The organism is Gordonibacter faecis, assembly GCF_030077735.1.
In the GTDB taxonomy this organism is placed as follows: Bacteria; Actinomycetota; Coriobacteriia; order Coriobacteriales; family Eggerthellaceae; genus Gordonibacter; species Gordonibacter faecis.
The window spans coordinates 1-57671 of the sequence record NZ_JASJEU010000020.1 but is presented as its reverse complement, the minus strand read 5'-3'; the positions used below and the strand labels follow the sequence as shown (position 1 = coordinate 57671).

The window sequence follows — 57671 nt, the reverse complement described above, 5'->3', positions numbered from 1 at the left end:
CCGCCCGAAAATTGACATCGGCGACTACACCACGAAGAAGAAGCACGTCCTGCGCTTCCTCGACGATGGCAACAAGGTGAAGATCACCATCATGTTCCGCGGCCGCGAAATGGCGCACCCGGAACAGGGCCTCACCATCCTGGAGCGCCTCGCCGACGACCTGAAGGAAATGGCCGTCATCGAGAGCCAGCCCAAGATGGAAGGCCGCAACATGCACATGCTCATCGCCCCTCTGCCCTCTGCGGTTGCGGCGAAGAAGAAAAAGGAAACCGAGAAAAAGGAAGCAGAAGGGAAGGACGAGTAATGCCTAAGATGAAGACCCACCGCGGCACCGCGAAGCGTTTCCGCGTCACCGGTTCCGGCAAGATCATGCGCTCCAAGGCTTTCAAGAGCCACATCATGACCAAGAAGAGCCAGAAGCGCAAGCGTAATTTCCGCCACGAAACCGAGATCGCCACGGCCGACCAGAAGGTCGTCGCCCGCAACCTCGGCCTTCGCTAAGTCGAAAAGGAGTGATACTCAATGCCTCGTGTTAAGCGTGCAGTTAACGCCCACAAGAAGCGTCGTACCGTTCTCAACCGCGCCAAGGGTTACTACGGTGCGAAGTCCCGCTCCTATCGCGCTGCGAAGGAACAGGTGCAGCACTCGCTGCAGTACATGTACCGCGACCGTCGCAACAAGAAGCGCGACATCCGTCGTCTGTGGATCACCCGCATCAACGCAGCTGCCCGCATCAACGGCCTGAGCTATTCCGTGTTCATGAACGGCCTGAAGAAGGCCGGCGTGCAGCTGGATCGCAAGGTGCTCTCCGACATGGCCGTGAACGACCCCGCCGCGTTCGCCGCCGTGGTGGAAGTGGCGAAGAAGGCTCTTTAGTTTCGTCGTTCTACGAACGACGAAACTGCTCGATGCTGCGAGGCGCTGAGGCACCCAATCTCGCCCCTTTTTCGCTTACCCTCACGTGCGAAGCACGCTCGGCCGCGAAACGGGGCGATTTCGGGCACCTCAGCGCCTCTCGCTGACTTTGGTTCTACCTATGCGTAAGGCCCCGCGTGAGCGGGGCCTTTGTTGTGCGGGGAGGGAAGTTTACGAAGTTGGAAGCTTAGCCGTACATGCTGGTGAGCCAGTCGGTGGGGCAGGTTTCGTAGCCGTAGAGAGCTTGGTCATCTTGGCCGAGTTGCACGAACAGGTGGGTGCCGTTGTCCAAGGTGACATCGATGTAGTACTTAGTCTGAATTTCCTCGTCAACGGGGCCACTGCCACCTGTGGTGACGATGGTGGCCGAGACGGCCGTTGCGCCGTTGCCGAGATTGCGTTCATTAACCAGTTCAACTGCGCGTGCTGCGTGAGGTTCGTTAGCGAACCCTGCGGCAAATTCTATAGCGGCGTTTCGCTTCATCTCGCGAAATTTCGCGATTTCCTCTTCGCTCATCAAAGGCTTGCCGTAATCCTCGCCGTACTTCTCATGTACTTCTTTTCGGAAGGCGATAAGTTCAGCCTCGGTGCCAAAGTTGGGACCTTCACCAGTCTCATCGTTCCAATCATCAAATGCCTGCCAGCTGCCTTCGTAGGGGTCGAAGTTGGAACTTGCTACGGCGCCGCCATCAGCTACGATAGTGGCTGATACGGAGCCGCCATCCACTTCAAGAAGCACATCCCAAAATAGGCCGTGAATGTAGTCTGCTTCAGGGGCCGTGGTTGTCTCGCTGTTGCGAAGCACCGCCTGGGCACGGCCCGTTGCCGGGTGGTCGTAGGCGCGTTCGGCCACCTCGGCGGCAGCGGCAACGGCGTACTGCGCCGACACATTGCCTTCGGGAAGCGCGATGCCGCGGTCATCCACCTTCACGGTGAGACCTTCGGGGGCCTGCACCTCGTCGGTCACGGCGGCCGAAGCGCTCTGCACGGAGGCGCTTTCCACCACGCCCGCGCCGTCTTCGCCCGCCAGCGCAATGTACGATCCCAACCCGGCGGATCCCACCGTCACCAAACACGCGGCAATACCAATAGTGATGAGGGTGCCGCTCGCGCGTGCCTTCGCTTTCGTGGTCATAACCATGTCGTTCTCCTTTCGAGGGGTCCCGGCGCTTCGTGCGCTCGGTGTGCCTCTATAGTCGCGCGCGGTGGTCATCGCCTGAATACCGGTGTGTTACGAAACGGTAAATTCCGCCTCGGCCACGGTTCCCTCACCTTCCTGCGAGCGGAACGACAGCGTTGCGCCATGGGCCTGTGCAATGCGCACGCACAGCGCCACCCCTAAACCGGCACCGCCGTGGGCGCGGCTGCGGGCCTTGTCGGGGCGGTAGAAGGGCTCACCCAAACGCTCAAGCTCTTCGGGGGCAAGCCCGCGTCCGGTGTCGGACACGGAAAGCGTCACGCGCGAACCTTCAGCGATCACCGATACCTGCACGATGCCACTCGCCTCGCACGCGGCCACGGCGTTTGACAACAAGTTCGTGACCAGGCTTTCTAGCAACACTTCGTCCCCCGCAACGCAGGCGGCATCAAGGCGTACGGCACACACCTCCACGCCGCGTTCGCGGGCGGCGGCTTCGGCGGTGCGCAGCGCTCTCCGAGCCACCTCGGACAGGTCGACCGGCACCCGTTCTATTTCGTCCGCCTCCAGCGAAAACAGTTGCAGCATGCGTTGCGCGATGCTCTGCAAGTGCTCGCTTTCCTCCACCACGTAGCGCAGCGCGGAGTCGCGCTCATCCTCGGTTGCGTCGGCCAGTCGCAGATATTCGGCGTAGCCGCGCACGGCGGTGAGAGGCGTGCGAATCTCGTGCGAGAGGCTGGCGGCCATGCGTGCGTTCGCTTCGGCGATGCGGCTGATCTCGTTGATGTCGGCCTCAGCCGCGTCCGCCATGGCGTTGAAGCTGGTCGACAGCGTGCCTATCTCGTCGTTTCCCGCCTCAGCGGAGCGCACCGACCTCTCGCCCGCGGCAAACGTATCAGCCGTGTGCGCTAAACGTTCCAGGGGACGCGACAGGCTGCGCAGTACGAAGAATAGCCCCACGGCCAGCACCAGGGCCACGGCGGCGCACCCTACAACCAGCGTCAGGCGCATCTGCTCCCAGGTGGCACGCAGCGGCTCGAGCGAGCGCGCGTACGACAATTCATAGGTCGCAAACTCGTCGGGCAGTGCACTCTTCACTATCACAACGTGCGTGTCGCCGAGGCTCGTTCGCATCCACGTTTGCAGGTCTTCGCCGGGCTGCACGCTGAACTGCGCCTCAGGCTCGCCCGGCAAATTCGAAAACAGCACTACGCCCGCGCGCGTCACTTCCAGATACGCGCCGTCGCGCGCGTAGTAGTCGCCGTAGGAGCGGGCGAGCGCCGCCTCGCGCAGCGCGGCACCGGTCCCGGAGTGCGCCACCTCCAGGTCCCGCACAAGACTTTGGGCCACGAAGGCCTGCTCACCCCTCGTTTTTTCTACCTGTGCTTCCAGCATTTGTTGCTGGGTTTGCCAGCCGATAAAGGCCAGTCCGCCGCAGAGTGCCACCAGTGCCACCGCCAGCGTGAGCAGATAGGTCTTTTGCCAAAAGCGCAGGTTACGCATGGCCGCCACGCCCCGCCGCCGCAGCTGCCCCCGTGCGCGTGCTCAAGCGATACCCCACCTTACGCACCGTCTGGATCACATCCTCCCAGCCCAGCTTCTTGCGCAGCCGCAGCACGTGCATGTCCACCGTGCGCGTTTCGCCCACAAAGTCAAAGCCCCACACCAGCTCCAGCAGCCGCTCGCGCGAAAGCGCCAGGTTGCGGTTCACCACAAGCGTGTCCAACAACTCGAACTCCTTCGGTGCCAGACACACTTCTTCGCCGTTGCGAAACACTTGGTGAGTGTCGAAATCAACGCGCACCCCGGCGTGCTCGAAGACGCGCTGCTGGCGGTTCGTGCGGCGCAGCACTGCTTCCACTCGGGCCAGCAACTCTAGCGTTTCGAAGGGTTTCACCACGTAATCGTCCGCCCCTAAATTGAGGCCATCAAGGCGGCTCGACAGGTCACTGCGCGCGGTAACAAATATGACAGGAAGGTCGTCGTCCAGCTGGCGCTTCACCTCAAAGCCGTCCAGGACGGGCATCATCACGTCAATGAGCGCCAGATCAAAGCTGCCGCCCTGCGCGCAGGTAAGGGCCTCGGCGCCATCGAAGGCGGAGGCGGTGCTGTGTCCGACAAGTTGAAGGTTGCGACAGATAAGGTCGTTGATAGGTGCTTCGTCTTCAGCGACAAGAATGTGCGCCACGGGAAGTCCGCCTTTCCGTCAATCGTTCGCGAAAGGGACAGTATCCCAGCGCTCTGTCACGAAACGGTAACGACGGGGCGCACAAGGGGTGAGAGGCGCCGCAGGGGCGCCATTTACGCTTCTGCTAAGTTGTGCTCTGGTTCGTCCTCACGATCCCAGTCGTCCAGATGGCACAGCTCATCAACCCCGGTGAGCGTACGGGTGAGGTAGCCCTGCGCCACTTCGCGTGCACTGCCCGACGCACCGGCAATCACTTCAACCCCCGCGTGGCAGAACAAATTCGCAATGTCGTACTCAATGGTTCCCACAATAAGCACGTCGACGCCAATCTCGCTCAAAAGCGACACCAACTTGGCACCCGACACGGCGGGTTTGGGCATATTCTGACATTCAACAATAACGCCGCGGCTCACCGTATAACACATGTAGCTGGTACACTGGCTAAAGCGAGGCGCTACCTCCAAGCCGGTGCTTGCCACCGCAATTCTCATAAGCTCCCTTTCGCCTAATTCGTTCCTCATACGATACCGCGATGCCCCGATTTCGCGCCCACCCTTTCGCCCAGCGGGGAAAAATAGTAAGCTGAACGACATGGACACTCAAAATGAACCATATTATGACGTGGTTGTGGTGGGCGCTGGCGTGGTCGGAGCTGCGTGTGCGCGCGAACTTTCCCGCTTTGAACTGAGCGTGGCGGTGCTGGAAGCCGGCAACGATGTGGCGTGTGGGGCAACGCGTGCGAATTCCGGCATCGTGCACGCAGGCTATGATCCTGAGCCCGGCACACTGAAGGCGTGCTTTAACCTGGCGGGCTCGCGGCTGTTTCCCACGTGGGCCGATGAGCTGGGATTTACGTATCAGCGCAACGGCTCGCTGGTGCTGGCATTCACGGAGGAAGAGCTTGAAGCCGTGTGGGCGCTTGCCGAGCGTGGTAAGCGCAACGGCGTGGAAGGCCTGCGCGTGCTGACGGGTGCCGAGGTGCGGGCGCTGGAGCCAGCGGCGGGGGAGGCGTGCGGGGCGCTTCTGGCCGACACAGCCGCTATCTGCGACCCGTACGAGGTGGCGCTGTTTAGTCTGGAGCAGGCGGTTCAGCACGGGGCGCAGGTGTTTTTTAACGAACGGGTTGAACGCGTTGCGCGTGGGGAAGGTGCTGGTGGTGAGGGCGGTGCGGCCGACGCGCGCGGTGGCGGGGCGCGCTATGTGGTGGAGACGGCTTCGGGCGCGCGGTTTGCGGCGCGCGCAGTGGTGAACGCGGCGGGTGTACATGCCGACGAGCTGAACAACCAGGTGAGCGCGCACACGCTGCGCATCGTACCGCGCCGCGGCGAGTACTGCTTGTTTGACACGGACTTCGGCACGACGTTTTCCCATACGCTGTTCCAGGCGCCCTCAAAGGTGGGGAAGGGTGTGCTCGTCACCCCTACGGTGCACGGCAACCTGCTGGTGGGGCCGACCGCCGTTGAGCAGCCGGACAAGGATGACGCGTCCACGACGGCCGAGGGCTTGTCGGCGGTGCTTGACGCGGGGCGGCGCACCTGGCCTGGCCTGACGCCGCGCGGCATCATTGCGAACTTTGCGGGCGTGCGTGCGACGGGAACCGAGGGCGACTTTGTTATTGGTCAGCCCGACGACGCGCCCGGGTTCTTCAACGTGGCGTGCTTCGACTCGCCGGGGCTTACGTCGGCGCCCGCAGTGGCGGTGGCTCTTGCGCGTGAGGTGGCGGACATTTTGGGCGCGCGTCCTCGTGCGAACTTTAACCCTTATCGGCCGCAAACGAAGCCGTTTCACCTGATGAGCGAGCATGAACGCACCCGTGCTGTCGCGGCTGACCCGCGGGCGGGCCATGTGGTGTGCCGCTGCTGCGAGGTGACGGAAGCCGAGGTGGTGGCGGCGCTGCACGCGCCCGTGCCGGTACTTTCGCTCGACACGCTCAAATGGCACACACGCGCGACCATGGGTCGCTGCCACGGCGGCTTCTGCTCGCCCGAGGTGGCGAAAATTGTGGCGCGCGAGACGGGGGTTGCGCCCGATAAGCTGGACAAACGTCTGCCAGGCTCGCCGCTCACAGCAACGGCGCGCCCGGACTACGCCAGCCTTGCTCAGGCCGAGGCTGCGCGCGCCGAGGCTGCGGTGCGTGCCGCAGACGCGACGGCGGGAAGTGCCGCCCCGGAATGCCCCTACGACGTTGTGGTGGTGGGTGGTGGCGCGGCCGGTCTCGCGGCGGCGCGCGCGGCGGTGGCGGGTGGTGCCGAGCGCGTGCTGTTGGTTGATCGCGAGGCGCGACAGGGCGGTATCCTCAAGCAGTGCGTACACGTGGGCTTTGGCCTGCACCGATTCGGCGAAGAACTGGCGGGGCCCGAATACGCTTCACGCGAGATTGCGGCGTTGCCGGCCGCGGTTGAGGTGCTGGCGGACGCTTCGGTGTTGTCCCTTGATGCCACACGCGCTGCGGAGGGGGAGCTTGCCGTGCATACGTCTGGCCGCGCGGGCATGCGTACGCTGCACGCGCGCGCCGTTGTGCTGGCCACCGGTTCGCGCGAGCGGGGCCTCGGCGCGCTCAACGTGGCGGGGAGCCGTCCTGCGGGTGTGTTCTCGGCCGGCAGCGCGCAGAACTTCATGAACCTGCAAGGGTGCTTGCCGGGGCGGTGCGCTGTCGTGTTGGGTTCGGGCGACATCGGGCTTATCATGGCGCGCCGCATGGCCTCGCAGGGCGCGGAGGTAGAGGGCGTCTACGAGCTGCTCGATAGGCCCTCTGGCCTGCGCCGTAACATCGTGCAGTGCCTCGACGACTTCAACATTCCGCTACACCTCAGCACCACGGTCGTGCGTCTGGAGGGCGCGGGCCGTCTGGAGGCAGTCTATGTGGCGCAGGTGGATCCCGCAACGCTCACGCCCCTTCCCGGCACCGAGCGCCGCGTGCCGTGTGACACGCTGCTTTTGTCGATAGGGCTCGTACCCGAAAACGAGATAGCCACTACGGCTGGTGCCATGCTCGACAGGGTGACCGGCGGCACGGTGGTGGACAATCGCCTCGCGACCGACGTGCCCGGGCTGTTCGCCTGCGGAAACGCGCTGCACGTGCACGACTTGGCTGACCATGCCTCAGCAGAAGGTGACCTCGCCGGAGCCACTGCGGCCGCCTATGCCCGCCGCCTTGCGGCCGGGGAAGGGGCTGTCGCACAGGGCAGCGTGCCGGTAAGCGCTGGAGAGGGTGTGCGCTACGTCGTGCCCCAACGGCTTAACTCCGCAACCGACGCAACCGAGCGCATCACGCTCTCGCTGCGCGTCTCAAAGCCGCTGCGAACCCCGCGCTTCATTGTGGAAGGAACGAACGCAAGCGGCGCGGTGCACCTGATAAAGAAGGCAAAGACCATGGTGGCCGTGCCCGCTGAAATGATTCAGATTCCTCTCACGGGTGCCGAGGTGGCAGGCTTCGCGTCCGTGCGCGTGCGTGTGGAAGGTACGCCCGATACGCCGCGCCCCACACCACAAGGAGGTGACGCGCCGTGCAAGTAGCCACCGAAATTGCGTCGTTCACCTGCATTTGCTGTCCCTTGGGGTGCCTCTTGGAAGTGTCGTTTAACGAGCGAGGCGAGGTGGCGGACGTGAGCGGCAACACGTGCGCGCGTGGTGCCGCCTACGCCGTGCGCGAGGCCACCGCGCCCGAGCGCATGGTGACCGCAGTTGTGTGTGCAGTGGGATGCCTGGAGCCGCTCAGCGTGAAGACCCGCGCCCCGTGCCGAAAGAGCGCGTGGCTGAGGTGCTTGCGGCGTGCCTATCGGCGCAGGTGGAAGCACCGGTCGCGGAGGGTGCGGTCGTCATCGCCGACGTATGCGGCACCGGCGTGGACGTGGTGGCCACAAAGAGCGTACCATGATGGTTCACAACACACATACGCAGGGAAGGGCTGGTACCACCATGGCAGAAGAGGAACCAAAAGCGGCAGAACACGAAGAGGGTCGTGGCGCCCGCATTGCGGGAACTGCCCTTGTGGCCGTAGGGGTAGTGGTGCTGATTTTCGTAGCCGCCGCCGCGGCGTTTTTCCTGTTGGCCGAACTGTTGCAAGGCGAATGGCTCCTCACCGGCAGTGCCCTGGTAGTACTGGCCGGCTGCGTATGGTTAGCCAACCGCCTCGTCCGCGTAGCCGCCAACCAAAACAAAGACCCTTTGGGCTAAGATTCGCTCATCGCGTTACATTGTAGTAAGAACGCCCGTCGAGTGACGGGCGTTCTTGTGTCGGACTCTAGCGCCTCTTTCCCCGCTGTTTGGCAACGGCGGCGCGGTGGGCGCGGCCGGGGCGTAGATCGGGGCCGCCGGACGTGGGTTTTTTGGGAGAGGCTTGTTTCGGCTTAGGCTGGGTGCTGCCCTGCGAAGGCTTCCGCTTGGCGTTTTGCTGGGCGGGGCGCTGGCGGTTCGGTTGCGCGCCGGATACGCCAACGGGCTTCTTACCCGTGCGCTTCTTTGCTCCCTGCTGCGGCCCCTTCGCGGGCGTACCCTCAGCGGTCGCTTCGCGCGCCTTCTCCTTGCGGCGCTCGCGACGGGCCAGCTCACGAGCGGCCTGGGCGATGTCGGGGTCGGTGCGTGCTGCCTTGCGCGTGGCATGTGCGGCGGACTCGGCAAGAGCGGCCTGCTCGTCAAACGAGGCTATCTCCATCTCGGGAATCTCGCGCTTGACCAGTTTCTGAATGTCACGCAGCGCCTCTTCGGTCTCGGGGCTCACAAACGAAATGGCCCAGCCTTCCTCGCCAGCGCGGCCTGTGCGGCCGATGCGGTGCACGTAATCCTCAGGCACCGTGGGCAAGTCGTAGTTGATCACGTGGTCGACGCACTCCACGTCGATGCCGCGAGCCAACACGTCGGTGGCCACTAACACGTCGGTGGTGCCGTCGGCGAAGTTGTCGAGTGCGCGTCGCCGCTGGTTCTGTGAGCGGTCGGAGTGAATGGCCTCAGCCGTGTAGCCCACCTTCTTCAAACGGCGACACGTGGCATCGGCGCGGCTGCGGGTGCGCGTGAACACGATGACGCGCCGCGCCCCCTTCTCCGCCAGCACGGCCTTGAGCAGGGCAGGCTTCAGTGTTTGCGGGGTGCGCACAATGAACTGCTCCACCGTGTCGGCCGTTTCGCCCTTGTGGGCAATTTCCACCAGTGCGGGGTCATGCAGCAGTTTCCCCACGCTGTTCATGATAGAGCGGTCGATGGTGGCCGAGAATAGCAGCGTTTGGCGGGTGTCGGGTGTGGCGCCAATGATCTTTCGCATGGACGGCAGAAAGCCCATGTCAAGCATGCGGTCGGCCTCGTCCAGCACGAGCACTTCCACATCCCCCAAACGCACGGCACCCTGCTCCATGAGGTCCACGAGGCGCCCCGGCGTGGCAATGAGCACATCCACGCCGCGCTTGAGCTTGCTGATTTGCGGCTCGTAGGACAGCCCGCCCACCACGGTGGCAATGCGGTGGTGCGTGGATACGGCAATGGAAGAACACACCTCGCCAATCTGTTGTGCCAGCTCACGCGTGGGGGTAACCACTAACATGAGCGGACCCTGGCCACCCTTGGCGTGCTCGAGCCCATCCAGCGCGGGCAGTGAGAAAGCAGCTGTTTTGCCCGTGCCCGTTTTGGCGGCGGCAATGAGGTCGCGGCCTTCCAGTACCAGCGGAATGGCCTGCTCCTGCACGGGGGTAGGGGCCTCGTAGCCCAGGCGCGCAACGGCGTCGAGGGTCTTTTGCGAGAGGCCCAGTTCGGTGAAGTCGGTCATAGGTGCGGTTCGTTCCTTTCGATGAGCAGGGGGCATGCGCCTTCGAGCGCCACCCGGTTCGTTAGCGTGTGTGGGCGGGCTTGCCGCCCCAGTAGAAGCGCAGGAAGTGTTTCTTGCGCAAGGGGTCATCGGGGCTTTTCGGGTGCTGGGCGGCTTCAAACGTCGCATGGGCGACATCGCGCGCCGCGTCGGGATGGCGCAAAAAGGAGCCGTTGATGAGCATAGAGCGGATGCTCTCCGGGTTCTTCTCAATGTGGCGCAGCGCGTCCAGCAGCTCGCGCGCCGTGGTGACATGCATGGCGGCGCCCAGTGCCGTGAGCATGCGTACGTTCACTTTCTCCTGGCCATAGGCGCGGCCGAGCAGAATCATGGGCACCTGCGCGCAGAGGCACTCCGTCACCACGAGGCCGCCCGACTTACAGATGACGAGGTCGCTTGCCGCCATGAGCGCGGCCATGTCCTCCACGTAGTCGAGTATTGTGACGTTGGAAAGCCCCAGATCGTCCACCGCTTGGCGCAGGTGACGCGCGTAGGTTTCGTCGCGTCCGGCTATGAGCACCAGGTGTAAGCCTTGGAAGCGGTGCACGTAGGGTAAGAGCTTGTCCAGCGCCTCGCGAAAGTGCACGTAGGGGCGCGGCAGGTGAGCGCCAGCCAGCGCAAGCGCGACGGTTTTGTCCTGCGGCAGCCCCCACCGCTCGCGCGTTTCGCGCTGGTCATAGGGGCGGCGGAAGTCTTCGCGTGTGGGAATGCCCGTGATGTGAATACGTTCCTCGGGCAGCTTGCGCGCGCGCAGAGTTTCAGCCATCGATTCGTTCGCCACGCAGAACACATCGGCGCCACGATGGGGCCAGAGGCCCTCGGTTTCGTAGTCGGTGGGCACGCACACAATGGGGAACTCCACGCCGGACAGCATGCGCGCACCCACCGCCACGTTGGCGGCCGTGATGTGTGTGCACACCACGGCGAACGGGCGCGTTTTGCGTACGTGTTCAGTAAACGCGGGGAACATGATGCGCGACCACACCGAGCCGCCGGCCCACAGAAGGCGACCGGTGAGCGTATAGCGCCAGGTGAGGTCATAGATGGGACGCGTGGCACCCGTGAAGAGCGAGGCGGCATGGTCGCCGTCGAACTTGATGCGCCCCCAGTCAAGCACGTCGAGCACTTCTACCTCGTAGTCCTCGGGAATGGGGGGCAGGGCGCTTGCCGCGCCGTCGTAGTTGGCCGCGCCCGCAGCGCGCCGCGCCGCCGCTTCGTCGCGCAGCAGTTCGAAGGCCTGGGCAATGGCCAGCGCCGCACTGCGATGCCCCGAGCCCACCGAAGCATGCATCACAATAACCCGCGGCCGCAGCGGTGTGGCTACGTCCTGGTCAGCAGGGATAGCCGCCTCTTCATCAGGGAGGGTAGCCGCGTCTTCGTCGACGGGCGCAGCCGTCAAATCAACCGACGCGCCGTCCTTGCGCGTCGCCAGTGCCTGCACGTGGGTCGACCCGTCTGGGCGTGCGTCAGAAGTATACAAGGCTGCCGTATCGTCGTGTTCCATACCCTTCATCATACCTCAACTGCCCTTCAAGCGGAAACTTTTCCCCACGTTCCGGATGCGGTTTTGATGGTGACGACTTCCAGGCGAGGCCCGTCGTGCCTCTGCCTGAGGCGGAACCCACGGGGGAAGGGGACTCTCGGGGCTCTTTTGCCAATGAGCGGTAGTCTCAGGCCTTGTGGTATTATGGGCGCTTGAACGAGATCGCGACAGGAAGCGAAGAAGTACGCATGGTAAACCCGCCCATCCTCTCCGTCGTCGTCCCCGTGTACGGCGCAGAACCCTACCTTGATCAGGCTCTTGAAAGCATTTGTGCGCAAACGCTCAAAGACATTGAAATCATCTGCTTAAACGACGGCAGCAAGGATCGCTCCCTGGAAATTATGCAGGCGCACGCGGCCAAAGACCCGCGCATTCGCGTCATTGACAAGGGGAATCAGGGCTACGGGGCCACGTGCAACCGTGGTATGGACGAGGCGCGTGGCACGTGGATTGCCATTCTGGAACCCGACGACTGGATTGAACCCGCCATGTACGAGCGCATGCTGGCCTTCGCGCAGACGCTCGATGCGTCCGTCGATATCATAAAGACGCCCTATTGGCGTATCATCAATCCCGACACGCCGCAGCAGCGCAAGCTTCATTGCAGCTACCATAGTCGCATTCGCCCTCATCGCCAGCCGTTTTCCATCGGCGAGGCGGCGCACCTTCTGTGCCACCATCCTTCCATCTGGTCGGCCGTGTACCGCGCGGATTTTCTGCGCGAAAAGGGCATCCGCTTTCGCGAGTATCCCGGCTCCGGTTGGGCCGACAACCCGTTCCTCATCGAGACGCTGTGCCAGACCGACGCCATTGCTTACCTCGACGAGCCGTTCTACTGCTACCGCGAGGAAACCGAGGAAAAGACGCTCGCCTTCCATAAGGCGAATCCGCTTCTGCCCATCGAGCGCTGGCAGGAAATGGCGAACGCGCTGGATACTCTTGGTGTGCGCGACGAGCGTGTGTGGAAAGCCCACAACAGCCGCGGCTTTACCTACCTGGGCGGCATCTTGGAGACGGTGGGCCTTGACTGCCCGGGCGTGCGCGAGGCGGCGCGCGGCATGATGGCGCGCATGAACGAGGAATTAGTGCTCACCGATGACAATATTTCGCCTGGTTATAAGCGCTTGTATTTGTTACTCACCGGCAAGCCTGAGCGTGACTTCCCGAAGCTGCCCTACGTGAGAAGTTTGGTGCGCGAGGGCTGGTACACGCTCAAAAACACAGGGCCAGCCAACACGCTGCACATGGTGAAAACCTATCTGGGAACGAAAGCCGACCACGAAGGCCGTTGAGAGTTCGCCTTTGACGCTCATATCTGACGTTTCAGCGATATGTAGTGCGATCCGTGTTCACGCGACACTCAGTCGTCTTGCCGTTCAATTAAATGAACGGCAAGACGGATAGGAAGTTCTTGTCCTGCTTGGACGCAAGCTCCCTCATCTCCCTATCCACCTTGCAAATACATCATAGCTTATCTTTTTACTTAGAATAAGTAGTGACTGGGCACGTATTTCATGTCACACTGAAATGTTATTCACAACAAAAGTGCCGGTCAAACGGCAAAAAATGTAATCTTTAAGTTACGTTTTGCCTCCAAGAGGCTCATGCGGCTGCTGGAGACATGTCGTTCGTGCGCCGCTTCGGCACTGTTGCGCTAGAATGAACCCCATGCGAAAAAACACCCTCACATATTCAGCGCTCGTGTTTGCGGGCGGGGCCAGTTACGGCGTCATGGCTACCACCGTGAAGTTTGCCCTCATGGACGGCTTCGGTTGGACGCAGATTGTCGCCAGTCAACCCTTGTTCGGGGCGCTTTTGTTTGCTGTGGTTCTTGCGATACAGATGCTTCGAGGTAAGCGGCCCGTGCGGCTTGCGCCGATACAGATTGCCAAACTCATGGGACTAGGGCTCACTACGTGCACCACCTGCGTGCTGTACAATTTCGCGTTGACGAAGCTTCCCGTGGCTGTCGCCATCACTCTGTTATTCCAGTTCACCTGGATTGGTGTGGTCATACAAATTGCGGTGACCCGCCGACGCCCCCACCGCGCTGAGCTGGCAGCGGCCGTTATCATCTTAGGTGGCACGCTTCTCGCGAGCGGCCTTTTCTCCGAGACGCTTGCCGACGTGGACCCGCTCGGCGTGGTGTGCGGGCTTTTGTCCGCGGTCAGCACGGCGCTCTTCATGTTTCTGTCGGGCCGCATCGGCGTGGGCCTGCCGCCTATCCAGCGCGGTCTCATCGTGTGCCTGGGCGCGTGCGTCCTCGGTTTCGCCGTGTGCCCAACATACTTCGTAAGCGGCGCGCTGCAGGCGGGTATCTGGAAGTATGGCCTCATCCTGGGCGCATTTGGGCTGCTGATACCCGTGGTACTGTTCGGCATTGGTACGCCGCATCTTCCGTGCGGCCTGTCCACCATTATGGCGTCGTCTGAGCTACCCTGTGGCATTCTCATCTCGGTGTTCGCCCTCGGCGAGCCCGTGGATGCCCTCCAAGCCGCCGGTGTTATCATTATTCTCGCCGGCGTGGTGGTGTCCCAACTTCCCAGCCTACTTCCCGCGAAAACGAAAACATCCCCGCCTGCCTAAGCAACCGGGGATGTAAAGTGTGGTGCCCCCAACGAGAATCGAACTCGTGTCTCAGCCTTGAAAGGGCCGCGTCCTGACCTCTAGACTATGGGGACGAAGGCGTTGCTCCCTGCGGAGCGCAGCCCGAACATTATTGCAAAGCACGCGCCTCTTGGCAAGAGTGATTTTTGTGAAACTTCAACCGAATTTCCTACGAGGCATTTGCCACCACACCTTCCGCCGCTTTCCCTCAAGGCACCTTTTCTTATCCTGTTGAAGAAACTGAGGGTTTGGGGTTTGTGCGGTACACTATGCACAGAGCCGCGTGGCGGCTTTTTGCAGGACTCGAAAGACAAGGACGGACATGTCGTCAGATGCACCGCTGGTTAGTGTTGTGGTTCCCGTGTATAACGCCGAAGCTTACCTGGCAGAATGCCTCGATAGCCTGGCTAAACAGACGCTGCACGCCATCGAAATTGTGTGCGTGGATGACGGCTCTACCGATTCCTCGGCCAGCCTGCTTGACACCTACGCTGCACGCGACGAGCGCTTTGTGGTTATCCGGCAGGAGAACAAGGGCCCGGGCGCGGCGCGCAATGTTGGCATCGACCGGGCGCGCGGGCGCTACCTCTACTTCCTCGACTGTGACGACTACGTGGACACGCGGCTTTTGGAAGTGGCCGTGGCGCAGCTTGAGTCCGTCGACGCCGACATTGTGGTGCTGCCCTTCAACCAGTTCGACCAGCGCGTGGGTGTGCCGCTGCGCGCGTGGTGGTGTGTGCTGCGCGACCGCTACCCCGAAGACGTGTTCTCGTGGCGCGACAACCCGTCGTGGCTGTTCCGCGCGTTCGGGAACTACCCCTGGAACAAGGTGATGAAAACGTCGTTTGTGCGAGCGCACAACCTGCGCTACCAGGAAGACATTCACCTGACCGAAGACCTCATGTTCTCCGCGCCGGCGCTGGTGTTGGCCGAGCGCATCACGTGCGTGGACGAGGCGCTTGTCTACCACCGCGAAGGTACCGGCGGCAACGTGATGGCGGGCAAGGACAAGCACCCGCTCGACTTTTTGGTGGCGTTCAAAAACCTCAAGGCCTTCTTGGAAGCGCAAGGCCTCTTCGACGATTTATTTGTTGCCTACGCCAACTGGGCGGTGGACGGATGCCGCTACAATTTGCATACGCTGCGCACCTTCGAGGGCTTCTCTGCGGTGCGCCGCGCCCTGGTGGATGAGGGGGGCTTGCGCGATCTGGGCCTTCTCGACGCCGACGAGTCCGTGTTTCTGGAAGAGGGCTACAAGGAATTTCTGCACGATGTGCAGGAGCTCAATCCGGCTGATTACGCGTTCCGGCTGTTTTCCGAGGCTGCCGAAGAGCGCGACGTGAACAGCTATCGCGCAGCGGTGGAATATTACGACAAACAAGCGCAGCGAAAACACTTTGAGCACGAACTTGACGACGCTGCCCGCGTGTCCGATGCTCTGCGGGAAGAGCTTGCGTCGGTGCGCGATGAGTTGGCCGTCTCGCATGAGAACTACGAGACATTGCAGGCAACGTTCAACGAGCACATGAACGCCGCCGAGCAAAAAGTGGGTCAAGCGCTGTGCTATATTCCGCGCCTTGTGCAACGGACTGTGTTATCACATAAGCAACCAGGGGAATCGAAGGAAACCGAATAAGCCGCAGGAAGGCAGGAAGCTCATATGGCCGAAACCACCGATCAAACGCAGCAGAGCGCCCCGAGCGTCACCGTCATTGTTCCCGTGTACAACACGGAACGCTACCTGGAGGCATGCCTGGACAGCATTCTGGGCCAGACGCTGGCCGATATTGAGGTGTTGTGTATCGACGACGGTTCAAGCGATGGTTCGGGTGCACGGTTGGATGACTATGCGTCCCGCGACGCGCGCGTGAGAGTGATCCATCAGGAGAACGCTGGTGTATCCCATGCGCGCAACGTGGGGCTGGACAACGCGCGCGGCGACTACATTTTGTTCGTGGACTCCGACGACTTCATCGAGCCCAACACCTGCGAAAAGCTGGTGAACGTGGCGCGGCGCGAAAAGGCCGACATCGTGGTGTTCGGTGGCGAGACCTTTCCCAGTGTGGCGTGGATCGACCGGTGCTTCGATACGCACGACATCTCGTACAAAAGCGAAGGGGTGCGCGCGCTGTTCCAGGAGACGGGGTCGTTCCCGCTCATGTGCAACAAGCTGTACGCGCGTCCGCTGCTTGACATTCACCAGCTGAGATTCAACGAAGAGTTGAAGCTGGGCGAGGACAACGCGTTTCAGTTCTGCACGTTCCCGTACGCGTCGTGCGTGGCGTTTTGCTCCGACCGCTTCTACCACTATCGCTGCGAGCGCGAGGGGTCGGCCATCGACACGTTCTACGCCGACCGCACGCGCAAGGTGAACCTGCACTTCAAGATTGTGCAGTACGTGGTGGGGGAGTGGGAGCGTCGCGGCTTTCTGCGCGGGCACCAGGGCGAGCTTTTGACCTGGGCGGGGAACTTCCTGTTCGACGACGTGCAGTTTATGAGTTTCGACGACCGCGTGCAGTTTGCGGAAGCGTTTGAGAACTTTTTGGCCGAGCACGAGCTGGTGGATGCGTGTGGGGATGTGGATGAAATCGCGGGGCGCGCCCTTGGGTTCATTCGCTCGGCGCGCGCGGTGGCGCAGGAGGAGCCCGTCATTACGGTGGTGGCCTCGGCCGTGGGTGCTGGCAGCATTGATGAGGGCTTCGTGTCGGTGGCGAACCAGTTCGAGCAGCGTGTGGAGTTGCTCTGCGTGGACGATGGGCTCGATGAGCGCATGTCGGCCGCGCTGCGCACGTGCGCTCAGGATGACGCCCGTGCCCGCGTGATAAGCGCCGAGGCGGGCGAGGATGCGGCGTCGCTCTACGCGCGCGCGGTGGCCGAGGCACGCGGTGCCTATGTGCTGTTCGCGAATCTGAACGACCGCTACGATCCGAACGCACTTCAACTCATGCACGAGCGCGCTGCGGAAACGGGCGCGGATGTGGTGACTATTCGCGACGGCTTCCACAACCTGCGCACGCAGGATATGTGCCGCGACCTCAAGATGTTGTCCGACCCGACGGGCACGGGGCAGGCCGACGAGCGCGAAACGTTTGCGCCGGGCGAGGTGCCTGAGCGGCTGTTCACGTTCTCGTCGCTGAGCGCGCGCAATAAGCTGTTCCGTCGCGAGCATCTGCTGGCGCATCCCGTGGCACCGGCCGACGTGAAAAGTGTGGCGGGCGCGCTTCTGGGCGCTTCGAGCATTTGTCCCATCAACGGGTATTTGCTGGAAATGCAGCCGCACACACATCTCGTGCCCGAGCGCGCCGCGCGGGTGGCCGCTGCCTTGGTGGAGAGCTATCGCGCCCTCAAGGAAGATTTGGTGAGTGCGGGGCAGTTTGAGCGGCTGGAGAAGTCGTTTGTGAATTCGGTGCTGACCAGCTTCTTTGGTTGGATGGACTCGCTGCGCGCGAAGGAGGCTGTGCTTGCGTTTGGGCCGTTTGCGGTACAGGCGCTGCGTGAGGTGGTGGAGCTTGAGAAGTACGACCGCGGCTGGTTCTACGAGGCGCGCGACTACGAGCGCGCGCTGCTTCTGCTGGAGCAGCCGGCCGACCAGTACCTGCGCGAGGAAAACTTCCGCCGCATCGACGAGTTGCAGCGTCGTATTCGCGCCCTCGAGCAGGACAACGCCCGCCAGCGCGCCGAAATCGACGAATTCTACGGCTCAGTAAGCTACCGCGTAGGCCGCACCGTAACATTCCTACCCCGCAAAGCAGTAGACGTGTTGCGCAAGGTACGCGGATAGACACTTAATGCACGAGTTCCATAACAAAACTGCGCGCCTGGTGGCGCACAGTTTTGTTGCCTGGAAAAGAGCGTCTACTTAAACACTCGGCCTATCTTGTGGGTGAGGCGGGCGGGGGCGCTTACGTGGCGTTGGTAGGCGTCTTTGTAGTTCTGTGGGATCTTCTGCGAGGTAATCACCGCGTTGTAGTCGATGCGCGCCACCATGGCTTTAATGTTGCGCTTGATCTCGGGATCTTCCACGTCGAAGTCGTCGTTCAGCATTTCCAGGTACGCGCAGCCGCGGTTGTAGTGGCCTTCCAGGATGCGCGGTGCCGTGATGTGCTGGGCCTTCACGATGTCGTCCATGTCAAGCCAGCGGCCATAAATGATGGACGGGTCCTTCACGTTGCTTGACGAGCCCACGTTGAACTCGCGGTAGAAGTACAGCGGCTCGTCCACGTACACAATCGTGCGCGCCTCCGCGAGCGTTTCCATGAGGAAGGGGTTGTCAGCCCAGCCAGCGCCCGGGATTTCGCGCATGCGGATGTTGTGCTCGTCCAAAAACGACCGGCGATAGATGGCCGACCAGATGCTCGGGTGATGGAACAGAAACTCGGCATCCTCGGCCAGCTGGAAAGGTTCGTCCACCTTGCTCACACAGTGCAGGTAGTTTGCGGGCAGCATATGCTCTTCCTCGGTGCCCGCAGCGCACACGCGCCAGTAGGCGGCTTTCACCACGTCAGGGCACCCGTGGCGCTGCGCAGCTTCCCACAGCGTGCGGTACATGGTGGGATCCACGTAGTCGTCAGGCTCCACGATGCCAATATAGTCGGCCGTGGCGTGCTTGAGCCCCCTGTTCACGGCCTTGCCGTAGCCGCCGTTCTCCTTGTGCACGGCCACAATGCGCTCATCGCGTGCGGCGAAACGGTCGATGATGTCGCTTGAGCCATCGGTTGAGCCGTCGTCCACACACACGACTTCAATCTCGGGCATGTCCTGCGCCAGCACACTTTCCAGGCACTGCTCAAGGAACGGCTTCACGTTGTAGATGGGAATGATTATGGAGACGTTAGGTTTCATAGAGGGCTTTCGCGCGTGGGTTGGTTTTGGTAGAGTGCTTGGCGGCGTGGTACGCGACGCAAGCGGTTTGCATTATAATCCATGGAAGCCGATTGGCAAAATGCCCCGTTTTGGGCTTCATCTTCGACGGTTAGGATGGTTATGGGTTTGTTCGCGCGAAAGAAGCCGCTTGCACCCGGCGAGCTGGCAGTGTCGGTGCTCGTGCCGGTGTACAACGTGGAGCGCTTTTTGCCTGCGTGTCTGGACAGCCTGAAGGCGCAGACGCTGCAAGAGATTGAATTCATCTGCATCAACGATGGGTCGACCGACGGCTCGCTCGACATTCTGCGCTCGTATGCTGAAGCGGACGAGCGCTTCCGCATTGTGGATAAGCCGAACTCGGGCTACGGCGCCAGCATGAACCGCGGGCTCGACGCGGCGCGCGGGCGCTACCTTGGCATTGTGGAATCCGACGACTTCGCCTCGCCCGAGATGTTCGAGCAGCTGTACAAGTTCGCGTCGCGCCACGACTTGGATCTTGTGAAGTCGAACTACTTCGAGTTCTGCGACGGCAAAGATGCCCCGCAGGAGCCGTTCGCGGGCTTTCCCTACAAGAAGGTGTTCGATCCGCGCGAGATGCAGGCCGTGGTGAAGGTGCTGCCCATTATTTGGACGGCGCTCTACCGCCGCCAGATGCTGGTTGACGAGGGCATTCGCTTCAATGAGACGCCGGGGGCGTCGTTTCAGGATACGTCGTTTGTGCAGCGCGTGTGGTTTGCCGCACGCCGGGTGGCTCTGCTCAAGCCCGCCTACTTGCACTACCGCGTGGACAACGCCGGCTCGTCGGTGAAGTCGGCGGCGAAGGTGTTTGAGGTGTGCGGCGAGTACGCCACGTCCGAGGCGTTTCTGCGCGAAGACCCCGAGCGTTTCGCGACGTTTGCACCGCTGCTCAACGCCATGAAGCTGGACACGTACCGGTGGAACTACAACCGCATTGCCGTGGAGTGCCGCCTTGAGTTTGTGCGCCGCTGGGCCGAAGAGTTCAAGCAGGCCGAAGCCGAGGGAATGCTGCGTCATGAAAGCTTCAACGACTACGACTGGGGCATCGCCCAAGAGTTGATGGCCGACCCCGACGCCTTCTTCGAGAAGTACAAAGAAGCTCTGTAGGGTTTCCCGCCACTGTACATGAATAGAATCGGCGCGGCTCGCTTTAACTTGCGGACCGCGCCGATTGTTGTATGGGGGAATGGCCTCTTCGCTAGCCGAATAAGCCTGCGACTGCGTCGTAGAGGGCGGGGTTGAGGGCTGCAATGGAAGCGTAGTGGACGGGTGAGAACAGCGACAGCAGCCCTACCAGGGCCGATATGCCAAGGCTCACTGCCAGCACAACAACCAGGATGCGGTAGTTGCGCGCTCCCTTCTCTTCCTTTTCGCCAGCGCGCGCTTGGAGGGAGAACAGTACGAAGGCGGCCACCAGCATGAGGTACCAGCCGAAGTCGCTGAAGTAGCGCTGTGTAATGCCAGCCGTGCGCGCGTCGGCTACCAGCACCACGGCGGCGAACAGCAGCATGAGCAGGCTGATTCCCCACAAATTCCGCTGCTTCAACTCGCGGCGCACAACGGGCAGAGCCAGCACCAAAAGCGCGCAGGGCACGAGCCAGAAATACCCCCCGTACATGGGCTCGAACGGCGCCCAGCTCACGGGGTAGGTGAGGTCGGTCGCCTGCACAAACGGGAAACTTCCAGACAGGTTGAAGGGCTGGATCAGGTAGTAGAACAACAGCACCGGCGTGAGGCGCCAACTTTGGTTGTAACCAATCATGTCGAAGCCGGTAAGGTTGTAGAAGCTGCCAAAGTCAAGCAGCGAGCCAAACCGCACATAGTTATAAGCAAACAGCGGCGCAAACACCACAACGAACGGAACGAGCGCCGCAAGGGTCGAACCCAGTCCCGCGCGCGAGAATAACAGGCGCTCGCGCGTTATCTCGCGCCAGAACAGCGGCAGTGCCAAGAAACACGCCAACATAAACTGCGGGCGACACCCCAGGTTAAGCGCCATGCACGCTGAACCCGCTGCCAGATGCCACGCCGAAAGCGTCACGCCGCCATGGGCACCGCTCGTCCCACCCTCGCGTCGCGCGCCCATCCAAAACCACAGCCCCAACATAGTGAACACCATGGACGTGAGAATAGGCACCGAGTAAAACGTCGGCACAAAGCCCAGATACACCACGTTACTGCCCGCGAACATACACAACAGCACCAGCACGAGCGAGCCCGTAGTGGCGGAACGCGCGAACCACCGCCGCGCCACGCGGTAGAGCAACAGCGCCGCGCACACAAGAAAGCACGATCCCAGAAACGCTACGGCCGCTGGCGTGGCCAGCCATGAGCCCGTGATCAGCTGATACGGCGCGTACAGCAGCACCGCCGGCACCACGCCGAAGTAGCAGTAGTACTTCCCCTCATAAAAAGCATGATCCCAAAAGATAGGCACGTTGCCGCCGTCTTGAATGGCGTCGCGGTTCTCAAACGCGTAGGGGTTTTCCAATTCGGCCAGCTCATCGGGCACGGGAAGGTCAAGCGAAACGGAGCCGTGCAAAAGCGCGTCGGCAAGCCGAGCGTACTGATCGTGGTCGGCATAGTGGCGAATGGAGGGGTCATACGAGGTTCCCTGATACACGGCCGCGGCGTTGTTGAGCACGCCCACGCCTAGGAAGCACGCGACCAAAAGCGCGGTGACCAGGGCGTACACGGGTATCGATACGGCGGGACGCTCGTGCGCGCCTTCTCTGTTGCGGATCATGCATTCCCTCTCTTGCAGGCAAAAGGACTCAAGATGGCTTCCCCGGTATGATACCAGCAAATGACGAGTGACTTGCGCGTGTTGGCGGAAGCGGGCGCACCTGCTCGTTTTCTTCACCAGCTGCCGCGCACGGAAAAAGGTGCGGCGCTTCGGCGAGGTGAGAAGGCTCTTCAGGTGGGGCATTGGCGAAGGATGGTATCATAGACACAGGAAAACGACGAGAAGAAGGAAGCGTGTATGGCAAAGCGAGCGAAGACGCTGTTGTGCGTGATGTTGTGCCTGGCGTTGACGCCCACATACGGATGGGCGGCGGAAATCGAAGGCGTGCAAGGTGGCGAAACCGCCGCACCGCGTGAGGAAACCGAATCGCAGCCGGAGGGCGTAGGCACAGGCGAAGTGCCCGAAAGTGGCGCTCCCGTAGACACTCCGGAAGGGCCCGCGTCCCCCCAGGATGGCGTTCCCTCGCCTGCGGAACCGGAAGCGCCCGCATCCGAAGAGCCTGAACCTACGGCTGAACCAAGCGGCATTGAGCTAGCGGCCGCCAAGGCCGAGGGCATCTACGTGTTTGCCAACCAGGCCTCGGGCAAGGTGCTCGACGTGGCGGCGGCCTCGAAGGCCAACGGCGCGAACGTGCAACAGTACACGGATAACAATTCTCCCGCGCAGCGCTTCCGCGCCGAGGCGGCGGGTAGCGGCTACTTCTATTTAGTAAACGTTGCGTCGGGCAAGGTGCTTGATGTTGAGGCCGGCCGAGCGGAGGCGGGCGCGAACGTGCAGCAGTACGAGCGCAACGGCTCGCTCGCGCAGAAGTGGAAGATCGTTGACGTGGGCGGCGGGGCGTATGTGGTGGCCTCGGCGCTGTCGTCGGCCACTTCGGGCCTCACGGGCGCGCTCGTGCTTGACGTGGCTGACGGCTCGGCGGCCAACGGCGCGAACGTGCAGCTGTACACGTACAACAATTCCCCTGCTCAGCGCTTTGCGTTGCGCGAGGCGGCGCGCACGGTGGAAGATGGCCTGTACGAGGTGCGCACGCTGGCGGCACCCGACAAGGGGCTCGACATCGCGGGCGCCTCTTCTGCGAATGGCGCCAACGTGCAAATCTACACCGCGAACGGGAGCGCCGCGCAGCGTTTCGCCGTTGCGTATGACGAGGCCTCGGGCTACTACACGCTGCGCAATGTGGCGTCCGGCAAGCTGCTTGACGTGACCAACGCCTCGCCGGATGACGGCGCGAACGTGCAGCAGTATGCCGCGAATGGCGGCGCCGCGCAGCTCTGGAGTGTGGAGGCGGTCACGGGCGGCTATGTTATCCGTTCGGGCTGCTCAGGCAAGGTGCTCGATCTGCAATGGGGCGGCATGGAGAACGGCACGAACGTATGGCAGTACGCCGCAAACGGCACGCCGGCGCAAACCTGGACGTTCAAGCAGGCCCCCGGCCGCGTCATTGAGGACGGCGTGTACACGGTGATCTCGGCGCTTTCGAACAAGCTTGCCCTTGAGGTGGCGGGCGGCTCGTCGACGGATGGCGCGAACGTGCGCCTCGGGTCTGATGAGGGCACGCTCGCCCAGAAGTTCGAAGCAACCTACGACGAGGAAAGCGGCTACTACACGCTGCGCAATGCCGCCTCGGCCAAGGTGCTTGACGTGGCGGGCGCGGGCGGGTACGACGGCGCAAACGTGCAGCAGTACGAAGTGAACGGCTCGCTCGCCCAGCGCTTCGCCATTGAAACACGCAGCGACGGGACGTTTATCGTGCGCGCCGCGTGCAGCGGCCTCGTGCTTGACGTGGCAGGTGCGTCAGCCACGTCCGGTGCTAACGTGCAAACCTGGACGCCTAACAACACGAGCGCGCAGGCGTGGAACTTCCACGAAGCACAGCTTTTAGACGAGGGCCTTTTCGAAGTGAAAAGCGCGCTCGGCACTGTGCTTGACGCGGCCTCGGGCGGGGAAACCAGCGGCACGAATGTACAAACCTATACTTCCAACGGCAGCCTGGCGCAAAAGTACCAGGTGACGGCGAAGGGCAAGGGCTTCTACACGCTTGAGTGCGCGAAGTCGGGCCTGGTGCTGGACGTGGACGGCGGCGTGGGCCCCAACGTGAGCTTGCGCACGCCTACCCAATCCGACGCGCAGCTATGGCGCGCCTCCATTGCGGGTGACGGCTGTGTGGCGCTCGTCAACAAAAAGACGGGCCAGCTGCTTGACGTGGCTGGTGCCTCGGCGGCGAATGGCGCGAACGTGCAGGTGCATGTCGCCAACGGCTCCGAGGCCCAGAAGTGGCAGCTTGTTGAGACGGCTCCCTTCGTGGAAGGTCTGTTCACGGTGCAGAGCGCCATTGATCGTTCCTACGTGCTTGACGTGCGTGACGGCTCGTCCGCCAACGGGGCCCTTCTGCAGGTGTACCAGTCCAACGGCACGGCGGCGCAGAAGTTCCAGGTGTCGCGCCAGGCTGACGGCACGTATCGCCTCGTGTGCCTGGGGTCGGGCAAGGCGCTCGACGTGCGCGACAGCCAGGTGGACGCGTCAACGGGCGCGGGCACGGTGCAGCAGTGGGAGAGCGATCCCACCAACCGTGCGCAGGCGTGGCGCTTCGAGTATGCGGGCGGCGGGTACTACAGCCTGTTCGCCGTAGTGGGCGGCGGTGAGTCGTGCCTCGATGTGGAAGCTGGCGTTGCCGCAAATGGCGTGTCGGTGGGCATCTACGGGTCCAACGACACGGCCGCCCAGAAGTTCAAGCTGGTGGAAGCCGGTGCGGTGAGCAACGACCTTCTTAGCATCACGCTTGAAGAGATGATGGGCTACCAGCGCGCGGGCAACCCCTATATTACTGACATCTCAGATGAAGAGCTGCGCGGCGCGCTCGACCCGAACAACAGTGGCGGCGCGGATTTCAACCAGTTCGCTGACCTGCGCGTCTACACGGGTCTTGAGGGCTGGCAGCTCGATGGCTACCTGGCCACCAACGGTGAGGGCGGCGTTCTGGAAGGCAAGGGCGCAGCCTTTGTTGCTGCAGCGAAACGCTACAACCTGAATGAGGTGTACCTTGCGGCCCACACGTGCCTTGAGAGCGGTTGGGGCTTCTCGCGCTTGGCGAAGGGCGCCTACTACGACGGCACGGGCTACGACTACCTGGGCACCGACGGCAACTGGTACCGTGCAGAGCTGCCGGGCTACGAGCCGGGCACGTACTACAACCTGTTCGGCATTGGAGCCTACGACTCCGACCCGCACAAGTACGGCATTGAAGCGGCCATCAAGAATGGCTGGAGTAGCATCGACGCAGCCGTGGAAGGCGCGGCGAAGTGGATTGCTTCGAACTACGTGTACCGCACGTCCGGAAACGCCCAACCCACGCTCTACGCCATGAAATGGGACGTTGCATCCAGCAATGCCACGCACGCCTACGGGTGGCACCAGTACGCCACCGACGTGCAGTGGGCGAAGAAGATCGCCCGCCTGATGAACCAGTGCTACGTCGCGAGCGGCGTGGTTGACCCCGAGTTGAGATATGTGGTGCCCAGCTATGCGTAATACTCCCACCGCGCGCCGCGGCGCGCACGCGTTCCTTTCATCCGTCCTGGCCGTAGCGCTGGCGCTGTGGGTCTTCGCGCCGGCATCAGCGCTGGCCGCCGAGAATGCGGCTTTGGGAGGTGCTGCGGCTACGGAAGAGGTGCCCGGAACGGGTGGGGAAGGCGCCCTTCCTGAAAGTGACAATGGCGAAGCGCCTGCTCCCGGGCCGGAGGTCGAAACCCCCAGCACCCCTGAGGTGCCCTCGCCTGACGACGAGGCGCTTCCCGGCGAGGGAGGCGACACGCCAGGCACCGAGACCGTTGACCCCGCTGCGGGCGACGCGGACGCGCCTGACGCGGATGCGGAAGACACGGAAGCAGCCGACCCGTCCGAAGATGAGGACATCGCCCTGCGCGCGCTCACAGGCCCGACGGCCACGGATCTACCCCAGGTGGCCGCGCTCGCTTCGGCCGCCGACCGCACGCGCGTGGTTGACGCACGGAATGCCTCCACGCTCACGCTATCCGCGTCCACATCCGCCGCTTCCCAACGCTTCTTCCTGAGGCCAGTGGGTGGCGGATGGTATGCCCTGATAGACGTACAAACCGAGCAGGCGCTTGACGTGGCTAGCGCCTCGACGGCCGATGGTACGCGGGTGGGGCTCTATGCCGACAATGGCACCGACGCCCAGCGCTGGCGCTTCGTAGCCGCGGGTGACGGCTCCTACCGCCTTGCCTCGAAGCTGAGAAGCGATCTCGTGCTTGACGCGCGCAACGCCTCGGCACTCGTGGTGCGTTCGGCCGACAACAGCCGCTTCCAGCGCTTCTTCGTGGACGCCCCCGAGCGCACCATTGACGACGGCACCTATGTGCTCTCGTCGCGCGCCGGCACCACGGTGCTTGATGTGGCTAGCGCGAGTACGAATAACGGCGCGAACGTGCAAATGTACACGCGCAACGACACGGCAGCCCAGGAGTTCGTTTTCGTGTACGACGAGACCACGGGCTACTACACGGTGGAAACGTTCGCCACGGGCAAGGTGCTTGACGTGGCCGGAGCCTCCGCGGCCAACGGCGCGAACGTGCAGCAGTACGCCGCCAATGGTTCCGCGGCTCAGAAGTGGGCGGTTGAGCGCGCGCCGGGCGGCCTTGGCTACACGGTGATCTCAGCGTGCAGCGGGCTCGTGCTGGACGTGGCAGGTGCCAGCCGCTTCGACGGCGCGAACGTGCAAACCTACGAAAGCAACGGCTCCGCCGCGCAAATCTGGACGTTCGACGCGCCCGCAAACGTGATGCCTGACGAGGGCCTTTACGTTATCGAAAGCGCGCTCAGCGGCCGCTACGCCTTGGATATCGACGCGGCAAGTCATGCCGATGGCGCGAACGTGCAGCTCTACCGCACGAACTTCACCTGGGCGCAGAAGTTTAACGTGGAGGTGCGCGGCGATGGCTTCTGCGTCATTCGCTCGCTGGCCTCGGGCAAGGTGTTCGACGTGGCTGCGGCTGGTCAGGTGCCCGGCACGAACGTGCAGCAGTACACCTACAACGGCTCGGACGCGCAGTTATGGAAGCCGGTGCGTTTCGGCGATGCCTACGCGTTCCGCTCAAAGGCGAATGGCCTGTTCCTCGACGTGACGGGAGGCTCGGCCGCGAACGGCGCGAACGTGCAGGTGTGGACGGGCAACGGCAGCGCCGCGCAGCGCTTCACGCTGCTGGAAACCGACACCTCCACGGCGGTGGATGAGGGTGCCTATGTGCTGCGCAGCGCAACCGACGGCACGGTGGTGGACATCCAGGGGGCGGCCGGGCACAACGGTGCGCGCGTCCAGCTCTTTGCGGCGAACGGCAGCTACGCTCAGAAGTTCAAGGTGCTGGCCGACGGCTGGGGCGGCTACTACTTCGTCAACGTGCATTCGTCGCGCTACCTGGACATTGACACCGGCACGGGCGCGGTGCTCCAGCAGTGGGATCGCACCGAGGGCGACAACCAGACCTGGCGCTTCTACCCGGCCAACGACGGTTCCGACACCTACTACGTGGAGTCCGCCTGGACGGGCGAGTACCTCACGAATGCGGGCGGTACGCTGGCGCTCGCGCCCCTGCGCAACACGGCCGCACAGCGGTTCTCGCTTGAACACACGAAGGCGTTCAAGGTGTATCTGGACGCAGGTCACGGCTACAACAGCAACGGCGACGGCCGCGTGGACGCGGGGGCGTGCAGCCAGGGCTATCGCGAATGTGACCTGACCGAAGAGCTGGTGGACAAGGTGGCGAAAGAACTCGACCGCCGCGGCATCGAATACATCGTGGGGTATGGCGAGGCCTACTGGGACCGCCACCCCGACGCGGTGGCCAAGGGCTGCTCGACGTTCCTTTCCATCCACTTCAACGCCGCAGGTGGCACGGGTACGGAAACCTACATCCACTCCTACAACGCGGCGGCTGGCTCGCCCGCATTCCAAAAGATCATGCATTCCTACCTGGTGACCGGCACGGGCTTGCCCGACCGAGGTATGAAGAAATCGGCGCTGGCGGTGTGCGGCGGACGCTTGCCCTCGGTTCTCTGCGAGATTGCGTTCATCGACCGCAAGGAAGATATGGAAACCTATTTCAAACGCCAAGACGACGTGGCGCGCTTCCTCGCGGCCGGCATTGTGGAGGCGTCTTCGAACAGCATGTGCGGATGGTACTAGTGTCTCGGGCGGCCGAGCGCGACGAGAGGGGAACTACTGTGAAAAAGGTGGATGGAGCGGGCAAGCTGGCGCGATGCGTGCTTGCGATGGCGCTGAGCATGTCGCTTAGCCTCTTTGCCGTGCCGGCGTACGCGCTGGAGGCTCCGGCGGCTGGTGGGTCGGGCGAAGTGGAGGCTCCGCAGCCCGCGGTGCCCGCGGGTGACGAGGTGTCGGGCGCTGTTGGCGGGGAAGTGGCGGGCGTGCCTGAGCCTGAGCCTGTGGCGCCTGAGGCGGGAACTTCCGAGGGCGGTACTTCGGAAGACACCGCGCCTGAGGGTGTGGTTGACCCGCTGGCAAAGCCTGAGGTTCCTGAAGTGCCGACCACCCCGTCTGATCCGGAGATGCCTGCGCCCGCGCCCGCACCGGAAGGGGTGTTTGCGCTGTCGCCCGGATGCGCTCCCACGCGCGTGCTTGATGTGGCCTCTTGCTCGCAAGCCGACGGCGCGCGGGTGCAGCTGTGGCGTTCGAACAAGAGCGCCGCGCAAGCTTTCAGCTTTGTTGCTGACGAAGATGGCTACGTTGAGGTGGTTTGCGAAGGCACGGTTAAGGCACTTGATGTGGAGGCCGGGCGTGCTGAGGAAGGCACGCTCGTGAACCAGTGGACGCGCAACGGCACCGACGCTCAGCGGTGGTGCCTTGTTGCGGGGCCCGCTGAGAACACGTATGTGCTGGTGAGCCTCCTTGATCCCACGCTTGTGCTGGCGGTTCAAAGTGGGGCCGATGCCGATGGCGCACGCCTTGTGCTGGCGAAGAAGACTGATTCGGCGGCTCAGGTGTTTACCCTGTATTCCCCGAACCCGGTGGTGCCTGGTGGCGAAGCGCTCACGGCGGGCATCTACACGCTGGTGAATCCCGCGTCCGGCAAGGTTGCCGACATCGCGGGTGGCTCAGATACCGATGGCGCGGCCGCGCAGCTCTGGGAGCGCAACGGCTCCCTGGCGCAGGCGTTTTCGGTGACGCCGAGCGACGAGGGCTTCTACGAACTGCGTTCGGTCAGCTCCGGCAAGCTGCTCGATGCCGATGCGGGCTCCCTCGCTCCCGGTTCGCGCGTGCAGCAGTGGGGGCGCGAGTCGGCGCTGAACCGCCAGTGGGCCTTCAAGGCGCTTCCCGAGGGCGGCTATGTAGTGGTGTGTCGGGCCAACGGCCTCGTGCTTGATGTGGCCGGCGGCGCCACCGCCAACGGCACTGCTCTGCAAACCTGGTCGGCGAACAACACTCCTGCTCAGGCCTTTATGCTTGAACCGGTGACGGAACTTCTGCCCGAGGGCTTCTGGTCGCTGCGTGCGCGCACGGGTTCGGCTCGTGCATTGGAAATAGCTGGTGGCTCGTTTGCCCAGGGTGGTGGCGCTCAGATATGGTCGTGGAACGGCACGCCCGCCCAGCGTTGGCGCGTGGCAACGTATGAAGATGGCACCGTGAGCCTGGAAGCGCTTTGCTCGGGAATGCTGTTGACCCAAAGTGGCTCCAAGGTTGCACAGACGTTCGCTCCTGAGGGCGTGCCTGCCGCCTCCCAGCGTTGGCGTGTCGAGGCTGCGCCGCTCGGTGGCATTGCGCTGGTCAATGTGGAATCCGGCCAGGCCCTCGATGTGTCCGGCGCGGGCGACTGGGATGGGTGCCCCCTCGGCGTCTACGAACCCAACGGTACGGCAGCTCAGGCGTTCGCGCCCAGTCGGGTTGACCAGATCGCCGGCGAAGGCTGCTACGAGATTATCTGCGCTGCTGACGGCCGTGCGCTCGACGTGACGGGGGCTTCCCGCTCCAACGGCGCCAACGTGCAGGTGTGGACCCCCAACGGCTCAGGCGCTCAGAAATGGAACGTGTACGGTGCGGGTGGTGGCTACTACGTCATCATCAACGCCCGTTCTAAGAAGGCGCTTGATGTGCGCGACTACGGCGTTGAGCCCGGTACCAACGTGCAACAGTGGGCCAAGAGTGGCACGGATGCCCAGCGCTGGCGCATCGAGTACGTGGGCGGCGGAAGCTATCGCTTGGTGTCTGCCTGTGGCGACCTCGCGCTCGACATTGAGGGCGCGGGCGGCTGGGACGGCGCCAACGCGCAAACGTGGACGCCCAACAACACGCCTGCTCAGTCATTCCGCATGGTGCCCACGACGTATATTCCCGAGGACTTCACCGATCTCATCGGTTCCTTCACCACGTACTCCACTAATACGTTTAACGGTACGTACAACATGCAGCGCGCGTTGAACTCGTTCAACGGCGTTATCATTCAGCCTGGGCAGACGCTGTCGTTCTTCGGTACGGCGGGTCCGTGCGGGGCGGCTCAGGGATACTTGCCGGCGGGCATCGTGGGCGGCATCGGCTACGGCGGTGGCATCTGCCAGGCTTCCACGACGCTGTATGGCGCTTCCATCCGCACTGGCCTCACCATTGTGCAGCGCCGCAACCACAGCGTGCCGTCCACGTATGTGCCTATCGGCCTCGATGCCATGGTCGATTACGGCTCATCCGACTTCAAGGTGCGCAACGACTTCGACTTCCCCGTGAAGATTGTGGTGTCTACGCCCGGCAACACGCTGACGTGCGAAATGTACGGCATCCGCCCCGAGTGGTTCGACTACATCGAGCCCCAGTCCTGGTACACCGGCCCCAGCACCGCCGCCGCCCAACGCACCTACTACAAAAACGGCCAAGCCATCCGCGTTGATGGTTTGCCGAACTCGTACTACTGGTAAGAGGCAAAGCGCTTCCGCGCTATTATGACGAGGGCTCTTGCCTGCACGATAAACATAACTAAAAAGGTAATCCACGTAGGGGCGCTTCACGAAGCGCCCTTTCGCGCGCCAGCGCGAAAACCCAGGTCGCGTCACACTTTTGCGCACTGCTCGCCGCGAAGAAGAGTGACGCGCTAACGCGCTACTAATTACGCCAAGCATCGAGCACGACGGTTTCACCTTCTGCATCTAAATGATGCGGTAGGTATCCCTGATCAATTCAATAATCTCTTTGTAGGACGCAGGGATTCCCAACTGCTTCATGTTTACTTCGTCGTTGGCAATTGTGTTGCAGAATTCCGTCATATCCGCTGCGATTGTTGTTGGAAGATCAATGCAGTGGCCAGGCCTTAAGAGCTGAGCTAGTCTCAGAACGTCGTTCTTGTGCTTCTTCAAATCACGGGAATCAACGTGTTCCCCGCATGCTTTTCTTTGAGAGAGGTCAAGAAACGCCTTCGCTTTGAACGGTATGAGACCGGTTTCGTCCAGTACGGCAACGCCATTTACAACCTTGCGGCTTTCTTTCATGAACCCGTAGTAATCCTTGTCTAAAAGGATGGCTGATAAGCTTGATATTTTGTCATCAATGGGAAGGGGCGCTACGGCAATCTCGGCATCTTCGTTTATGAAGTCAGGTGCCGCGCTAAAGATTTCAATCATGACGGGATAGCTAAGGTCGGAGGGCTCCGTGAAGCGGTAGAAGTGGGCGTGTGTCGAACCCTTCCATCCGCAACGATAACCCCCTGTTTTCACGAGCCGCCATACTGCTGCAGCGGTTTCAGGGAGACGTCCCTCTACAAGAAGGACCATGTCAATATCTTTTGTGGCACGAAAATCAAAGTCAGCGTCCCGCAACAAAACATCGCATGCGGTTCCGCCAATAAGCGCATAGCAATCCTCGAGCCCTGCCATGTGCTCTTTGAAACGATCCAAGCCTTTGACTTCGTGTGTTACCATAGATTCTCCTTGTTGAACAGGACGTTTAGTTCTTTTTCAATTCTCTCGTCTTCCATGCTGGCAAGTGAAAGGGCTAGAGACACGTTGTCGATAGTTTTCCCGCCGGCGACAAGTGGCTCGTAGCGCCACACTTGGAGCTCGATAGTGTCATTGTCGTCTATCTCGCCCTCCAGCACCTCCGTGAAAGCTAAATTTTTCAGCCCCTTTTTGGATACCGCTTTGCACACAATTGCTGGAACTGCAAGCATGGATCGTTCGGCTAAGGCGGTCTCGCCGGCGTTGGGTAGCGCATCGAGTGCCGCGCTGCGTTTGGCGTAAAGCGTTCGACTGACGGGGGAGGACAGCAAGGATTTCGCGGCTTTCAGCAACTCGCTTGTGTCACGTTCGCATTTGAACAGCAGTGCTCTTCCGCTTTTCTCGCGGACAATGAGTTCCTGCTCGTCGAGTTCTGCCAAGGCTCGAGACACGTCGCTCGCCGTGAGGCCGCTCACTTCTTTCAACTCTGCGGCGCTTGCGATCTCGGGATGCGCGACGAGGGCAACGAAGGCGGCTTGAGCCCGAGAAGACAGGCGGCCTTCCCGGCGATATTTCTTCGGCTCCCTTGCTGTTGCTGCCAGGGCGAAAAAGGGGAGAAAAGCCTGAACGTCAGGAACAACGAACGGCACCCCTTGCGCAACGAGTGCCTTCCTCTGCCGCGCATCTAGTGTTTCGCTGACAATAACAACCGGCAGGTCGGTGTATTTACCGAGTTGCTTGTGGACCCTCTTGATGCTGGGGAGACTTTCCTCGCTTTTTATTGTTGCAGCAATGAACGCGATGTTGTTAACTTCACAGCGCGTGTACGATGCCGCACGTGAAAGGAAAAACGGAAGGCCGTCAGAAGGACGCCAGTTTTCACAGGCAATCCTTAAGCCGAGCGCTTCATGAAGGTATTTTTCGAGTTCATTCATAGCATTCCACCAAGTTTTGTATAGTTGCTAATGAAATGAAAGTATACTTTACTTTTGAAAACAATAAATGGCCATTTGCTATCCAAAATGGCTTGTTGTTGCTCTGTTGTCCAACATGTGCTGTAATTTTTCAAGCATTCCTGTTGGATTTTGTAAACGTGTTTTCCAAAATTGCCCCCTTTGCAAAATGGAAACTGTGGCTATACTGTCGAATATATCCATCCCGGGCACTAGTCTGGGGAACTCGGCATGTACGCATGCTGAGCACGTTGTAAACCGAAACGAAGTGAGGAAGCGATTACCATGCGGCTGACAAGCAATCGCACACACGGCAAGGCAGCAAAGACCGCTGTCTCTGTCGTCCTGGTCGCGAGCCTCGCGTTTTCGGGTACGGTAACAGCCTTTGGTGCTGAAGCCGAAAATCTCCGGGGGGGGGGGGCTTTCTGAGCCTCTAATCTCCCAAGGAGATACCCAAGGCGCGACCTCCGCCGGATTACCTAGCACCTACACCCCTGCACTTGATTCTCAAACCACAGGCGCTCTGCCTCTTGTTCAAGGAACCCCCAAAGCAACTCTTGGCACCTTTGTGTCCGAAGGTCTTATCTTCGAAGTGAACGAAGACGGTACGTCCGTTTCTCTTGTTGGCATCCACGCCACCGATCTCAAAACCATCTCCGTCCCCACCCAGGTAGCTAGTGGTAGTGACACCTATACGGTGACTACCCTCAAAAACCTTGCGGGGGGGGGGGGCATTCACTGACTCTTCTGTAGAGTCACTCTCCCTTCCCGAAACAATCCAACATATCGACGACGGTGCACTCGTAAACTGCCCGTCGCTCAAGCATGTCCAAATAAGCCCCAAGTGTGAGGGCTTTGTCTCGTTTGACGACATGCTCTTTACCAAAGACTACTCGCAACTCCTGCTCATTCCCGAGGGCAAGGAGGGCGCTGCTTCTCTCCCCGACCAGACCACCCTTGTCCCTGCTGCTGCATTTTCCCGGTGCAGCAGCCTCTCTCGGCTCCTGGTCGGGGACAGTGCCACTTACACTTCCTATGATGGCATCCTCTACAGCAAGGACCTGAAGACCCTGATTGCTTGCCCTGCAGGCATTGGAGCCTCCATCGTGATTCCCGCTGAGACAGAAACCATCGACAAGGATGCTTTGTCTGGCTGCAAAGACCTCGCATCCATCACCGCTTTGGGTAACGTCCAAAAGATCGACGCCACTGCGTTCTCCGACGAAACCAAAGCATCAGCAGTAGTTGCCCTCCCAGCAGGCGAGGGCTACAACACTCGCAAGTCAACCTGGGAGAGCGCAGGCTTCACCAACTTCGTTGCGCCCGCCAAGCCCGGCGCAACCACAAATCCAGACACCACCACCGAAGCCGCTAGCCTCACCTACACCCTCCTGGACGACTACACTCTCTCCGCCTCTTGGCAAGGCAAAGACGATCCGCAAGCCAACCTCGAAATCCCCGCATCCGCCGAGATCAACGGCGTCCCTTACCGCGTAAGCACCATAGCCGAGAACGCCTTCGCCAACCGTGGCTCTCTCACCAGCGTTAAGCTCCCCACAACCATCACCACCATCAACAACGGAGCCTTCGCCGGTTGCGCCAACCTCTCAACCATCGAGTTTCCAAACACCCTCCGCGAGATAGGGGAGCGCGCCTTCGAAGCCACCTCTCTCAAGGATGTATGGCTTCCCACCAGTATCAACTCCATCGGCTCCCGCGCCTTCGCCTCCTGCTCATCACTTGAACGAGTAGTAGCTCTCGGCACCCCCGAAGTGGCCAGCGATGCCATCGCTGGCTGCATCAACGTCTCGATCTACGTCCCCTCTGGTTCCGAAAACTCCTGGAACCCAGGCCTCCCCTCGGACAACAATCACCTCATGCCTTACGGCATCACCCTCTCCGAAGAACCTCTCTCTATCGAAGCCGGACAAGAAGCTGACCTCCTAAAAGACGGCAACCTCCAAGCCCCCGATCCCGTTGAAACTTCCTACTCTTACGCTGCCTCACCCTTGTCAGTCGATGCTGGCACCGTCTCGGCCAAGAAGGAAGGCACTTCCGATGTGACGGCCGTCCTCTCCTTGGATGGCATCGAACTCACCCGCGCAACCCGCACCGTAGAAGTCTCTCCAAATCCCGATGCTGAGGGCGCTATTGTTCAGTTAAATTCCGAGGTACGTCTTCCCGCAGTCTATCTCTCCGAGGCCAGTAGTAATCAAATTAATGTTTCGGCTCCAACGCAAGTAGTACTCGGAGAGGCAAGCGGCTACGACGTGGCTACAAAGCCCGATTGTGCTACTGGTATGGCGATCTTTAAAAACAACTCTACCGGTCAGCCCGTGCAACTCGCTAAGGTAAGCTGCGACAGCGTTAGTATAGACAGTAATATCGAAGCGAATCCCAGTGCTACAACAGCCCTTAATCAACAAAGGCTTTTTAGCCTCTACCCGCAAGATAATGAGGGCTTTGCCGTAAATTTCGGCTACGGAGATAATGTAAACACTGTTGTTCCTAAAGACAAAAATAACTTTCTTATTACTCCAAACTCTTCGGTCCCTTACATCTTCCGCTTGAACCTAACCAATAAGCCTGACCTTGCAGATGCTAGGGTAAAAGAAGGTGTTGCCGACAATGGTGCAACCTTAAAGACTCTTGCCACTGTGACGTGTACCTTTGAGGGCTTTGTACCAGTTGGACATGGCGATAAGGGCGCTAATTTCTATTTAGAAAATACTTCGGTATCCCCAAGTCAGGTCTACTCCCTCGCTGAAGTCAAAGAACATGCCAAAGATATTTCTCAGAAGGGTAAAGATTCTCTTTACTACAGCATGTACGAAAGCTTTATTAAGGACGACGGTAAGTATGTCTGTAAGACTACTTGGTATGACGATAAAGGTGATAAGTCACACCCTTATGGTTTGCGCATCATCGGGATTAACCATGATGAACTGGCTACAAAGTCAAATGATGGTCGTACTGTGGCTGGTCTAACCTTCCAATTTATAGACGTACTGAACTTTGAATATCCCATGAAGACTGCGTCTGGTTTTGGAAACTCTGGCGGATGGGGTATGAGTGAACTTCGAGAAAGAATGAACCCAGGTGATGGCTCAACGTCTGGCGTTGCTGATGATGACATTGTCTGGAATATGGTTCCGAGCGATCTTCAGGATTCTATTGAGGTTGTTGCGAAACGCTATGGAGGGTATTGGGACAGTACGGCTGACTCGGTGTGGTCTTCAGAGGACAAACTTTTCCTCGCTAGTTACAGTGAACTTGTGGGTGTTATCGATGAAAGCTATAAGAACAAGTTATGGCTTTCTCAAGAGGGAGACCAGTATGCCTACTATGTAAACAAGGTGGATACCTACTCTGAAAACGAAATCCTTATGAAGCACTATCAATGGAACGATTGGGAATCTGCGTGGTGGCTGCGTACTGTCGATCCTGATAACAGCACTAATTATCTTTGCGTTGGTGAGAAAGGCAAAGTAAACGACAGTCATGATGTAAGTCAAAACTGGTCTATTTGTCCGTGTTTTTGTCTCTAATTTAGTTTTGAGCATTCTAACTTAGTCTTTATAGCAACCTGCATGAGTTAATTATCGGAAGGGATGCCAACAAGCATGTCAAGCAGGAATAACATATCAAACGCTTCCAGGCTCGCCCGGTGTGTAGCCGCGTGCATCTTTGTCTGTATACTCGTTTTGACAGCTCTGGTATCCGTTCCGGCTCTTGCGGCGGATTCTAACAGTGTTGGCACGGCTGTTGGCATACGTATTACGGATTCGTCTAATTCTCAGTACCAGTCACCAACTGGTTCCACCAATATAGGTCTTCGTGTAACCAACTCTAACAGCACTAAACCCATCAAGGTTTCTGTTCAATTCTTCGGCAATGATGGCACTTGGAGCGATGGCGCTCAAACTAAGACGGTTGACATTGAACTCCTTAAGCCCACGGTGCCTCCTGATATTGAGAATCTGTCAAGGACAGGATACGAATTCGATGGCTGGTCCACGACACCAAAAGGAGAGGCCGTAAGTCTGCCAACATCCACCGTGGAACCTGCCATGTGGTTTGCTTGCTGGAAAGCCAAGTCCTATCAAGTCACGCTTGATCCAGACGGAGGTGAGGGCGGCGATACCTCGACAACTGCGACATATGATGCCCCTATGCAGCATGTGACAGTGCCAAATGATAAGGATGGTTATATCTTCGCTGGCTACTTTGATGACCAGAACAAGCAGTACTACGACGAGGAAGGTAATAGCAAAGCCAACTGGGACAAGGACGACAACAATGTCACTTTGACCGCTCACTGGACGTTGAAAATAGATTTCACTTTCCCAAGTGAAGCTCTTGTTCAGATTGATGCTGCGGGCAACGTTACTGGTCAGGAGAACTTTTCCTTCTCATCCGGAACCGTTAAGTCCCTCAAGATTACTGCGGTAAAGGGTGTACCAACCAGCAGTGCTGCCTCACTTTTTGCTCAGGGTACTATCCCTGATGGACTTCGCGTTCTGCTTACTCCGAAAACAGGATCTGACGAGGAAGTGAGAGTTCCGCTTACTTCAGCCGATACGTCCATACCCAATGGCGGCTGGACTTTAGCTGCGGGGAGCACTACCAATCCAACCACATTTGCGGTGGATTTCAGTCTGTTTCTTCCTAGTGGTACCCAATTGAACTACTTCCCAGAAGGTGATGTTGCTGTTGCTAACCTCTCCTATGTGGTGGAAGCGGTAGACGCTTCCTAGGTTCATTCACCTACTCGCGGCAGGGGCCACCCGTCCTGTCGCATAACCCGCAGGCGCGCTTTCCCATCACGGGCGCGCCTGTGTGGTTTTGGGCCCTGCGTCTCTGCCGCGTGAAAAAGTGTGACGCGCTTCGCGCTACTGATTACGCCAAGAGATATTCGCGTCCCTCGCATTATGACGCGGGCGCTCATTTGGACGATTTCTTGCTGGCGCCGCACGGGATTCTTCGACTACGGCGCTTCGCGCCTGCTCAGAATGACATAGGGGGCCGGTGGTGTTGACGTTGTTGCTCTGGTCAATAAAGATTCGCGTCTGTGTTACGCAGGTAGAAAATTTCTACATGACCTGCGTTTTCGCGCTTCGCGCGAACGGGTGCTCTGGAGAGCACCCCTACAGAGTTTGACTTACCTGGTTGTCGATGGTAGATGAAAGGTATCCTGACCTGCGTTTTCGCGCTTTGCGCGAAAGGGCGCTTCGTGAAACGCCCCTACGGTCAACCTGCCTATCCTCCTGGATAACCTGGCTATCCCCTGATCAACCTGCCTATCTGGATAACCTGGTTATCCTCCTGGACAACTTGGCTATTCCCCGGGAGAACCTGTCTATTGGTAATGCTTTCCGGTTAATTAGTCCGCGTCATAAAGTTGGGGTAGATGGGGTGTCTTTGGCTAAATAGGTAGCGCGTAAGCGCGTCACTCTAGTGGAGCCATGTAGGCTGAAGGGTTTGGGAGGGTTCTTGGCGCTTCTGAGCACCATCTTTTTGCGCCCTTAGGGCGCATGCTAAAGCATGAAGGAGCGCAGCGCACGAAAACGTCCTTCCGCGCAAAGCGCGAAAGGACGTTTGAGCAGCGGAGCGGCGTGCCAAGAACCCTCCCAGGCCCCCAGCCGGACAGGTTGAATCCCTTCTTCATTTCCTCAGTCGTGGATGATGCGGCGGATTTCTATGCGGCCGGCTCCTTTGGAGGAGAGGGGGACGTATTGGCAGTGGCCGCCGAAGTCGGGCTCTTCGTAGATCATTCCGTTGCCGGCGTAGAGCACTACGTGCTCGGGCAGCAGCGGGTTGTAGTTGGGCCACGAGCCGAAGTACATAAGAATGAGGTCGCCCGGTTTGGCCTCGGCGAGCGAGTTCACATGGTAGCCATCGTTGATCTGGTAGTACGTCTCAAACCCGATGTCGATGCCCAGCTGGCGATACACATACCACGTGAACGACGCGCAATCCATGCCGCCGTCCTGGGGATACACACCCAGCCAGACATAGGGAACGCCCAAAAGCGAGCGGGCGGTGGACATGAGCTTGTTGATGGCGCCCGCGCGATCGAGATCGCCGTTGGCGTTATACCAGTCCCAGCTGCCGTCGGCGCGCTTGACGGCTCCCTCCGGGGGAGCCACGTAGGTCGTCGGCACCATGCGGAACGACTGGGCCGGGGTGTTGTTGGGTGTCCACGTTTGCGCGTTCGCGCCATCCCAACCGCCGGCGCCCTCAATGTCAAGCGCGAGGCCACCGCAGGCTGACACCAGGCGATAGGTGCCGCCACCTGCGTATTCGATGCGCCAGCGCTGGGCGTTGTTGTTGCTCTTGGCCCACTGTTGAACGTTGGTGCCGGGAGTTATGCCGAAGTCGCGGACGTCGAGCGCCTTCTTAGAGCGGGCATTCACGATGACGTAGTAGCCGCCGCCCGCGCCATACACGTTCCACTTCTGCGCGCCTGAGCCGTTGGGCGTCCACACCTGCACGTTCGCGCCGTTGTCCCGGGATCCACCGGTGACGTCGAGCGCGCGGCCGTCAGCTGCGCAGATAATCTCGTAGCAGCCCTCAGCCGCAATTTGGTCAACGCGACTGGGCGCGAAGGCCTGGGCCGCCGTGCCGTTGGGAGTGTACGCCCCAAGCGGGCACCCGTCCCAGTCACCGGCACCGGACACATCAAGGGCCTGGCCGGATTCCGCGTTCAGAAGCGCAATACCACCGAACGGTGCTGCTTCCACACGCCAGCGCTGGGTGGGGGAGGGCGCGCCAGCTGCTGCGGGAGCCTGCACCACCTGCTCACCGCTTTGGGTAAGCAGCATTCCCGAGCAGAGTGCTTCCAGGCTCACGGTACCATCGCCGTATGAGGCCACGCGCCAGCGCTGGGCGGGCGTGCCGTTCCATGACCATATCTGGGCAGTGCCACCCTGATCAGGGGAACCCGCCGCTATTTCCACCGCGCGTGCCGAACCCGTGCGGGCGCGCAGTGTCCAGAACCCCTCGGGTAGAAGTTCCGTCACCGGCTCAAGCGTGAAGGTTTGCGCCGGCGTACTGTTCGCCGTCCACGTTTGCAGGGCCGTGCCGTTGGCGGTTGCCCCACCAGCCACATCAAGCACCAGGCTGGTGGCTCGGCACATCAGCACATAGCCGCCCTCGGGAAGCGCCTGGAAGGTCCACTGGCGGTTCGTGGCCGACTCGCGTCCCCACTGCTGCACGCGCGATCCGGGTGCGGCAGAGCCCGCATCGGCATCAAGTAGCTTGCCGGAGCACACCGAACGCAGTTCATAGAACCCGTCACTGCTGCGCGTTACCGAAAACGCCTGCGCCAAAGAGCCGTTGCGCTCCCACAACTGCGCGGCCGCGCCATCGGCATCAGAAGCCCCTGCGATATCAACCACCTTACCGGCGGCAGGGTTGACCAGCGTATAGATGCCCGCAGGAATCACGGCAGAAGCAGCTTCTTCCTGCGCCTTCAGAGCCTCTTCGGCTTCAAGCAACTCTTCGGAGGGCGCTTCCGGCTCAAGCGCATCAGGCGCACTCCCCGCTTCTGTTTCCACCTCTTCGCCCTCAGAACCCGCATCCACAGCGTCACCATCAGGCGCGATGGCATCCCCACCCACCTCAGGCACTTCAGCAGGCTGGTCAGTTTGGCCAGCAGGTATCTCGGGCGTGGCGGCAGCGTTCTCCTCCGCAAAGGCAAGCGGCGTGGACGAGACGCACAAAAGAGCCGCCAGCGCAAGCGCAAGCAGCTTCGCGGCGGGACGGCGTGATGAGGACATGGTGGTGCTCCTTTCGCGTGAACCTCTCCATTGTAGTGTAAGGGAGAGATGTGCTAGCTGTGTAACAGCCGCGTAAAAGGAGCCGCCAGACGGTGGGGGCACGCGTGCGGCGCCAAAGCAGCGGTGCAACCCGCACGCGCGAGAAAGGGAGCTTTACGAGGGATTTTCGTCCTCAACGAACACGCCTTCTTGCTTGAACACCGTGGAAAACGTCTTGAAGAATATTTTTACGTCCAGGGCAAAACTCATGGTGCGCACGTACTTCACGTCAAGCGCCAGGCGGTCGTGCCACGGCAGCGAGTTGCGGCCATACACCGCGGCGTAGCCTGTGATGCCGGGCTTCACGGTGAGCTTGAGCGCCTCGTCTCCCTGGTAAAGTTCGGTTTCGCGGCGCAGGTCGGGGCGCGGGCCCACCACCGACATGTCGCCCTTGAGCACATTCAGGAACTGGGGCATCTCGTCAAGCGAGGTCTTGCGCATAAACGCGCCCACACGCGTCATGCGGGGGTCGTCGGCGCCGTTGTACGTGGAGCCGTCGGGCATGGTCAAATCGGGCGCGTTCACCTTCATCGAGCGCAGCTTGTACATTTTGAAGTCGCGCCCGTCCTTGCCGACGCGCGGCGCGTTGTAGAACACGGGCCCCTTGTCTTCGAAGTGAATGAGCGGCGCCAAAATAGCAATAATTAGCAGCACAAAGGGGAGGGCGATAATGCCCACCACCAGGTCAAACACCCGTTTTCCGAACCGTGCGTACATCAGCTCACGCCCTGGGCTTCAAGTACGTGAGCTGCGCGGCTCAAGGCCGCGGCCACGTAGTCCACGTCGTCGTCGGACAGCAGCGTGTGCAGCGGTAGGGTCACCTCGTTTTCGTACTGCGCGAGCGCGTTTGGGAACGAGGTAATGTCGAATCCGAGGTTGCGATACGCGGTCAACAGGGGCAACGGCTTGTAGTGCACGTTTGCCGACACGCCGTCTTCGGCCAGGTGCTCAATGAGCGCGTTGCGAAATGCCGCGGACTTGCCGGGCAGGCGTACCAACATGAGGTGCGCGCTCGAAGCGAACCCGCCCGCGTCGGCGCGCTGGGCTGCATCGTCGGCTGCGCCGGCGGCACTCACGCCCGTTGCGTCCTCGAAGTGGCGCAGCACCTCCGCGCCTGTGCCCGCAAGCGCAGCTTCGTAGCGGGCCACCAGTTCACGCCGCCGCGCCAACAGAGCAGGGTAGCGGCGCAGCTGAGCGAGGCCAAGGGCGGCCTGCATGTCGGTCATGTTGCACTTCCACCCGGGGAAGGCAATGTCATATTCCCAGGCCCCGGCCTTGGTTTTCGACAGCGCGTCCTTCGTTTGGCCGTGCAGCGACATCAGCATGAGGTTCTGGTACAGCTCATCGGAATCAAAGAGCCCCGCACGCCATGCCAGTGCGCCGCCCTCGGCGGTGGTGAGGTTCTTCACGGCATGGAACGAAAACGCGGAAAAGTCGGCAACCGACCCGGAGCGCTGGCCCTTGCGCGTCGCACCGAGTGAGTGGGCGGCGTCGGCCACCACGGCAACGCGGCCAATCGCGCGCTGCATGTCGTTCGCGGGTTGCCAGCGGTCGCGCGCCTCTTCCAGCACGGCAAACAGCCGGTCGTAATCAATCATGCGCCCCGCGATATCAACGGGAATCACGGCGCGCGTGCGCTCGGTGATGAGCCCGGCGAGCGCGTCGTAGTCCATCTCATAGGAGCCGGAAGCCGTGTCGCACAGCACGGGTGTCGCACCCACGTGGCAAATCACCGAGCACGAGGCGCTGTAGGTGTACGCGCTCGTAATCACCTCGTCGCCCGGCCCCACGCCCAGCGCGCGCAGGGCGCATTCAAGCGCGGCGGTGGCCGAAGAGAACGTGGCCACGCGCTCGGCGCCCGTGAAGTCGGCCAGCAGACGCTCAAACTCCTTGGTTTTCGGACCGGTGGTAATCCAGCCGCTCTTCAGCGCGTCAACCACTTCGTCAATCTCGGCCTGCGTAATGTCGGGCGGTGAGAACGATATGCGTCTGTGCTCGGTCAAAACTTAGCTCCTTGTTCGTAGCGTGTAGCGTGTGAACAGCCTGCTCAGAGCGCTGTCGGGCCATGAGCGGGCGCGTGATAAGCGTTTTTCGGTGGTCAAAGCAAGGTGCGCAGCATGTCAACGATTGTCTGGTAGGAGTGCGGCTGATCGAACTCGCGCTCGGCCACGGTGCGCGCCTTTGTTCCCATGATTTTGCGAAGCGAGGGATGGCCCGCCAGTTTCGCCAGCTCATCGGCCAGTGCGCGGGGGTTTTCAGCCTCCACGTTCACACCGAAGCCATCGGCGGTCACCTTCGCGCGAAACTCGGGGCTTGACCCTGTGTTGATAAGGGGGTTGCCGCTGGCCAGGTAGTCGCCAATTTTCGTCACGATGCTTTGCGCTGCGGACTTCACGAGCGAGTTCACCGTGATGTCCGACGCGCAAAGCCACGCCGCCATCTGCTCGTACTTCATATAGCCGAGGAAATCCACCGGTGCGTGCGTCTCGGCGGCCAGCGCTTCCAGGCGCGCGCGGTCGGGGCCGTCGCCGAGCACCTTCACGCGTACGGGGGGAAGTGCGGGCTGGCCGGCAGCCGTGCGCTCTAGGCGCTCCTGCTCCAGCAGCGCTGCGGCTCTCACCAGCGTGGCAAGGTCGTAGCTTGCGCCCAGTGTACCCGCGTAGGTTGCCCACACTTCGCCCGCGGGCTTCTCCACTTCGGCGGCGTGCGCGTGGGCGCCGGCATCAAAGGAGGCGAGATCGTTGCCTACATACACGGTGATATGGGGATACGGCTTCTCACGATCCTTCGCCGGTCGCGCCGCGTATTCGTCAGACGTGCCCACCGCGGCCGAAAGCAGCTGGTAGACGCGTCGGGCATCGCGGGCAAAGGGGTAGAACGCGATGTCGCTGAGCACGGGCACGTCCACTACCATACGCATGGCCTCGGGCCACAAATCGTTGATGTCGGCCACAAAGGGAATGCGCTGTTCCTCGGCCCATTCGGCGCACACGCGCGCCACATCGTTCGGCGGAATTTCGGCATAGATCAAGTCATAAGCCCCCGCCTCGCGCTCGAAGTGCGCGCGCAGGTTTTTGGCGGCCGTGCGGTGGCTGAGGATGCGCGCCAGGTCGAGGTTCTTTTGGTACCCCGGTTCCTCAATGAACACGATGCGGTAGGGAAGCCCCTGGTAGCAGGGTTTTGAACAGTCGCGCTGCGCCTTGTCCCAGTGCTGGAACGTGGAGGTGATCAGGTCAACCTCGAAGCCCTCGCGAGCCAGCAGTTCCGACAAAAAGCGAAAACGGGTGTAGCCCCGCGTCTCGTCACCGAGCTTCACGCCCATGGTGACCACCGCGATGCGCTTCGCCGCGCGCGGGCGCGCACCGGGGCGGGGAAGGGTTGTCTGCGAGTCGTTGGTATCCATAACCGGGCTATTATAGCAGGATGGGCGCTCATGCGGCCAAGAACCACCCGACGCCCATTCCTCGCGGGCGCGGCCGCGGGGAACGCGGTGCCACCCGCAGCGCCCGCTGCGCCTGCGCCCCCCGCCTAGTTCGCAAGCGAACCCAACGCGCCCAACACCGCTTCGTGCTCGGCGCGCAAAGCCGGTAGGTGCGCGCGCCCCGCTTCAAGATCTCCCGCACGCAAGTCCTCACATGCCTTAGTTGCCGTGTTGTAGAGTGCGGCAAACGACAGGTTGCCCGCTACGCCCTTCAACGCATGTGCCTCGCTAAACGCCCGTTCGGTATCGTCAGCGGTAAGTGCCTCTTCTAAGGCGGCGAAGTGCGGGTCGTTCGCGTACTTCACCGCCAGGCGCGCATACAGCGCTTCGTTACCGCCGAACCGTTCAAGCGCGTCGGCGTAATCGATACCTGCTTCCTCAAGCGCGCACGTGCGCTCAGTCGTCATAGCCATAGTGTTCTACCTCCGGTTTTGTTTCTGTGGCCGCGCTACAAAGGCGGGCGGTTTCTCCGGGAGACATTGTAATCGTCTGCGCGCTCGCGTGGCAGTTCGTCATGCGGATGTTATCTGGGGAGGTGGCGGGCCGTGCACCACCGGCCGCAGCGCGCGGTATACTAAAAATCACGCAAGAGAAAGGAAGCTTCCATGACCACGAATCCCGATGAGGATTTCGTCCTCAAAACCGTCAAGAGCCGTGACGTGCACTTCGTCCGCTTTTGGTTCACCGACGTGCTGGGGACTATGAAATCGTTCGCGGTGGTGCCGGGGGAGTTGGAAGATGCCTTCGCTGACGGCATGGGGTTTGACGGCAGCTGCATCGAGGGCTTTTGCCGCACGCAGGAATCCGACATGCTGGCTTTCCCCGATGCCTCTACGTTCCAGGTGCTGCCGTGGCGCCCCGAGCACAACGCGGTGGCGCGCATGTTCTGCAGCATCCGCACGCCCGATGGCCAGCCGTTTGAGGGCGACCCGCGCCACGTGCTTGCACAAACCGTGGCGAAGGCGCGCGAGCGGGGCTACGTGTTTAACGTGGGCCCGGAGTTGGAGTTCTACTATTTTAAGGATGCGGAAGGTACCGAGGTGCTCGACCGCGGCGGCTACTTCGACCTTACGAGCCTCGATTACGCCTCTGACCTGCGCCGTGACACCGTGCTCACGCTGGAGAAAATGGGCATCCCCGTGGAGTACTCACACCACGAGAACGGCCCCTCGCAGCACGAGATTGACCTGCGCTTCACCGATGCGTTGTCCATGGCCGACGCCGTCATGACCTATAAATTAGTAGTAAAGGAAATTGCGCTCAAGCACGGCGTGTACGCCTCGTTCATGCCGAAGCCGCGCTCGGACGCGCCCGGCAGCGGCATGCACGTGCACCAAAGCCTGTTTGACCTAGAGGGCAACAACGCATTTTTCGACCCGAACGACCCGCAGGGCTACCGCCTGTCGAAGGTGGCGAAGCACTACATCGCGGGCATTTTGAAGTACGCGCCTGAATTCTGCGTGATCACAAACCAGTTCGTGAACTCCTACAAGCGCCTGATCTGCGGTGGGGAAGCACCCACCTACCTGTCGTGGGCCAGCCGCAACCGCTCCACGCTCGTGCGCATTCCGCGCTACCGGCCCGAGCGCGAGGACGCTTGCCGCATTGAGCTGCGCAGCCCGGACCCGGCGGCCAACCCCTATCTGGCCTTCGCCGTGATGCTGGCCGCGGGCCTCAAGGGCATCGAGGACGAACTGGAATTGCAGCCTCCCACGGAAGACCAGGACCTGTTCGCGCTCTCGCGGCAGGACTTGCGCCGCCAGGGCTTCCACACCCTTCCCGAAAGTCTGGGCGAAGCGGTGGAGTTGTTCGCCACGTCTGATCTCATGCGCGAGACGCTGGGCGAACACATCCACTCCTACCTGGTGAGCGCCAAGCGCGCCGAGTGGAACGAGTACCAGGGCAACGTGAGTTCTTGGGAGCGCGACCGCTACCTGGCGGTGCTGTAGCGATGACGGCGGAAGTGAGGGCGTGAGCGTGGGCGAGGCACTGATATGAGAAAAACCGTCATCTTTATTGCGGACAGTCTGGATAATGCGCACAAGTTCCAGCAGGTGCTCTCGACGTTTGATGCCGAGGTGTTCGCCGGTTCATCCCTCCAGTTCAAGAAGCTGCTTGCGCTTCATCCGGGCTGTGATCTGGTGGTATTCGAAGCGCGCAGCAGCACGTTCGAGCGCGTGGCCGAGGCAGAACCATTATTAGTAGAAGAGGGTGTCGGCGCGCTTTTGGCCATCGTAGACGAGGGTGATCTCGGCGAATTCCGCATGCCCGTGCAGGTGAAAAGCGATTTTGTGGTACACGGCGCCTCAGCGGATGAGTGTACGGCGCGCATCCGCAACCTGCTGTGGCCAGGAAGCGAAAGCGCCTCATCCGACGTGGTGACCGTGGACAGCCTCAGCATTAACCTGGCCACGTACCAGGTAGCGGTGGCTGGCGAGCCCCTCGACCTTACCTATTTAGAGTACGCGCTCCTGACGTTCCTTGCCACACACCCGGGCCGCACCTACTCCCGCGACGCGCTGCTGCGCCGCGTCTGGGGCTTCGACTACTACGGCGGCTCTCGCACCGTCGATGTCCACGTTCGGCGCATCCGCGCCAAACTAGGCCCCGACCTAGCCCACCACCTAGAAACCATCCGAGGCGTAGGCTACCTCTGGAGCGTGTAGGTCCAAGAGTCCGCAAGTTCCATTTCCCTCTCGGAGTCAAACTTTAATTGTGGTATAAAGTCTTTGGTGGTTCCGCAAGGAACTACTTCCAAGAGCCGGGGGTAGTCCCCCGGCAGTTTTTTCTCGGGGGGCAATGAGGGTACTCGGGTTGACCCCTCTTCTCCACAAGGTGCTGAGCGAGTTGTCCCGACTTGCCGGTTGATCTCTCCCGACGGGCAAGTCCTACCCGTCTCATATGATATTTTCAAGGAGAACCAAATAGCGAAAACGCAGCGGCGGGGTGGTGCGGTGCCCACCAAGCGAGTTCCGCACGAGCCAAAACGCCCAGTGGGCGTTTTGCGCGAGCCCAGGATTGTCCGAGCGACTGGGTACTGCACCACCCCGGCGCGGACCACCCCCATGGGTTATACTTGTTAACCTCACATCCAACGACGAAGGACGAGCTTTATGCCGAAGAAGATCGCCGTCATCGACGGCAACTCGCTCATGCACCGCGCCTATCATGCCGTGCCCCAAACCATGAACGCCCCCGACGGCCGCCCCACCAACGCGGTGTTCGGCTTCATGGCCATGCTGCTGAAATTCATCGACATTGCGGCCCCCGACGCTCTCATCTGCGCCTTCGACGCCGGGCGCCCCGAATTCCGCATGAAAGCCATCGAACAGTACAAGGCGCAGCGCCCGCCCATGGACGACGACCTTAAAGTGCAGTTCCCCATCATCGAAGAGCTGCTGGAAGCCATGGCCATACCCGTCGTGCGCATCAAGGGCTGGGAGGGCGACGACGTGCTGGGCACCATCGCCGCGCGCAACGAGGAACTGGGCTACGAAACGCTGCTCGTGACGGGCGACAAGGACGCCTATCAGCTGGCGAGCGACCTCACGCGCATTGTCACCACGAAGAAGGGTATCACCGACGTTGCCATTTACGGTCCGGAAGAGGTGAAGGAGCGCTACGGCATCACGCCTGCTCAGGTGCCCGATTACCTGGGCCTCAAGGGCGACGCCTCCGACAACATCCCCGGCGTGCCCGGCATCGGCGAGAAGACGGCCGCCAAGCTGCTACAAGCCTACGGCAACCTGGAGGGCCTCTACGAGCACACCGACGAACTCAAAGGCCGCCAAAAGGAGCGCATCGAAGAGAACAAGGATGCTGCCTTCGCCAGCCGCGAGGTGGCTACCATCGTGCGCGACGTGGAATTCCCGCTCGACTTGGAGGCGTGCAGCTTCCCGTCGTTCGACGCGGAAGTGGTGACCGAGGCCTTCTCGAAAGTGCAGTTCAACTCACACCTCAGCCGCGTGCTGAAACTGGTGGGCCGTGAACTGGAAAAGAAGCCGGCGCAGCTTTCCTGGGAGCCGGTTGTGCACGGGAGCGAAGCGAAGGCGCTCTTGGAAGCGGCCATGGGCCGCGACGAGACGGTGGGCGTGGCGTTTGCCGAGCCCGAGCAGGTGTCACTTTTCAACCCAAGCCTGTCGTGCGTGGTGAGCACGTCGGAGGGCACGGCGCTCTTCGAAGACGAGGAAGGCCTTGCTACTTTCGCGCGCATCGTGCGTGAAGGGTCGTTTGCGACGTTCGATGTCAAACAGGCACTCCACCGCATTTACCCGGCTGACACCACCGAGCCCGCGCTGGTGGACGACGCTGACGTGGTGAACGTGCGCGCCTTTGACCTGGGGTTGGCGGGCTACGTGCTGAACTCGTCGGTGACCGAGTACACCTACGACGCGCTACTTGATGTGTACTGCGGCGGCGTGCTTCCCGAGACGAAGACCGAGCGCGACCTGGCCGTAGTGCAGGCAGCGGCGGCGTACACACTCGTGGGCGCGCTCACCGAGGCCATCGAGCGCGACGGCAGTCATCGCGCCTATTTCGACATCGACCTGCCGCTGGTGGGCGTGCTTGCCGTTATGGAGCGCACGGGCACCGCGCTCGACTGTGAGCGCTTGGCTGAACTGGGCGAATCGACCCAAGCTGAACTTGACGAACTCAAGGTGCGCGTGATTGAGCTGGCGGGGGAGGAGTTCAACCTCGATTCCCCGAAGCAGCTCTCGCACATTCTCTTCGAAGTGCTGGGGCTCAAGCCGCTCAAGAAAAACCAGCGCGGCTACTCCACCGATGCCGGCGTGCTCAAGGAACTTGCGACCACCCACGAGTTGCCCGCCCTCGTCTTGCGCTACCGCGAGTTGGCGAAAATCAAGTCTACCTATATAGACGCACTGCCGCGCATGCGCGCCGAAGATGGTCGCGTGCACACGTGCTTCAATGAGACGGTGACCACAACGGGGCGTTTGTCCTCGTCCGACCCGAACCTGCAAAACATTCCTGTGCGCACCGAGTTCGGCCGCCAGATTCGCGAGTGCTTCGTGCCCATTGAGCCGGGCCACAAGTTCCTCTCGGCCGACTACTCGCAGATCGAGCTTCGCCTTCTGGCACACCTGTCGGGTGATGAGCACCTGGTGGCCGCGTTCTGCTCCGGTGCCGACTTCCACGCCGCAACGGCAAGCCGCGTGTTCGGCATCCCGGTGGAAGACGTTACGCCCGAGCTGCGCAGCCGCGCAAAGGCTGTGAACTTCGGCATTGTGTACGGCCAGCAGGCGTTCGGCCTGTCGCAGAGCCTGGGCATTCCGTTCTCCGAGGCCAAGGAGATGATCGATCGCTACTTCGCGGCGTATCCCGGCGTGCGCGCGTACCTGGATGACACCATTGAGCAGGCGAAAGAGAAGGGCTATGCCGAAACAATGTTTGGCCGCAAGCGCCACATTCCGGAGTTGCGTGCCGGCAACGCCAACCAGCGCGGCTTCGGCGAGCGCACGGCTATGAACCACCCCATGCAGGGCAGCGCCGCCGACGTTATCAAGCTGGCGATGGCCGAGGTGCAGCGCCGCCTCATGGCCGAAGGCTTCAAGGCGCGCCTCCTTCTACAGGTGCACGACGAGCTGGACTTCAGCGTGCCGGAGGAAGAGATTGAGCCTTTGTCCGCCATGGTGAAAGAGGTCATGGAGAACATCGTTGAACTACGAGTTCCCCTTGACGTAGATGTCTCCTATGGCAGCACCTGGGCAGAATCCCACTAAAGGTGATGGCGACCTCGCGGCTTCGTGGACTTTGAAGGACCTGTGAGGTCGTCAAAAAAACCTTACCACGCCGCCGTGTGTGGCCATATTATCTGGTATCATATGAACGTTGCGCTCTGTGGAGGCGTAACAAGGAAAAGAGTGCGATGATACGCGGAGATTGTGCATATGACCTTATTGACTTGCTACGATCACGCTGCTAAGCTATCGCCTTGCGTTTATTTCATTCAAGGAGACACTCATGTACGCAATTGTTAAAACGGGCGGCAAACAGTACAAGGTTGCCCCAGGTGACATCCTCAGCATTGAGAAGCTCGCTGTCGAGCCGGGTGCTAAGGTTGAACTTGAAGCCATCTGCATTGTCGATGGCGACAAGGTGGAGGCTGACCCTGCGAAGGCTGCTGCTACCAAGGTCACGGCTGTGGTTCTTGACCAGTTCAAGGGCGAGAAGCAGCTCGTGTTCAAGTTTAAGAAGCGCAAGAACTACAAGAAGCTGCGTGGCCATCGCCAGCAGTTGACGCGCGTCCAGATTGAGTCGGTCGGCTCCGCCAAGGCGGAGAAGAAGGCCGCCCCGAAAAAGGCCGCCAAAGTTGAAAAGTCCGCGTCCGAAGACGCTGAGTAGAAGCAAGGGAGGGAATTCTCATGGCACACAAGAAGGGCCTCGGTTCCAGCCGTAACGGCCGCGACTCCCACGCACAGCGACTTGGCGTGAAACTGTTCGCCGGCCAGACCGTGAAGACGGGCAACGTCATCGTTCGTCAGCGTGGTACGCACTTCCATCCGGGCGAGAACGTCGGCCGCGGCAAGGACGACACGCTGTTCGCCCTGTGCGACGGCACGCTGGAGTTCACGCGTGGCGTCAAGCGTAAGGTTCACGTGCGTCCGGAGGCGTAAGAACGCCCCTCGGCTCCACGACTGCGTAACGTTATCTGTTTTCGCGTGCCCCCTGTTCGCCAGGGGGCACTTTTCATATACAATCGGCAACGTCACACACGCATCGACGCGCAGCCGACGCCTCGGCGCGGCGTGCGGGATATCAGAGGTTCAAGTGTTCATCGATAAAGTACGCATACACGTGAAAGGTGGCGACGGCGGCGCAGGGTGCATGTCGTTTCGCCGCGAGGCGCACGTTCCGAAGGGCGGCCCCGATGGCGGCGACGGCGGCCACGGCGGCAACGTGGTGGTTGAGGCTGACGCCAGTCTTTCCTCGCTTATTGAGTATCGCTTCAAGCACCATTTCAAGGCCACGCGCGGCACACACGGCAAGGGTAGCCGCATGCATGGCGCCACGGGCGACGATCTTGTGCTGAAGGTGCCGGTGGGTACCGTGGTGCGCGAGTATTTCGAAGAGTCCAAGGAAACGGGCGAACTCATTGCTGATCTTACGCACGACGGTGAGCGCGTGGTGGTGGCCTGCGGCGGCATGGGTGGGCGCGGCAACATCCACTTCGTCACGCCTACCCGGCGCGCACCGGCGTTCGCTGAGCTGGGAGAACCGGCCCAGGAGGGCTGGATTGAACTTGAGATGAAACTTATGGCGGACGCGGCGCTCGTGGGTATGCCGAGCGCGGGCAAGTCGTCGCTCATCTCGAAGATCAGCGCCGCGCGCCCCAAAATTGCCGACTACCCCTTCACCACGCTGGTGCCGAATTTGGGCGTGGCGCGCTCGGGCGACTACAGCTTTGTGGTGGCCGACATTCCCGGCCTCATTGAGGGCGCGCACGAGGGACGCGGGCTCGGTCACGAGTTCTTGCGCCACATCGAACGTACGGCGCTCATTGTGCACGTGGTGGACTTGACCGGCGATTATGAGGGTCGCGATCCGCTGGAAGATTACGACATTATCAACCGCGAGCTGGCGCTGTACGCCGACGAGCTGGCGGCGCGCCCGCGCATTGTGGTGGCGAACAAGATTGATGTCGAAGGCACCGAAGAGGTGGCCGAACAGCTGGCCGCCCGCGTGCGCGCGGACTCCCTGGCGGCAGCTGGTGGCGACGAGTTTGCCCCCAGCCCCATCGACCCGAAGCTCTACCGCATCAGTGCGCTCACGGGCGAAGGCGTGGAGGCTCTCAAGGCTGCCATCGCCACTAAGGTGCACGAGTTGCGCGAAGCGGCACGTGCGGAAGCGGCGGCCGACGTGCAGTACGATCACGTGTGGGAGCACAAGCGCGAGGCGCGCGACAAGCGCTTCCAGGTAATCAACCAGGGCGGCGGCGTGTTTCGCGTGGTGGGTCCGCAGGTGGAGCGCATGGTGGTGCAGACCGACTGGGAGAACGGGGAAGCGGTTGCGTTTTTGCAGCACCGTTTGAAGCGCCTCGGCGTTGAGCAGGCGCTTGAGCGCGCCGGCGCCGTAGACGGGGACGAGATTCGCATTGTCGGGCGCGCGTTCGACTTTGAGTCGGCGCGCACGGCGGAGGATATGTTTAAGGAGCTAGACCTGTGAGTGGCAAGGGGAAAGCGCAGGTGGAAGGCGAGCGTACGCGGCGTCTGGTGGTGAAGATTGGTTCCTCCACGCTCACCACGTCGGAGAGTTCCATCGACTACGCCTATTTGCAGACGCTTGCCGACCAGATTGCGCGTGTGCGTGAGGCCGGCTGGCAGCCCGTCATTGTGACGTCGGCCGCTATCGCCTGTGGCTTGGAGGCGCTTGGTATTAGCAAGCGCCCCTCCGACATGCCGAGCCTTCAGGCGGCGGCTTCGGTGGGGCAGAGTGCGCTGGCCACTGCGTACGCCGAGGTGTTCGCGCGCCACGGCATTGTGACGTCAACGGTGCTGCTCACGCGCCGCGACACGGCCGATCGCCAGGCGTATCTCCACGCGCGTGACACGCTGTTGCGCCTGTTGGAGCTGGGCGTGGTGCCCATCGTGAACGAGAACGACACGGTGTCGGTCGAGCAGATTCGCTTCGGCGACAACGACACGCTGGCCGCTTTGGCTGCCTGCCTGATCGATGCCGATCTGATGGTTATATTGTCGGACATCGACGGGCTGTACGACGCGAACCCGCACTTCAACCCCGAGGCGCGCCTGATCGGCCGCGTGGAGTCCATCGGCCCCGACATCATGGCCGTGGCCGGCGAGGCGGGCACCACGGTGGGCTCGGGCGGCATGATCACGAAGATCAAGGCGGCACGCGTGCTCATGGTGGCAGGCATCCCCTTGGTCATTTGCCATGGACGGCGGGCTGATGCCGTGGTGGATGCGGCGGCGGGCGAGGGCGTGGGCACCTTGTTTGTAGCCGCGAAGAAGCCGCACGAAATCACGCCGAAGAAGCTGTGGATTGCGCTTGGCGATGCGGCGCGTGGCGCGCTGGTGGTGGATGACGGAGCGAAGGCGGCGCTCATCGAGCGCGGCAGTTCGCTTCTGTCGGTGGGTGTGCGCGCGGTCGACGGACGCTTCGAGGCGGGCGACATCGTGGATATTAAAGATGGCACCGGGCACCTGTTCGCACGCGGTCGCGCCGCGTTCGCGAGCGACGAGGCCGCCCTCGCCATCGGCCGCACTCGCTCGCAACTCCAAGCAAACCGCCTGCTTGAGAGCCTGGCCGAAAAGCCGATTGTCCACCGCGACGAGTTGATAGTGTTTGAGTAGGAAAGGGTGTGGGCACGATGGGCGAACAGGAGGCACGCGCTGAGGTGCGTCGCATTGCAGAGGCGGCTCGCGCGGCTAGCGGGGCGCTTGGCCAGACGACGCGCGCCGAGCGCGACGGGGCGCTGCGGGCGATGGCGGCGGCACTGCGCGCGCATGCGGGCGACATTGTGGCGGCGAACGAGGTCGATATGGAGGCCGCCCGCGCCGCAGGCACGAAGGAAAGCCTGCTTGACCGCCTCATGCTCAACGTGAGTCGCGTCGATGCCATGGCCACGGCACTTGAGGAACTAGCCGAACTGCCCGACCCCTTGGGGTTGGTGCAGGAGGCACGCACGCTGGACAACGGCATTGAGCTGTCGCGTGTGAGCGTGCCCCTGGGCGTGGTGGCCGTGGTGTACGAGGCGCGCCCGAACGTGACGGCCGACGCGGCCGGTATCTGCCTGAAATCGGGCAATGCGGCGGTGCTGCGCGGCGGCAGCATGGCGGCGCACTCAAACCAAACAATAGCGGAGGTGCTGCACGACGCGGCCGTGGCGGCAGGTTTGCCCGCGGGCTGCATTGGCCTGGTGGCATCAACCGACCGCGCTGCTGCTGATGAGTTGATGCAGTTGCACGGGACAATTGACGTGCTCATTCCGCGCGGCGGGGCAGGCCTCATTCGCCACTGTGTGGAATGCTCAAAGGTGCCGGTCATCGAAACGGGTACGGGCAACTGCCACGTGTACGTGCACGCCTCGGCCGACCTGGAGAAGGCACGTGCCATCATCGTGAATGCGAAGTGCCGTCGCCTTGGTGTGTGCAACGCCGCCGAGACGCTGCTGGTGGATGCGGCCGTGGCTGAGGCGTTTCTTCCCGCGGCGCTGGCTGAGTTGGCCGAACGCGGTATCACATTGCATGCCGACGAACGCGCGGCTGCGGTGGCCGCGGCGCACGGCATTGCCACTGTGCCCGCAACCGAAGATGACTGGGCGACCGAGTATCTCGCGCCCGATTTGGCCATGCATGTGGTGGACGGCGTCGATGAGGCCATCGAGCACGTGAACCGCTACGGCACGAAGCACTCCGAGGCCATCGTGGCTGAGGATGCGGCCGCCTGTGAGGCCTTCCTCGCGCGCGTTGACGCGGCGGCGGTGTATGCGAACGTTTCCACGGCATTCACTGATGGCGGGCAGTTCGGCCTCGGCGCCGAAATTGGTATTTCCACGCAGAAGCTGCACGCGCGCGGGCCGTTTGCGCTGGCGGCGCTCACGTCGTACAAGTACGTGCTGCGCGGCTCGGGGCAGGTGCGTCCGTAGTGGCGAAGATCTGCGAGCGCTTCGATGACCTGGGGCGCGACGGAAAGCCCGCCCGCCTGGGCATCATGGGCGGCACGTTTGACCCCATCCACATTGGGCACTTGGCCACGGCCGAGCAGGCGCGCGAGGCGTATGACCTGGATGCGGTCGTGTTCGTGCCGGCCGGCAACCCGGTGTTCAAGAAGGATCGCGCAGTCACGCCAGCGGCCGACCGCTTGGCCATGTGTCGCTTGGCCGTAGCAAGCAACCCCTCGTTTTGCGTAAGCGCCATGGAGATAGAGCGCGGCGGCGACACCTACACGGTGGACACGCTGCGCGAGCTGCGCGCGCACTACCCGGACAACGTGGAGCTATTCTTCATCACGGGCGCCGACGCCGTGGCTCACATTGTGAAGTGGCGCGAAAGTGCCGCCATTGCGGACTTGGCGCGGCTTATTGCCGTCACGCGCCCGGGCTACGCGCTCACCGACGAGCGGCGACGCGCCATTGAAGACGAGGGCAGCTTCGACGTGTCCTATTTGGAAGTGACGGCGCTCGCCGTGTCCTCGAGCGATCTGCGCGAGCGCGTGGCCGCGGGTAAATCCATTCGCTACCTGGTCATGCAGCGGGTGCTGGACTACGTGCTTGAACACGGGTTGTATAGCGGCGCCGGTGACGCGAGTGCACGGAAGGAGACGCTATGAGTACCTGTGACGCGCACGATGCGCTTTCCGATACCTTCTTCAAAGCCCGAAAGGCTGAACTTGAGGGGCGCTTGAAGCCCGCGCGCTTTTCCCATGCGCTGGGCGTGATGCATGCAGCGCAGGAACTCGCGCGCACCTACGGCGTTGACGAGCGCATGGCGCGCTTGGCGGGGCTCTTGCACGATTGGGATAAAAACTACGATGACGAGGGCATACGCCAGCGCGCTGAGGAATTGGGCCTGGTGGTAAACCCGTACGTGTTCCAGGATATGCCCCGCCTTCTGCATGGGCCGACGGCCGCCGCAGCGCTTGCGCGCGAGTTTCCGTCGCTGCCGCGCGAGGTGGTACAAGCCATTGACAGGCACACGGCGGGCGCGCCGAACATGACGGACCTCGACATGATAGTCTATGTGGCCGACGCGCTGGAACCCGGGCGCGACTACCCGGGCATTCAGGCGCTGCGCGAGTTGGTGGGGCGCGTTCCGCTTGAGGAACTGTTCCTCAAAACGTTTCAGCATGTGCTGTTAAACTTGGTTGAGCGCTGCAAAAACATTCATCCACAAACCCTCGAGGTCTGGAACTTTTACGTTGACCGGGCGCGCGAGCGCGTGTCCGCGACAAAATGCAAGAAGGAAGGAAAAGCGTGAGCGAATTGAACAAGAAGCAGGACGAGGTAACCTCTCGCGAGCGCGCCCTCATTGCGGCGCGTGCTGCCGACGAAAAGAAGGCGACCGACATCATGGTGCAGGAGGTGCGCGATCTCATTGGCGTGACGGACTACTTCGTCATTGCCACAGCGGCGAACAACCGACAGGTTGAGGCTATCGTCGACGAGATTGAGGACGCTGAGCGCGAGCAGGCGCACGTGAAGCCTCTGCATCGCGAAGGGACGCAGGATGGAACCTGGTCGCTGCTTGATTATGGCGACATCGTGGTACATGTGTTTCAGCCGGAGACTCGTGAGTATTATCGACTTGAGGCCCTCTGGAACGATGCGCCGATTATTGACTTGGCGGCTGAGGGGATTTCGGACGTGGAGTACTCTGATAGGATTGCTAAGCTTATTGGACGCGAAGGGTAAGTTGCTGGCTTCTACCTGATTCAACCTGGGGGACGACGGCTGGTGGAGGTGCCCAGTCGCTCGGCAGTCCTGAGCTCGCACGAAAGCGCCACTGGCGCTTTCGGCTCGTGCGGAACTCGCTTTGTGGACACCTCCGCCAGCCGTCTGCTTGGCGTCAAAAATCTTTTTGGGGAAGAGGTGCGCCGCCTCCGGCGGCGCCGCTCCGCTTTGCGAGAGGTGTGGTCGAGGCCTTTACGTTGATGGTACGCTCTTTCTTGTCCTACTCGCTACCATACCGAGAGGGGTCGGGGCGCTTCGCTGCCGACCCCTCTTGTCATCCTATGCTCACCCTCCTGATCACGACGAAGGCTTGCTTCCGCAAAAGGTGACGTGCTAACGCGCTATCTAATACGCCAAGACATCCCCTATCATTATGACGCGGGCATACTACCGAAACAAATATAACCTATTTGGTAACCTTAGTAGGGGCGCTTCACGAAGCGCCCTCTCCGCCGCAGGCGGAGAACGCAGGTCAAGCTAGCTTTCATTTATTGGCGTCCACCAGGTACGTTAACCCTCGTAGGGATGCTCTCCAGAGCATCCGTTCGCGCGAAGCGCGAAAACAAGGACACCGATTGTATTCTCCGCCTTCGGCGGAGCGGATGCTCTGGAGAGCATCCCTACAAAGGTAACCGAACAGATAAGGTTAACCTTATCTGCATATGCCCGCGTCATAAAGCATAGGAACATGTGGATGTCTTGGCGTAATCAGTAGCGCGTAAGCGCGTCACACAATGCAGAGAAAGCGCTGTGTAGGGCGAGGGCGGGGGTCCGTGAAATTCCCCTCTGCACGTGGTGGAGTCTGGATTGGCAGAGATCGCCGTTTAGGTACGGATTTGTCCGGAGTCCTCCTGAGAAACCCCAGGTCAGTTTTTCGCAATGTCAGTGAAGTCCTGAATTCGGGCGAAAATCCGTACATAAACAGACATTTGTGCCATTTTCAGTGACTTTCTTTGTTTGAGGTGGGAGACGGGGGTGGTGGGTAAGCAGATAGGGCTGTTAGTTGTGGAGAAAGTGTGGAGGTGGGGAGGTATTGGGGAAGGGGTTTGTTGTGGGGTGGGGGATATGTTCTACCTGCGGGAATGGGGGGTTGGGGGTATGGAATCTGCCAGCGATGGGGGAGATGGGCCGCTCTTCACAAACTCCCTGCGCGTGCTACCATGCCGAGCATATCCCGCACTTGCGGGGTACGTGCATCGGGAAATGCACTCAGCTTTTGAGTAAAGG

Annotated in this window: 41 protein-coding genes, 1 tRNA gene and 3 pseudogenes (1 of these 45 running past the window's edge); 29 read left to right on the top strand and 16 right to left on the bottom strand. The window is 61.3% G+C overall.

Annotation, left to right across the window (positions count from 1 at the left end; translation table 11 throughout):
• The 3 genes in view from infC to rplT are tightly spaced (at most 21 nt apart) and all read left to right on the top strand, a layout consistent with a single transcriptional unit that may run on beyond the window.
• Positions 1 to 304, top strand: partial view of a translation initiation factor IF-3 gene (infC, locus tag QNJ86_RS10180; protein ID WP_283832514.1) — the 3' portion only. The gene continues 281 nt to the left of window position 1, outside the view; the window shows 304 of its 585 coding nt (coding positions 282–585); the start codon falls outside the window, past its left edge; the stop codon is at positions 302 to 304.
• Positions 304 to 501, top strand: a complete 198-nt coding sequence (rpmI, locus tag QNJ86_RS10175) for a 50S ribosomal protein L35 (protein ID WP_283832513.1) — start codon at positions 304 to 306, stop codon at positions 499 to 501. The genes infC and rpmI overlap by 1 nt, the downstream gene beginning before the upstream one ends.
• A gap of 21 nt (positions 502 to 522) precedes the next feature.
• Positions 523 to 876 carry a 50S ribosomal protein L20 gene (gene rplT, locus QNJ86_RS10170; RefSeq protein WP_283832512.1) on the top strand — a complete coding sequence of 118 codons (354 nt, stop codon included), beginning with the start codon at positions 523 to 525 and terminating at the stop codon, positions 874 to 876.
• 226 nt (positions 877 to 1102) lie between these two features.
• Here rplT and QNJ86_RS10165 read toward each other — a convergent pair whose 3' ends face one another.
• The 4 genes from QNJ86_RS10165 to QNJ86_RS10150 form a co-directional block, all read right to left on the bottom strand.
• Complete coding sequence (locus QNJ86_RS10165; RefSeq protein WP_283832511.1) at positions 1103 to 2056, bottom strand: hypothetical protein; 954 nt, start codon at positions 2054 to 2056, stop codon at positions 1103 to 1105.
• A gap of 90 nt (positions 2057 to 2146) precedes the next feature.
• Positions 2147 to 3556 carry a sensor histidine kinase gene (locus QNJ86_RS10160; RefSeq protein ID WP_283832510.1) on the bottom strand — a complete coding sequence of 470 codons (1410 nt, stop codon included), beginning with the start codon at positions 3554 to 3556 and terminating at the stop codon, positions 2147 to 2149.
• Positions 3549 to 4241, bottom strand: a complete 693-nt coding sequence (locus QNJ86_RS10155; RefSeq protein WP_283832509.1) for a response regulator transcription factor — start codon at positions 4239 to 4241, stop codon at positions 3549 to 3551. Before QNJ86_RS10155 ends, QNJ86_RS10160 begins: the two co-directional genes overlap by 8 nt.
• A 113-nt stretch (positions 4242 to 4354) precedes the next feature.
• Positions 4355 to 4732, bottom strand: coding sequence for a NifB/NifX family molybdenum-iron cluster-binding protein (locus QNJ86_RS10150; protein ID WP_283832508.1), 378 nt, complete (start codon positions 4730 to 4732; stop codon positions 4355 to 4357).
• A 100-nt stretch (positions 4733 to 4832) separates the two neighbouring features.
• On the opposite strand from QNJ86_RS10150, the gene QNJ86_RS10145 reads away from it, so the two are divergent.
• The 3 genes and pseudogenes from QNJ86_RS10145 to QNJ86_RS10135 all read left to right on the top strand — a co-directional run bounded on the left by QNJ86_RS10145 (position 4833) and on the right by QNJ86_RS10135 (position 8417).
• Positions 4833 to 7757: an FAD-dependent oxidoreductase gene (locus QNJ86_RS10145; RefSeq protein WP_283832507.1), complete on the top strand. Its 2925-nt coding sequence runs from the start codon at positions 4833 to 4835 to the stop codon at positions 7755 to 7757.
• A gap of 155 nt (positions 7758 to 7912) precedes the next feature.
• Positions 7913 to 8118 (top strand): annotated as a pseudogene (locus QNJ86_RS10140) (DUF1667 domain-containing protein).
• Positions 8115 to 8417 carry a hypothetical protein gene (locus QNJ86_RS10135; protein ID WP_283832505.1) on the top strand — a complete coding sequence of 101 codons (303 nt, stop codon included), beginning with the start codon at positions 8115 to 8117 and terminating at the stop codon, positions 8415 to 8417. The pseudogene QNJ86_RS10140 and the gene QNJ86_RS10135 overlap by 4 nt, the downstream one beginning before the upstream one ends.
• Positions 8418 to 8484: 67 nt before the next feature.
• Here the strand turns inward: QNJ86_RS10135 and QNJ86_RS10130 are convergent, their stop codons facing one another.
• Complete coding sequence (locus tag QNJ86_RS10130) at positions 8485 to 9996, bottom strand: DEAD/DEAH box helicase (RefSeq protein WP_283832504.1); 1512 nt, start codon at positions 9994 to 9996, stop codon at positions 8485 to 8487.
• A gap of 61 nt (positions 9997 to 10057) precedes the next feature.
• Positions 10058 to 11551: a glycosyltransferase gene (locus tag QNJ86_RS10125; RefSeq protein WP_283832503.1), complete on the bottom strand. Its 1494-nt coding sequence runs from the start codon at positions 11549 to 11551 to the stop codon at positions 10058 to 10060.
• A gap of 215 nt (positions 11552 to 11766) precedes the next feature.
• On the opposite strand from QNJ86_RS10125, the gene QNJ86_RS10120 reads away from it, so the two are divergent.
• Both QNJ86_RS10120 and QNJ86_RS10115 read left to right on the top strand, forming a co-directional pair.
• Positions 11767 to 12870: a glycosyltransferase family 2 protein gene (locus tag QNJ86_RS10120; protein WP_283832501.1), complete on the top strand. Its 1104-nt coding sequence runs from the start codon at positions 11767 to 11769 to the stop codon at positions 12868 to 12870.
• Between the two features lie 376 nt (positions 12871 to 13246).
• On the top strand, positions 13247 to 14164 hold the full coding sequence (locus QNJ86_RS10115) for an EamA family transporter (RefSeq protein WP_283832500.1): 918 nt from the start codon (positions 13247 to 13249) through the stop codon (positions 14162 to 14164).
• Between the two features lie 20 nt (positions 14165 to 14184).
• Here the strand turns inward: QNJ86_RS10115 and QNJ86_RS10110 are convergent.
• Positions 14185 to 14259, bottom strand: a tRNA-Glu gene (locus QNJ86_RS10110).
• A gap of 248 nt (positions 14260 to 14507) precedes the next feature.
• On the opposite strand from QNJ86_RS10110, the gene QNJ86_RS10105 reads away from it, so the two are divergent.
• A complete protein-coding gene (locus QNJ86_RS10105; protein ID WP_283832498.1) occupies positions 14508 to 15821 on the top strand; it encodes a glycosyltransferase family 2 protein in 1314 nt (437 codons plus the stop codon).
• 24 nt (positions 15822 to 15845) lie between these two features.
• Positions 15846 to 17966, top strand: a complete 2121-nt coding sequence (locus QNJ86_RS10100; RefSeq protein ID WP_283832497.1) for a glycosyltransferase family 2 protein — start codon at positions 15846 to 15848, stop codon at positions 17964 to 17966.
• Between the two features lie 74 nt (positions 17967 to 18040).
• Here QNJ86_RS10100 and QNJ86_RS10095 read toward each other — a convergent pair.
• A pseudogene (locus tag QNJ86_RS10095) lies at positions 18041 to 19033 on the bottom strand (glycosyltransferase); the annotation flags it as partial.
• A gap of 135 nt (positions 19034 to 19168) precedes the next feature.
• On the opposite strand from QNJ86_RS10095, the gene QNJ86_RS10090 reads away from it, so the two are divergent.
• Positions 19169 to 20173, top strand: a complete 1005-nt coding sequence (locus QNJ86_RS10090) for a glycosyltransferase (RefSeq protein WP_283832495.1) — start codon at positions 19169 to 19171, stop codon at positions 20171 to 20173.
• A 91-nt stretch (positions 20174 to 20264) separates the two neighbouring features.
• Here QNJ86_RS10090 and QNJ86_RS10085 read toward each other — a convergent pair whose 3' ends face one another.
• Positions 20265 to 21812 carry a hypothetical protein gene (locus QNJ86_RS10085; protein ID WP_283832494.1) on the bottom strand — a complete coding sequence of 516 codons (1548 nt, stop codon included), beginning with the start codon at positions 21810 to 21812 and terminating at the stop codon, positions 20265 to 20267.
• A 237-nt stretch (positions 21813 to 22049) separates the two neighbouring features.
• Between QNJ86_RS10085 and QNJ86_RS10080 the strand changes: the two genes are divergently transcribed.
• From QNJ86_RS10080 to QNJ86_RS10070, 3 genes are read left to right on the top strand one after another with little or no spacing between them, the layout of a single operon-like run.
• Positions 22050 to 25343: an RICIN domain-containing protein gene (locus tag QNJ86_RS10080; protein ID WP_283832493.1), complete on the top strand. Its 3294-nt coding sequence runs from the start codon at positions 22050 to 22052 to the stop codon at positions 25341 to 25343.
• Positions 25336 to 28014 carry an RICIN domain-containing protein gene (locus QNJ86_RS10075; protein ID WP_283832492.1) on the top strand — a complete coding sequence of 893 codons (2679 nt, stop codon included), beginning with the start codon at positions 25336 to 25338 and terminating at the stop codon, positions 28012 to 28014. The genes QNJ86_RS10080 and QNJ86_RS10075 overlap by 8 nt, the downstream gene beginning before the upstream one ends.
• 38 nt (positions 28015 to 28052) lie before the next feature.
• Positions 28053 to 30749, top strand: a complete 2697-nt coding sequence (locus QNJ86_RS10070) for an RICIN domain-containing protein (RefSeq protein WP_283832491.1) — start codon at positions 28053 to 28055, stop codon at positions 30747 to 30749.
• A gap of 228 nt (positions 30750 to 30977) precedes the next feature.
• On the opposite strand, the gene QNJ86_RS10065 is transcribed toward QNJ86_RS10070, so the two are convergent.
• Positions 30978 to 31745, bottom strand: coding sequence for a hypothetical protein (locus QNJ86_RS10065; protein WP_283832490.1), 768 nt, complete (start codon positions 31743 to 31745; stop codon positions 30978 to 30980).
• The gene (locus tag QNJ86_RS10060; RefSeq protein WP_283832488.1) at positions 31739 to 32695 is read right to left on the bottom strand and encodes a MarR family transcriptional regulator; all 957 of its coding nucleotides are present in this window, start codon (positions 32693 to 32695) and stop codon (positions 31739 to 31741) included. Before QNJ86_RS10060 ends, QNJ86_RS10065 begins: the two co-directional genes overlap by 7 nt.
• Positions 32696 to 33281: 586 nt before the next feature.
• Between QNJ86_RS10060 and QNJ86_RS10055 the strand changes: the two genes are divergently transcribed.
• From QNJ86_RS10055 to QNJ86_RS10045, 4 genes and pseudogenes are all read left to right on the top strand, one after another.
• Positions 33282 to 33455, top strand: coding sequence for a hypothetical protein (locus tag QNJ86_RS10055; protein ID WP_283830937.1), 174 nt, complete (start codon positions 33282 to 33284; stop codon positions 33453 to 33455).
• A pseudogene (locus tag QNJ86_RS13925) lies at positions 33430 to 33507 on the top strand (hypothetical protein); the annotation flags it as partial. The gene QNJ86_RS10055 and the pseudogene QNJ86_RS13925, both read left to right, overlap by 26 nt.
• Positions 33508 to 33585: 78 nt before the next feature.
• Positions 33586 to 36261 (top strand): leucine-rich repeat protein, encoded by a 2676-nt coding sequence (locus QNJ86_RS10050; protein ID WP_347278124.1) that lies wholly within the window; start codon positions 33586 to 33588, stop codon positions 36259 to 36261.
• A gap of 75 nt (positions 36262 to 36336) precedes the next feature.
• Positions 36337 to 37470: an InlB B-repeat-containing protein gene (locus tag QNJ86_RS10045; protein ID WP_283832486.1), complete on the top strand. Its 1134-nt coding sequence runs from the start codon at positions 36337 to 36339 to the stop codon at positions 37468 to 37470.
• A gap of 915 nt (positions 37471 to 38385) precedes the next feature.
• Here QNJ86_RS10045 and QNJ86_RS10040 read toward each other — a convergent pair.
• The 5 genes from QNJ86_RS10040 to QNJ86_RS10020 all read right to left on the bottom strand — a co-directional run bounded on the left by QNJ86_RS10040 (position 38386) and on the right by QNJ86_RS10020 (position 44427).
• Positions 38386 to 40494: an RICIN domain-containing protein gene (locus tag QNJ86_RS10040; RefSeq protein WP_283832485.1), complete on the bottom strand. Its 2109-nt coding sequence runs from the start codon at positions 40492 to 40494 to the stop codon at positions 38386 to 38388.
• Between the two features lie 153 nt (positions 40495 to 40647).
• A complete protein-coding gene (locus tag QNJ86_RS10035) occupies positions 40648 to 41250 on the bottom strand; it encodes a sugar transferase (RefSeq protein ID WP_283832484.1) in 603 nt (200 codons plus the stop codon).
• Positions 41250 to 42536, bottom strand: a complete 1287-nt coding sequence (locus QNJ86_RS10030; RefSeq protein ID WP_283832483.1) for a DegT/DnrJ/EryC1/StrS family aminotransferase — start codon at positions 42534 to 42536, stop codon at positions 41250 to 41252. Before QNJ86_RS10030 ends, QNJ86_RS10035 begins: the two co-directional genes overlap by 1 nt.
• A gap of 95 nt (positions 42537 to 42631) precedes the next feature.
• Positions 42632 to 43936: a glycosyltransferase family 4 protein gene (locus QNJ86_RS10025; protein WP_283832482.1), complete on the bottom strand. Its 1305-nt coding sequence runs from the start codon at positions 43934 to 43936 to the stop codon at positions 42632 to 42634.
• A gap of 125 nt (positions 43937 to 44061) precedes the next feature.
• On the bottom strand, positions 44062 to 44427 hold the full coding sequence (locus QNJ86_RS10020; RefSeq protein WP_283832481.1) for an Hpt domain-containing protein: 366 nt from the start codon (positions 44425 to 44427) through the stop codon (positions 44062 to 44064).
• Between the two features lie 192 nt (positions 44428 to 44619).
• Between QNJ86_RS10020 and QNJ86_RS10015 the strand changes: the two genes are divergently transcribed.
• From QNJ86_RS10015 to rsfS, 11 genes are all read left to right on the top strand, one after another.
• Positions 44620 to 45963, top strand: a complete 1344-nt coding sequence (locus QNJ86_RS10015) for a glutamine synthetase family protein (protein ID WP_283832480.1) — start codon at positions 44620 to 44622, stop codon at positions 45961 to 45963.
• Between the two features lie 45 nt (positions 45964 to 46008).
• Complete coding sequence (locus tag QNJ86_RS10010; RefSeq protein ID WP_283832479.1) at positions 46009 to 46680, top strand: winged helix-turn-helix domain-containing protein; 672 nt, start codon at positions 46009 to 46011, stop codon at positions 46678 to 46680.
• A 447-nt stretch (positions 46681 to 47127) separates the two neighbouring features.
• The gene (polA, locus tag QNJ86_RS10005) at positions 47128 to 49755 is read left to right on the top strand and encodes a DNA polymerase I (protein ID WP_283832478.1); all 2628 of its coding nucleotides are present in this window, start codon (positions 47128 to 47130) and stop codon (positions 49753 to 49755) included.
• Positions 49756 to 49996: 241 nt separating this feature from the next.
• A complete protein-coding gene (rplU, locus tag QNJ86_RS10000; RefSeq protein WP_283832477.1) occupies positions 49997 to 50377 on the top strand; it encodes a 50S ribosomal protein L21 in 381 nt (126 codons plus the stop codon).
• A 20-nt stretch (positions 50378 to 50397) separates the two neighbouring features.
• Entirely contained in the window at positions 50398 to 50649 is a 252-nt protein-coding gene (gene rpmA, locus QNJ86_RS09995) for a 50S ribosomal protein L27 (RefSeq protein WP_283832476.1), read from the top strand.
• Positions 50650 to 50803: 154 nt separating this feature from the next.
• On the top strand, positions 50804 to 52198 hold the full coding sequence (gene obgE, locus QNJ86_RS09990; RefSeq protein WP_283832475.1) for a GTPase ObgE: 1395 nt from the start codon (positions 50804 to 50806) through the stop codon (positions 52196 to 52198).
• A complete protein-coding gene (gene proB / locus QNJ86_RS09985) occupies positions 52195 to 53346 on the top strand; it encodes a glutamate 5-kinase (RefSeq protein ID WP_283832474.1) in 1152 nt (383 codons plus the stop codon). The genes obgE and proB overlap by 4 nt, the downstream gene beginning before the upstream one ends.
• 17 nt (positions 53347 to 53363) lie before the next feature.
• Positions 53364 to 54641, top strand: coding sequence for a glutamate-5-semialdehyde dehydrogenase (locus tag QNJ86_RS09980; RefSeq protein ID WP_283832473.1), 1278 nt, complete (start codon positions 53364 to 53366; stop codon positions 54639 to 54641).
• A complete protein-coding gene (nadD, locus tag QNJ86_RS09975) occupies positions 54641 to 55324 on the top strand; it encodes a nicotinate-nucleotide adenylyltransferase (RefSeq protein WP_283832472.1) in 684 nt (227 codons plus the stop codon). Before QNJ86_RS09980 ends, nadD begins: the two co-directional genes overlap by 1 nt.
• Positions 55321 to 55971 (top strand): bis(5'-nucleosyl)-tetraphosphatase (symmetrical) YqeK, encoded by a 651-nt coding sequence (gene yqeK, locus QNJ86_RS09970; protein ID WP_283832471.1) that lies wholly within the window; start codon positions 55321 to 55323, stop codon positions 55969 to 55971. The genes nadD and yqeK overlap by 4 nt, the downstream gene beginning before the upstream one ends.
• Positions 55968 to 56405, top strand: coding sequence for a ribosome silencing factor (rsfS, locus tag QNJ86_RS09965; RefSeq protein WP_420052733.1), 438 nt, complete (start codon positions 55968 to 55970; stop codon positions 56403 to 56405). The genes yqeK and rsfS overlap by 4 nt, the downstream gene beginning before the upstream one ends.
• Positions 56406 to 57671 lie beyond the last annotated feature (1266 nt).

Excerpts from the sequence above, each read along its gene's own strand:
- rpmI (WP_283832513.1), top strand. The coding sequence starts at position 304 with ATGCCTAAGATGAAGACCCACCGCGGCACCGCGAAGCGTTTCCGCGTC.
- rplT (WP_283832512.1), top strand. The coding sequence starts at position 523 with ATGCCTCGTGTTAAGCGTGCAGTTAACGCCCACAAGAAGCGTCGTACC.
- QNJ86_RS10165 (WP_283832511.1), bottom strand. The coding sequence starts at position 2,056 with ATGGTTATGACCACGAAAGCGAAGGCACGCGCGAGCGGCACCCTCATC.
- QNJ86_RS10160 (WP_283832510.1), bottom strand. The coding sequence starts at position 3,556 with ATGCGTAACCTGCGCTTTTGGCAAAAGACCTATCTGCTCACGCTGGCG.
- QNJ86_RS10150 (WP_283832508.1), bottom strand. The coding sequence starts at position 4,732 with ATGAGAATTGCGGTGGCAAGCACCGGCTTGGAGGTAGCGCCTCGCTTT.
- QNJ86_RS10145 (WP_283832507.1), top strand. The coding sequence starts at position 4,833 with ATGGACACTCAAAATGAACCATATTATGACGTGGTTGTGGTGGGCGCT.
- QNJ86_RS10135 (WP_283832505.1), top strand. The coding sequence starts at position 8,115 with ATGATGGTTCACAACACACATACGCAGGGAAGGGCTGGTACCACCATG.
- QNJ86_RS10130 (WP_283832504.1), bottom strand. The coding sequence starts at position 9,996 with ATGACCGACTTCACCGAACTGGGCCTCTCGCAAAAGACCCTCGACGCC.
- QNJ86_RS10125 (WP_283832503.1), bottom strand. The coding sequence starts at position 11,551 with ATGATGAAGGGTATGGAACACGACGATACGGCAGCCTTGTATACTTCT.
- QNJ86_RS10120 (WP_283832501.1), top strand. The coding sequence starts at position 11,767 with ATGGTAAACCCGCCCATCCTCTCCGTCGTCGTCCCCGTGTACGGCGCA.
- QNJ86_RS10115 (WP_283832500.1), top strand. The coding sequence starts at position 13,247 with ATGCGAAAAAACACCCTCACATATTCAGCGCTCGTGTTTGCGGGCGGG.
- QNJ86_RS10105 (WP_283832498.1), top strand. The coding sequence starts at position 14,508 with ATGTCGTCAGATGCACCGCTGGTTAGTGTTGTGGTTCCCGTGTATAAC.
- QNJ86_RS10100 (WP_283832497.1), top strand. The coding sequence starts at position 15,846 with ATGGCCGAAACCACCGATCAAACGCAGCAGAGCGCCCCGAGCGTCACC.
- QNJ86_RS10090 (WP_283832495.1), top strand. The coding sequence starts at position 19,169 with ATGGGTTTGTTCGCGCGAAAGAAGCCGCTTGCACCCGGCGAGCTGGCA.
- QNJ86_RS10085 (WP_283832494.1), bottom strand. The coding sequence starts at position 21,812 with ATGATCCGCAACAGAGAAGGCGCGCACGAGCGTCCCGCCGTATCGATA.
- QNJ86_RS10080 (WP_283832493.1), top strand. The coding sequence starts at position 22,050 with ATGGCAAAGCGAGCGAAGACGCTGTTGTGCGTGATGTTGTGCCTGGCG.
- QNJ86_RS10075 (WP_283832492.1), top strand. The coding sequence starts at position 25,336 with ATGCGTAATACTCCCACCGCGCGCCGCGGCGCGCACGCGTTCCTTTCA.
- QNJ86_RS10065 (WP_283832490.1), bottom strand. The coding sequence starts at position 31,745 with ATGGTAACACACGAAGTCAAAGGCTTGGATCGTTTCAAAGAGCACATG.
- QNJ86_RS10060 (WP_283832488.1), bottom strand. The coding sequence starts at position 32,695 with ATGAATGAACTCGAAAAATACCTTCATGAAGCGCTCGGCTTAAGGATT.
- QNJ86_RS10050 (WP_347278124.1), top strand. The coding sequence starts at position 33,586 with ATGCTCTTTACCAAAGACTACTCGCAACTCCTGCTCATTCCCGAGGGC.
- QNJ86_RS10045 (WP_283832486.1), top strand. The coding sequence starts at position 36,337 with ATGTCAAGCAGGAATAACATATCAAACGCTTCCAGGCTCGCCCGGTGT.
- QNJ86_RS10040 (WP_283832485.1), bottom strand. The coding sequence starts at position 40,494 with ATGTCCTCATCACGCCGTCCCGCCGCGAAGCTGCTTGCGCTTGCGCTG.
- QNJ86_RS10035 (WP_283832484.1), bottom strand. The coding sequence starts at position 41,250 with ATGTACGCACGGTTCGGAAAACGGGTGTTTGACCTGGTGGTGGGCATT.
- QNJ86_RS10025 (WP_283832482.1), bottom strand. The coding sequence starts at position 43,936 with ATGGATACCAACGACTCGCAGACAACCCTTCCCCGCCCCGGTGCGCGC.
- QNJ86_RS10020 (WP_283832481.1), bottom strand. The coding sequence starts at position 44,427 with ATGGCTATGACGACTGAGCGCACGTGCGCGCTTGAGGAAGCAGGTATC.
- QNJ86_RS10015 (WP_283832480.1), top strand. The coding sequence starts at position 44,620 with ATGACCACGAATCCCGATGAGGATTTCGTCCTCAAAACCGTCAAGAGC.
- QNJ86_RS10010 (WP_283832479.1), top strand. The coding sequence starts at position 46,009 with ATGAGAAAAACCGTCATCTTTATTGCGGACAGTCTGGATAATGCGCAC.
- polA (WP_283832478.1), top strand. The coding sequence starts at position 47,128 with ATGCCGAAGAAGATCGCCGTCATCGACGGCAACTCGCTCATGCACCGC.
- rplU (WP_283832477.1), top strand. The coding sequence starts at position 49,997 with ATGTACGCAATTGTTAAAACGGGCGGCAAACAGTACAAGGTTGCCCCA.
- rpmA (WP_283832476.1), top strand. The coding sequence starts at position 50,398 with ATGGCACACAAGAAGGGCCTCGGTTCCAGCCGTAACGGCCGCGACTCC.
- QNJ86_RS09980 (WP_283832473.1), top strand. The coding sequence starts at position 53,364 with ATGGGCGAACAGGAGGCACGCGCTGAGGTGCGTCGCATTGCAGAGGCG.
- yqeK (WP_283832471.1), top strand. The coding sequence starts at position 55,321 with ATGAGTACCTGTGACGCGCACGATGCGCTTTCCGATACCTTCTTCAAA.